Raw genomic sequence first — 57,671 nt, forward strand, 5'->3', positions numbered from 1 at the left:
GGTCAGCATACATCCAAAAAGGTAAAAAAGTAAGAAAAATATCAAAAGGGGTTCGGAATGTGACCATTTCGAACCCCTTTTGTCTACAATCTGAAAAGACCGATTGTTTATCGGTCTTTCCTAGTAATTAATTGATTTAGACTTTTCTTGTTGGTTTAATTCTCCATTTTTTAAAGAACAAATCCTATCTAACATACCAAAAAACTGATTATATTTTGATAATGTTTCATTATCATCAACTTTATGACCAGATTTAAAGAATAAAATATTTCCTGTTCCATTATTAATTTGATTTCTTGCTTCGAGAATTCGTTTTAAGTTTTTAGCAGTCCCAATACTTCCAGAAATAATATCCACTTCTTCAGGAAATATTTTCTTTATACTGTTTTCAAAATAAGGGAAATGGGTACATCCAAGAACAATCGTTCCGTATTGCTTTAAATCAAACAAAGATAGTCTCTCTTTTAAATAAGGTACAACTATCTCTTCTCTAAATTCAAAATTCTCAGCGAATTGGACAAGACCTGGAAGAGGTAGACTTTCGACAATATCGTGATGGTCTATACTTTTCACAAGGTTATGAAATTTTTCTTCTCTGAGAGTCAAATTTGTTGCCAACACTAATACCTTTTTTCGCTTTCCCTTACAGCTTTGAACAGCAGGTTTTACAGCTGGCTCAATACCCAAAATAGGGAAGTCATATTTTTGTCGAAGGTCATCCACTGCGATACTGGTTGCAGTATTACAAGCAATAACTAAGGCTTTGATTCCTTGATTAGCCATAAAGTCAACTGCATTAAATATATATTCCCTTACCTCTTCTTTTGGTTTTTCACCATATGGAACGTGTAAGGTATCCGCATAAAATATGTAATCTTCATTCGGCAAAAGCCTTAATGCTTGATGAAGTACAGTCATTCCACCTATTCCAGAATCAAAAAAACCTATTTTCATTACTTTCACTCTTTTCCCATATTAATGCCATTAACCACTTATTTATATTACCACATTTTTTATTTACTCCTTAATTCTTCTCAATAAACTGAATGATTAGGTTTAGTAAACATAGAAAACGCACAGCAAACCATTTACTGTGCGTTTTTATGTGAATTCACTTAAATTTTGATTGCTAAATAAGGTGCGAATTGATATGTGAATTGGTGTTTTGCACCCCGCAACCGAACCCGTTATATTTTTCACTTTGACTTTTTTAGAGGAAAATTTGTCCGTATAAATATAGTGGTCAGAGCATCTTTTCGTAAATTAAATTCATTATATATTTATTAGGAATTTGAATAGTACTAAAAGCTTTTTAGATCATAGCTATACCATTTTGTATTTCTTTTAATACTTCTTCATCCGTTTCTTTATTTTTTGCCTTTAGTAAGGATTCTTTCGCTTCGATACCACCAATTTTACCTAATGCCCATGCGGCCGTTCCACGCAGCTCAGGTCTGGGATCATCTGTAAGCACCTTAATTAAATTTGGAACCGCTGATACTTCTTTAAAGTGAGCAAGAGCAATTATTGCATTTCTTTGTATCGGTTTTTTCCCCCGCCATGATCCAGACATCGGTCCATAATTTTCTTTAAAATCACGATTACTAATACTTAATAATGGAACCAATTTTGGCTTGGCTTTTTCAGGATCCGGCTCCATTTCCTCGTGAAAATGAAAGTCCATTCCTTTATTTTTAGGACAAATGGTTTGACATGTATCACAACCGTATAAACGATTACCCAATTTGACTCGAAACTCTTCTTCTAAAAATCCTTTTGTCTGTGTTAAAAAGGCAATACAGCGCTGTGCATTGAGTTGACCACCTTGCACTAAAGCACCTGTGGGACATGCATCAATACACTTATTACATGACCCACACTGATCTTCCATTGGTTCATCTGGTTCAAACGGAAGACTGGTAATCATTTCGCCTAAATACACGTAAGAACCAAATTCAGGTGTTATAATTGAGCAGTTTTTCCCGCTCCAACCGATCCCTGCTCTCTCCGCAACAGCTCGGTCAACTAATTCACCTGTATCAACCATAGACTTAAATCTTGCTTGAGGAGCTTTTTCCAAGATAAATTGTTCAAGAAGCTTTAATTTTTCACGTAAAATCGCGTGATAATCAATTCCCCATGAGGCTCGACAAAAAATGCCGCGTCTATCCCCTTTTTTTCCTTGTGGAGCACCGCTCATTTTTGAAGGATAGGCTAGCGCTATTGCGATAATTGATCTTGGCTCATCAAAAATTAGTGAAGGTTTTACACGTTTCTCAATATCCTTTTCCTCGAAACCGGATTGATATCCGAGCTCTTGCTGACGGATTAATCTATTTTTCATTTCAGTAAATGGAGCTGCCGTAGTGAATCCAATCTTATCAATTCCAATGGTCTTACTGTATGAAATAATTTCATCTTTTAATTGTGTCATATTCATTTAGGTACCTCCTTTCTTTTTTAGTATTTATATATATCTTGTTTAAGGACTTTTTTCTTAGAAAGTATTAACAGAATAATTTTCCGTACAATAAAAAAACGCAATACCCCGTTCTTCATGGAAACGAAACACTGCGTTAATCGCAAAATTATGTATGGAGCGGGTGATGGGAATCGAACCCACGACAACAGCTTGGAAGGCTGTAGTTTTACCACTAAACTACACCCGCATTAATTATTTTAAAATAAACTTGTCCTTTAATCGACTTTTTTATTATACTAAGTTCTTTCTCATTTTTCAAGTGTTTTTTTATTTTTTTATTGCTTAATGTGAAATTGCTTTGTTAAACCATGTGTTATTCTAAATAAAATCCTGTGGAGCAAGCGTTCAGCTAGTTATACTTACGTATATAAATCGCTGAACGCATGCCCCACAGGAAAATTTACAAAGTCAGAAAAATTTACAGAAAACTGCATTTTTCATTTTATGCTTCAATCGTTTCTTTATCAGGGATATGACCTGACTTTTGAACCTTTGTCTCTAAATAAAAAGAATTATAATCTGATTTATCTCCCCATAAAGGAATATGTTTATCAGAAACTAATCCATATTCTTTTAATGCCGCAAGCTTCTTTGGATTATTCGTAATCAATGTAACCTGTTTTGAACGAAGTGCTTGAAGCACTCGAATGGCCTCATCATATGAACGGCTATCATCTTTAAATCCTAATGCTGTATTCGCCTCGACCGTATCGAAACCCTCTTGTTGCAAAAGGTAGGCTAATGATTTTGAAAATAGCCCAATTCCCCTGCCTTCATGGTTAGCAAGATAAAAAATAGCTCCGCTTTTATTATCGACAATCATTTTCATTGATTGCCTCAATTGGTAACCACAATCACAGCGCTTGCTTCCAAATATATCCCCCGTATGGCAAATACTATGAAATCTAATTAATGCATCCTCTGATTCTTTAAAGTTTCCATAAACAAGAATAGAAGATTGCTGTAAGGAAGCTAAATCATAGGTTGCTAATGAATCGAGAATTTCCTCTTTAGTAACCGTATTTTCTAAAACTAGCCATGTATACCAATGAAAATGGACAACCTGCTCATCTAATTGAACGGGCAAATTGATCGGTCCAACTAAACAAATATCCTTCTTATCTGGCTGTGAAATAATGTTCATTTTATCTATAAGAAGATGTTTAACTTCTGATGAAATCATTGTTTTCTCCTCTTTTATGATCATATTCTATAACGTAAAGCAAGTTTATTATAAGAAATAATATGGGTCAAGGAAATAGTTCTTCCTTGACCTTCAAGGAGAATAATGACGTTACTAAATATGAAGCAATATTTTTGCTAATGTAAAATAAATAATCAAACCTGTTCCATCGACTAAAGTCGTAATAAACGGACCAGAAACAACAGCAGGGTCAATTTTCAATTTATGCAGAATCATAGGTAAAATGGCAGCTACTGTTGATGCCCAAATGACAATAAATAGAGCGGATATGGCTACAACAGCACCGATGTTAATGTCTACTCCTAGAAAAAATGCTCTTATTAGTGCAACAACCCCCATTGTAATACCAAGAAAAAAACCAGTTGCTACTTCTTTTCTAAAAACTTTAAACATATCATTAAATTGTACTTCTCCGACTGCCAAGGCACGAACTAATGTCGTTACGGTTTGTGATCCAGTATTACCGCCTGTTCCTATTAACAAGGGAACAAAAAAGGCTAGAGCAATTTGCTCAGATAATGTGTCTTCATAATGTCTTAGTACTGTACCTGTATAAGCTTCTGCAATAAATAAAATTAATAACCAGCCAATTCTTTTTCTAAACAGACCCCAAATAGAGTTTTTAAAATACGGCTCAGCTAATGGCTGGCTTCCACCTAGCTTTTGAAAGTCTTCTGTTGCTTCTTCATGAATAACATCAATCAAATCATCAACGGTAAGAATTCCAATCATTCGCTGATCATGGGCTACTACCGGTATAGCGACAAGGTCATAATTTGATAAAATATCTGCAGCTTCTTCTTGATGTATATCAACTGTTACCGAAATAGGGTCTTCTTGTATAATTTCTCCTAACTTTGTTCCTGACTTTGCTAAAATAATTTCTTTCAACGAAACAACACCAACAAGCTCTCCACGGCTTCCTAACACGTAAATGTATGAGACAATCTCCGCCTCATGACCAACTTTTCTAACGTGCTGCAATGCTTGATCAACCGTCCAATTAATTCTTGCTGCAATATAATCAACTGTCGCCAACCTTCCTGCCGTATTTGGTTCGTAATTCATAAGTGTATTAATTTTTTTTCGATAATCATCAGGCAAGAATTCCATTAATTTTTTTGCCTGATGCGGGTGTATCGATAAAAGCAAATTTACAATCGTGTCACTAGACATCTCATTTAAAAGTGATGAAGTAAATTTATCCTTTATACGATGCAAAACTTTATACTGTAGCTCTGGCTCTAAATATTCAAGAATCTCTGCCCCTAATTGAATTGGAACAATCGAAATAAACACTAATTGTTCATCTTGTTCTAATTCTACTAATATTGATGCAATATCATATGGTTGTAAATGAGATACAAACTCATTAATATTTTCTAAATTTTTTTCTTGTAAAATTAATTTGAGTTCATGGATTTTGTTTTCCATCATCTTTCCTCCATTCATCTTACTTACTTCGATGCAGTGAAAAGAGTTCTCAGTGATATGAAAGACGAAGACTGAAAAGCCACTTCACAATCTGCACGATTTACTATATTTACATGTAACATACTGGGCCCCTCGTCCATCAACATCACCTCCAAGATTAAGGAAAAACAAAAATAGCCTTTATTTCTCAACAAGAAGAAATAAAGGCGTTTTGTGATCATCAAAGAACCGTAAAAGCTACAATGTTTCATAAATAAACAAAGCTTTTATGGTTATCACCAGTTTCCCTCGTTGAGCTTTAGCACTGTATAGCATAGGTTTAATAACCAGCTACGTTAAGAAAGACCTTATCTCGACCTTTCCTGTTGACCCATTGGCGTCTCTCGACATTTTTGGGCAGCAGCGTTTCTCTATACAGGAGCCTCACCTAACAGAACTTAGATTAACTATTAAGCTATTTACACTATATGCTTCATTTTTTAAAACGTCAACAGCATTTGTCCTATATTCCTATTTTTAAAGAAAAATTTACATTTTTCATGTTTTAGTAGAATAATTAAGATTGTATTTTAAATTTACATAATTTTGTATACTATAATCAAAGACCATATCTTGGAGTGGGTAGCATGAGGAAAGATTCATCGAACTTTTATTTACATGAAAAAAGCAATGAATTTTATTGGGAAGGTAATGGACAGCTTTCCATTAAAACGTTTACCAATGGAAAAGCACATTACAAAACGAATAAAGGCTTCTTTGCAGTTGAGGAGGATAGATACCTCCTGCTAAATGAAGGACCATACACGATTTCTATTGAAGAAGATAAGGAAGTTGAGTCATTTTGTATTTTTTTCAAAGATCAATTTGCAGAGGAAGTTTTAAGAACTATATATGATTCTACCGAAAAACTGCTTACCGATCCTTATAAAGATAACACTCCAATTGGTTTTTTTGAAAAAACATATCAAAGTACTCTCCTATCGAATCAAATTCAACTATTTAAAAACAATCTGTCAATGTTTCAAAATGATTTGTTATGGAAAGAGGAACAGTTTTACAAATTGATGCAAACCGTTATCGGTGTACATCAAAATACATTGAAAGAAATATGTTCTTTAAGTGCACTAAGAGCCTCTACCCGTGAAGAGATCTATCGAAGGATAAATATTGCACACGATTATATTCGAGCATTTTATCATCGACCGATCACTCTTCAAGATATTTCAAAAATTGCTTGTTTATCACCGAACCATCTTTTAAGAAACTATTCCGAAGTTTTCGGGAGCTCACCTCATCAACACATAACGGAATTAAGACTTTTAAAAGCAAAGAAACTGCTGAGAAATTTAGAATACAGCATCACTGATATTACCTTTGAAATAGGACTTAACAACCCTGTTTCTTTTAGTAAAATGTTTAAAAAGCATGAAGGTATGTCTCCAATGCAATATCGAAAAAAAGTGATTATGGATAAGAATTAATGGTATCTCTGTTTTATCATAAAAAGAGAAGAAGAATTTTAGAGGAGAGATGAAATTGGAAACAAACACAATACAAAAAGTAGGACAAATAGGTGTTCCTGTGAAAAATTTAGACCATGCTATTTCCTTTTATAAAGATAAATTAGGACTGACTCTACTATTTAATACGGATAATATGGCATTCTTTGATTGTAATGGTCTTCGCCTTCTACTTAGTCTTCCTGAAAAGGAGGAGTTCGCTTATTCTAGTTCAGTTATCTACTTTCAAGTAGAGGATATAAAGAAATCATATGAAGATCTAGTAAGTAAAGGCGTCACATTTATTGATGAGCCCCATTTAGTTGCAAAAATGGGACAAACAGAAACCTGGATGGCATTCTTTCATGATTCAGAAAAAAATACTCATGCATTGATGAGTGAAATACAAGTATAAAAAAGAAGAATCGAAGGATACAAAAGTATCCTTCGATTTTTTATTGATTTATATTCTTTTAGTGAATTGAAACTGGTTCTCTTATCCCATATTTTTAATAAAGGCTGTTTTTGTAAACTTTGTTGCTCTTGAACAAGGAGTGGTTGATTTCCACTCCAGGATGCTCGCTTTCCGCGGGGCTGGCGGTGAGCCTCCTCGGTGCACGCCTCCTGCGGGGTATCACCTGTCCCGCTGATCCCGCAGGAGTCTCGCACCTTCCATTCCAATCAACCCGTATATCAACAGTTTGCGTTTTCAAAAACAACAATCTTTTAAAGAAGAGCCTTAATAAAAACCACTTTTAAATAATTACCTTCCGGAAACTCCTTAATTGTTCGGAAATCATCTGGTAATGAAAATTCCTCTAAAAGCTTGTATTTTTTGCCCATTTCTTTGAATGCTGTATCAATAAATCCTTTAAACTTGCCCATTCCAAAAGAGCTGCTATTTGTTGAGGCTACAATAACGCCATTCTTTTTCGTTATTGCTATCGCTTCTTTTAGAAGGTTTTTATAATCCTTTTCTGCACTAAACACATACTTCTTGGACCTTGCAAAACTTGGCGGATCAAGGATCACCATATCAAAAGATAGTTGTTTTCTCACAGCATATTTGAAATAATTGAAAACATCTTCAACTATGATATCCTGTGCTTCATAATCGACTTGGTTAATACTAAACTGTTCGATTGTCTTACTTAAGCTTCGATTAGCTAAGTCCACGCTCGTAGTTTTTTCAGCACCGCCTAGAGCGGCGAACACCGAAAATGCGCCCGTATAGGAAAATGTATTTAATACCGTTTTTCCTTTCGCATATTTATCTCGAATGGTTCTTCTTACATCTCTTTGATCTAAAAATACCCCAACCATGGCACTTTCGTCTAAATATACAGCAAAATTTACACCATTTTCCTTAACAATGATAGGAAATTGCCCTCTTTCACCGGTAACAAAGTCGTCATCTTCTATGTATTTTCCTTTAGTATCAAATCTTTTCTTCTGATAAATGGCCTTGTATTCAGCAATATTTTTCAACGTATTAATAATTAAATCCCGGAATTGGTAAATTCCTTTACTATACCATTGGATTAAATAGTAACCATTAAAGTATTCTATCGTTAATCCGCCTATTCCATCACCTTCACCATTAAAAACACGAAAGGCATTTGTGTCCGGATCGTTATAATAATGCTCCCTCTGTTTAAATGCCTGCTGTATTTTCCTGTCAAAAAAATGCTGGTTGAACTGATCATTTTCTTTTTGACTAAGGATCCATCCATAACCCTTGTTTTGTTTGCCATAATATCCTTTAGCAATAAATCTGTTTTGTTCATCAACAAGGCGAACAATGGCACCTTCTTCATTCAGATCATTTAAATTAAGAATGGCCTCCTTCATAATAAGTGGATAACCATTTCTGTATTTATTAACAAATTTCGACTTCACTTTTAAAGCAATTTCTTTTTTCATTTTTTCATCCTTTTTTCTTTATATAAAAATTTTCGAATCAGATGCGGAATCTAAACTCTAATATACATCTCTTTTTGTAAAAACAACAAACGAAACAACTAATGAAAGAAGAAGCCAGATCAAAAGAACTAGCATAGAGAAACCTAAAGTCATCCCTTCAATTGGAGGACTTGAACCATTCACATAATTAGTCAGCTGTAAATTGACCATAAATAAATATTTCGCACTTTCCCAAGAAGAAACCATATTTATTAGTATAGCACCTGCAATTAACGAGGACAGCATAATCCCCATTACCGCTGCCGTACTACGTAAAAGTACCGACAACATAAACGTTAAACTTCCAACGACGACACAAACAAACCAAACAAGGCCAAATTCCATTAATATATATTTCCATTGTGGAATAAGGTGGACATTGGAAGTAATTAATTCATCACCACGAGTAGAAAAGCCCGTCAGCATTGGCATACTCCACCCACCATAGCCAAATACTATGCCTGAAATAAGAAAAGCGAGAATCGCCACACACAGTACGATAAAAGAAATCGAATACAACATGGCAATATATTTACTCAGTAATATTTTCCACCTTTTAACGGGCCGGGTTAAGAGAAGTTTAATGGTACCTCCGCTTGCTTCAGATGAAACGAGATCAGCTGCCACGACCATGACTAATAAAGGCAATAACAAACCGATCGAATTTTCAGCGAAAACTCTCATAAAAGTAGGAGCTCCGGGAGTATTAGGATTGATGTTATGATCAAGATAGTATTGTTGCTGCCCCAACCTGATTCTTAAATATTTCTCAAAATCATTTGGAATCCTGCTGGAAGCAAGTCTGTTTTGTATATCAACAATCTCTTGCTGAAGCTGAACTCGCCAATCAGTCGTCCCCATCTTTTCTTGTGTTGTCTTTACCTGCTTATATTGAGCGTAAGTGAATATTGGGACTAGGAAAGCAACGATTAATATGATAACGAACAGCCGCTTCTTTCGAAAAAGCTTTAATTGTTCATTATAAATTAAATTATTCAATATTATTTCCTCCCGTCATTTCTAAGAATAAATCTTCTAAAGCGGGGAGCTTAGTTTTAATTTCATTCACTTTTATATTTGCATCAACCAACTTTTTATTCCAATCAGGTATATTCTCTGCAACATTCGGAGTGATTAAAGTATTGTCTTTCCCATCTTTCACAATCGTCTCCTCTTCTAATAACTTTCTTGCTTTTTCTAATGGATCTACCTTCCAAATTACTTGTTCTTGTTCAGCAAGCAGGGATTCAACGAAATCTGTTCGAATAATTTCTCCCTTAGTAATGATTGCCACCCGGTCACATAATAATTGGATTTCACTAAGTAAATGTGAAGAAACAAGAACACTCAATCCTTCTTCTTTTGCTAAAAAGCGAATAAACTCTCGCATTTCTCTTATACCAGCTGGATCAAGACCGTTTGTCGGTTCATCTAAGATAAGGAGATGAGGATTTCCTAATAATGCCTGAGCAATCCCTAGTCGCTGACGCATGCCAAGAGAATAGGTTTTTACACGATCATGAATACGATTTGTTAATCCCACTAATTCCGTAACTTTATGTAGACGTTCTCTCGATATAGAAGGATCCATCCTTGCAAAGTATTCAAGATTTTCCCAGCCGGATAGATAGGGATACATTTCTGGATTCTCAACGATACACCCAAGATTTTTCATGGCATCTTTAAATTCTGTTTCAACATTTTTCCCAGAAATATAGATGGCTCCAGAAGTTGGCTTAATTAACCCAACCAGCATCCGAATCGTAGTCGTTTTTCCTGCTCCATTTGGCCCCAAGAATCCAAATACTTCACCAGGTAATACTTCAAAATTTAATCCTTTAATGATTTCTTTCTTCCCGATCGTCTTTCTTAAATCCTTTACTTGAAGTGCAGGCACTACTTTCATTTTGACTTCTCCTCGCTAAATGTAATAAGGGAAGCAACCCTCTCACCAATTAACTTATATCCCGCAGCATTCGGGTGGAATTTATCATTAAATAAATAATCATTTACATTCAGTTCAAACATATCAAATGTTGGTACGTAAACGATTTTTTTATAGTTTGAAGCAAGATTTGCAGAATCAAAATTCCATTGTCTCACTACCTCAGAAGTGAGCTTTGATTCTTCCATATCAATAAAGGGGTTGTATAATCCAATATGGAAAATGGTTGCTTTATTATTAAATGAACGAATGGTGGCATATATCTGTTTAAGATTTTCAAGATAAGGCTTCTCTAGTTTCTTCCCAAAGTTCAGATTTAAATTGAATAGTGCTTGTCCTCCTTGAAAAAGATCATTCCCACCTATCGTTAACAGAATAAGATCCGCATTCTCTATTTGACGTTGAATTTCTCCATGTTTCAATTGAGAGAGAAGCTGTTTTGAGGTTTGTCCTTTAATCGCACTGTTCGTTAACATCAATTTCTTGCTGGACTTTTTCTTGAGATCATCCATCAAATAACCAATATATCCCTTCCCTTCAGGATCCCCGGTTCCCCGAGTTAACGAATCACCTAATGCAGCAATGTGAAATTGTTTATTATTTTTAGATTCTGGAGTGATCTTCTTTTGTATCTGATTCGGAACATTCGTACTTTTTGCCTCGATCCATTGATTCTTCATTACCAAGCCTAAACCTAAAAGACAAAACAGAGCAGAAACAATAGAAACGAATGAGATCATCGTAATCAAATGTTTTTTCATTTAACCATTCCTTCCCATAATTATTTTAGGTTCTTTTCTTAAAACCTTATTGCTAAAAAGATATTAATCACTTAAGGAATAGTACCCTTTCGGAAAACAGCTAATTTTAAATACAGAATACCAAAGTAAAGGATAAATTTGAAATTTGATTTTCACTACTTTTAGAAAATATTTTGGTTATATGTATATTGTTTGTATATATATGTACAAATTTAGCATATATAGCTAACTTCTATTTCACGTAATTTTGTAACTATTTTGTTATTTTTTCGTCGTATATTGAAACTAAGATAATTTCTAAAAGAGGACGTGAATAAAATTGAGACGTTTTTGGAAAGGAGTTGCCATACTCATTATAACCATGGCTGTCTTGGCAGCTTGTAGTAGTAATAGTAAATCTGATAGCGGTAAAAAAACAAAAGCTTATGATTCTTCCATGGAAAACACAATAAGTTCTGACAATGCTCCTGACGAAACTAAAGCGGAGTCGCAGAAGACAGGGAATTCTGAGGCAAAAGTTCAATCTCGAATGGTAATCTATAATGCAAGTATAGAAATGGAAGTAAAAAAATTAACACAAGTTCAGGATCAAATTAGTAAAATAGTGAACCAAATGGGAGGCTACATCGTTCAGCAAAATTTGAATCAAGATAGTGAGGATCGTCATGAGAGTTATCTGATGGTCAGAGTTCCACAGAATGAATTTCAATCCTTTTTAGATAAGGTAAAACAGTTAGGAATGAAAACGAAAAATCAACAAATTTCTGGTCAAGATGTGACTGAGGAGTACGTAGACTTAAAATCCCGAATAAAATCAAAGCAACTAGCGGAAAAAAGACTCACCCAATTTATGAATGAGGCAAAGGATACAAAAACATTATTGGAAATTTCCAATGAATTAGCAAAAGTTCAAGAAGAAATTGAAACGATTGAAGGTAAAATAAAATATTTAGAAAACCAAACTAATTTATCTACAGTAAATATTACCCTTTTGGAAAATAAAGTAGTTATTCCAGGGTTAGAAAATGATCAGCAAAACACCTGGGAAAAAACGAAAAAACAGTTTATGAAAAGCATTAATTTCATAATCTCCTTCTTTTCTGGTCTATTCATCTTTATCATTGGATATTTTCCTGTGATTATCCTTTTAGGATTAATTGGGGTAATTATCGCGATTGTTATAAGGAGAATGAAAAGAAAATCAGACAATACCATTGAAAAATAGCGAAGTGTGGGGATGCATTCCCCCACACTTTGTGTTTGGCTGTTTTCGTAAAGATTGTTGCTTTTCGTAAACAGCTCCAAATACTTAATTAATTTTGTTTCGTGCTCTTTTCTTCATTCCATACTTTTTGTATAAGTGCTAAAACAACCGTAAAAATCCAACTAGATATTTACTATGTAAAATCTCTGCCTTTTTTTCTTGTTACAAATAGCAACAAATTATTAGAAAAGAGCCTTATGTTTTGTTGATAAAATGGCTGTAGAATATGCATGAAGTGATTTCTTTACGAAGTAAACTAGATGAACGAAAAAACCTAACTACAATAATGTTCAACAAAGTCTATTATTTTGAAAGTTGATCATAGAATGTGGCCATTGAAGCATTAAAATAAGGAACGAGCCAGATAAATCCAATTCCCAAACTAATTATACTCAGTATCGCCCATCCGATAAAACTTAATTGAAGAAGGAATAAGTCCCATTTATGACCATCCATTATTCTCCGACTTTCGGTGATAATTTCATTCAACGAATATTCTGGATGATCTTTATAAATATAATAAGATTGAGAATAAGCTAAAGTTTTAATAATTCCTGGAATGATTAATAATAGAGTCCATAAAAAAGTATAAATCCACATTAGGACAGGCAATCCGATAGACCTAACAAACAACTTTCCATTTGAAAAGGGTATAAAAAGATCCCTTATTTTCGCATTTTCCTTTCGCGCAATATGCAGAAAAACCCAGTCACTGCCGATAGTAATTGGTATTAGAAGTAAAGTAATAATCCAGCCTAAAGTAGTAACCCACCCTGGTTCATTGTTTACCCAATTATCATAGCTGCCACTAAATACAATTTCAATCAACCATGGAACACCAGCATATATCACACCGCTTATAATACTAATTAAAATTGCAAAACCCCATCGATTTTTTAATGCAAACCTAGAATCCCTTTTAATTCCACTGATCATGTTCTAATTAGTCCCCCCTTTACTTTATTATATTCGTTGACGGGGTAAATATTTGTCAATTTTCAAACAATCACTTCCTATAATTCAATCCGGAAGATTTATCTATTATTCAACAGCCGATTCATTGACCTTAAAAGTATTGGTGTTTCTAAGTGAGTTATTTAACTCAATAAACTGTTTTTCTATAGGTGTAAATTCATGATTTAGACGAGTAATTAAATACAAATCGACGTATCTATAAGATGATGGAACGTCTAAATAATTATTGATGTTGTAGCGACTTGCTATGCGCTTAGATACTAAGGAAATTCCCATACCCATCAATGCAAATTGTACTAAAGTTTCTGGATCGCCCACTTCAATGATTTCACCCTGTTGAATTTTCGAATCTATAAAAATATTACGTAATAATGCGAGATACAAACACTTATCTGATAATACAAGTAAGTTTTTTCCGTTTATATAATCATCAAATATCGTATATTGATCTATACCTTGGCCTATTATAACCAATTCTTCATATCCCACTTTTTTATAACTTATTTTTTTATTGTTTAGCGATCCAATCGTATAAGCAACATCGATTTTTCCAAGAAGAACTTGATTTTCAATATATTCTGTTGAACCTGTTTTTAATGTTACCGATAAATCGGGGTATGTTTTATTAAGTTTATTTAAAGCACTTGAAAATTGAGTTCCTCCGACTGATATCATAGTACCAATACTGAGTTTTTCATCATGTTTTTTCATGATATTTTCAGTTTCTTCCCAAACGAACAATAATTTCTTAAATTGATGATATAATTTTTCTCCCTCTTTCGTTAGTTTTACTCCTTTTGAATTTCTGATAAACAGTTCTTGATTATAATGAGTTTCGATTTTTTTTATTTTTGCAGTCATATTGGATTGAAGGTGATTCAATTTAATTGCAGCAGCAGATATACTTTTTAATTCCGCAACTGAAACAAAAGCTTTCATGTTTTCAATATCCATTAATATTTCCCACCCATCAAAAAAAGTGATATAACCATCATAACTTAACATTTAAAATGATGTCTAATTTTAATTATACTTGGTAAAGATAATCGTTTCTATAAAGGTTTGGAGGGATAACTAATGAAGAACAAAGTGATAAAAGTAGGGATTATAGGTGGATCTTTGAATAATCAATGGGCTAGTAAAACACATATTCCGGTACTAAAGGAACACCCTTTTTATCAAATAACGGCGGTTGGAACATCAAAAATGGAAACCGCAAAAGAAAGTGCTATGATGCTTAATGCTTCCCATGCTTTTACAGATTATAAGGAATTAGCACAATCAAAAGATGTTGATTTGGTAGTAGTTAGTATAAAGGTTCCTTTCCATTATGAAGCTTCAATTGCAGCCATAGAAGAAAATAAACATATTTATTGTGAATGGCCTTTAGGTATAGATACTATGCAGGCTGAAAAACTGGCAAAATTGGCAGATGACGCGAACATTCATCATGCGATTGGATTACAGGGAAGGCAATCTCCAGAAATTAATTATTTAAAGCAGGCAATCAAACACGGGGAAATCGGCAGGGTCATCTCTTGCACTATGCAAGTAGCAACACAAGGAAAAGGAGGAATAACTGATGAAAGTAGCAGTTACCTTTTAAAAAGAGAAAATGGGGCGAACCTTCTTACAATCAACGGTGGTCACTCGCTTGATGTGCTTTGTTATATCTTGGGTGATTTTAAAGAATTATCAGCTGCAATGAACATCCATTATACAGAAGCCGTCATACAAGAAACAGGTATAAAGACACCAAAAAACACAGCTGATCAAATTTTAATACAGGGGACACTTATTGATGGTGCTTCGGCCTCTGTACATATTCAGGGTGGAGTTTATCCAGCTTTTCAATTAGAGATTAGAGGGGAGAAAGGTGTTTTTCGTTTAACACAGAATAATTCCTCAGGTCATGTACAGTTTGGCAATCTCAAAGTCGAAAAGATTACACAACCTAATTGTTTGTTAAATACTGAAGATGTTTATTCTGAAGAAGTAAAAATATCCTCAGTAAAAGATAATGGTGCAAGAGGCTATGTTGAAAATGCTTATACTATTTTGGCGGAAGATATATTTGAACATAAAAGTCAAATTCCGAACTTTAATGACGCTGTCAAACTGCACCGGTTGTTAGATGCAGTTCGGAAATCTGCAAAGACCGGTAAAAAAATACTCTTAAAAAATGAGTAACAATCTTAGGAACAGTATATCTTTTATTTATAAGGGCCCTGGCACATGCCCATCAAGCTTAAGCAAATTGTTATCCTAAAAACGAAAAAAACGCTATTCTTTCTGTAATATCAAGAAAGGATAGTGTTTTTTATGTGTAGCGAGGTTTTACTTAGCTAGCAGACAATGCATCCCATATGCTCATCAATTGAGTTATGGCAGCATCAATTTTCTCGTATGGAACACCGTCCTGAGCTTGTGTCGAAATTCCTCGAAGAAATGTTTCAAATAAGATTACCAGCATGTGTATATCCGTAGAATCAGGCAACTCTCCATTCGCTACGGCCCGTTCTATACAATCCTTAATCCAATCGCGAACTTTTTCTCGTTCCTTGTAGAGCATATCTCGAATATGTTTTTGCTCAGGCGAACAGTTTACAGCGGACAAAACCAATAGACAGCCTTGAGGGTGTGACCTCTCTGTCTGCATCCGTGCCGATCGCCGTAATCCCTGTTCGATGGCTGCTTTCGATGTCATCTTCGTATCGCAGAAACTTTCCGAAACCTTTCCATAAGTAGAGATATACTGTCGTATCGCTTCACGAAACAGTGCTTCCTTGGACTCGAACGCAGCGTAAAAACTTGCGGGAGATATACCTCCCATCGCAGCCCGCAACTGAGCAAGTGAAGTGGATTCAAAGCCGTGTTCCCAGAATAGAAGCATTGCGGCAACAACAGCCTCGTCACGATTGAATTCGCGGGGGCGTCCAGTTCGTGGCATAAGATGACCTCCTTTATTAATTATATAATAGTCGTTCCAGAAGTCCTTGACAAGTGGATGTGGTTGAATTTAATATATGGAATGAACGTTCCATAAATCAACTCATCTTAAGGAGGAAACTAATTTGTCTAATTTTTCATCATCTAGGGGTATGGTTCAATCTGCTAATACTCCTGCACGACTTCCCTGGCTTGCACTTCTAGCGCTTGCAATGACAGGATTTATCTGTATTCTTACAGAAACGATCCCAGCTGGGTTACTACCGTTAATCGGAGAAGGGCTGCATGTTACAAAAGCGATGGCTGGGCAACTAGTTACACTTTATGCTATTGGCTCACTTGTAGCAGCAATTCCATTCGCAATGTTTACTAGCGGGTATAGACGTCGTCCGCTACTTATCACCAGTATTATGGGATTCTTAGTATTCAACACAATTACAGCCTTGTCGACCAGCTATGCTCTGACACTTATCGCGCGATTTTTTGCCGGTGTTGCTGCTGGCGCTGCTTGGGGAATGATCGCCGGTTACGCACGGCGTATGGTACCGGATCCCTTAAGAGGGCGTGCCTTAGCTGTCGCGATGGTAGGAACGCCGATTGCTCTTACATTCGGAGTGCCATTCGGTACCTTGCTCGGTGGCTTAATCGGTTGGCGTGCCGTATTCGGACTCATGTCTATTCTGACTCTTGTTTTAATTGTATGGGTGCTCTGGAAGATTCCGGATTTTCCTGGGCAAACTGTAGAGCAAAGAATGACAGTTGGTCAGGTGTTTGTTTTGCCCGGCATACGTCCGATTCTCATGGTAGTGCTTACTTGGATGGTGGCACACAATATTTTATATACGTATATTTCGCCATTTCTTGAGCTTTCCGGACTCGCAGGAAATGTCGACCTAGTCTTGCTGGTTTTTGGATTAGCTGCGCTTGTCTCCATCTGGATTGTTGGTCTGTTGGTAGACCGCATGTTACGACAGCTTGTACTGATCAGTCTAATCGTCTTTGCGCTAGTAGCCACAGTACTATGGGTAGGAGCAGCATTGGAATCCATCGTTTATTTGGCAGTGGCTTTATGGGGACTTACTTTCGGAGGTGCAGCCACCCTGTTGCAAACTGCGCTTGCTGATGCAAGCGGTGAAGAAGGTGTTGATGTCGTAATGCCTATTAATGTCACTGTATGGAATTTAGCAATTGCTGGTGGAGGCATAGCCGGTGGTGCTTTGCTAGAGATTGTTGGTGTACAGTCGTTTCCAGGAGTGCTGTTGATGTTGCTGCTTGTTGCTTTGATAATTGCGTGGAGTGCAAAGAGACACGGTTTTCCACAAAAGTAATGAAAATCCATATGCAAGAAAATGAAGCAGAATGGAAATTGGTCTGTTTGTTTTAATTACTAACTACCTTTTGTTAACGGAAGAGAGCTTAAACAATAATAAAAAATTTCCAGAAATCAAAATTATGCTTATTTTTGTACTGTTTGGTAAATAAATAAATTTGGAGTTGATTTAATGCCTTTTGCAGTTTTCATACTAGGTTTTCTAATTTTTTCTCAAACGACATCAGAGTTTATGGTAGCTGGAATCATGCCCTCTCTTTCAGAAGAATTTGGGGTATCCATTGCGGCGGTTGGCTACCTTATTTCAGCTTATGCGGTGGGGATGGTGATAGGCGGACCAATCCTGACAATTGGTTTACTGAAAGTCTCGCTAAAAAAAGCGCTGCTGGCCTTAACGATTGTGTTTCTTATCGGACAAATGATTGGTGCCATTGCTCCTAACTATGAGGTGATGATGGTAGCACGTATCATTACGGGCATTGCTTCCTCTGCAAGTATTGGAACTTCCATGGCAATCGCTTTTCAACTTGTTCAACCTCAATCACGGGGCAGAGCTGCTTCGATTGTTTTAGGAGGCTTAATGATCGCAACTGCTGCTGGATTGCCATTTGCTATGCTGTTTGATCTGTACTTAGGATGGCGCTTCAGTTTTTGGGCAATTGTTGTCTTGGTATTTTTAGCAGCTATATTGATACAATTCTTTATTCCATCTATTGTGTCAAAAGAACAGAAAACTGTAAGTGTTAGAAAAGAACTTGGATCATTTAAGAACTATCGTTTATGGGCTGCATATATGACGAATTTGTTTATTATAGGTGCTACCTTTGCGGCATTTAGTTACTTTACGCCTATCCTAACCAATCTCACAGGATTTAGTCTAGAAATTGTTCCATTTATTTTGGGGATTTATGGAGTAGCCACAATTGTGGGAAATATCATTGTTGGCAGATTAGCAGACTTGCATATGATGCCTACATTAACAGTTGGTCTTTTCATCCTGACAGCTGCCTTAATTCTATTTGGGTTCTTTGTAGAAATTCCGGTAATTTCCATCATCACAGTTATTGTCATTGGTTTAGTCGGCGTATCGATGAATCCTGCTATGTCGGCACGTGTTATCAGTGTTTCAAATACAGGAACTCTTGTAGCTACTGTGAATAATTCCATCATTAATCTAGGCATCTTGATCGGTTCATCTGTAGGCGGGTTAACGATTGATGCTGGTTATGGACTTACTTCTCCATTATGGGTTGGTACAATAATGGCAATAATTGGTCTCATCACTTTGCTTCCAGTTATTCGAGGGAAAAGTCCTTCTCTCCATGCTAATAAGGAGATTAAGATCAACAGATAGATATGATTTAAAAAGCAGAAAATAATTTATCTGTGTAAAAAAAGCACCATATTTCTTGGTTGTTATTTAGGATGAAAGGTAACTCTTCTATTCGATTATTAGTTGGAACGCCGTATACGGTGTGAACAGGGGGAAGGCTATCTCTTTAACACTAACGTTCATTTTTGGATGAATTGAGAGAGCTTTCCCGAATTTCTCGAAACCTAACAGGGAGGGAATGTTGCAACAATTAATTAAATAAGATTTGAGAGTCTATAGTATTATTGGGCTCAATAAAAACATTTTTAGCAACCACGAGAAACTCTTTTACAGCTGGAGATGCTTCAGAAATTGCAGAACAAGCTAGTGCAACATCACGGTAACTTGTTAAATTAAGTTTTCCTATCTTGATGTTTTGTTGAGTTTTTAAAAATAACTCTGGACCGATGGTAACGCCAAGCCCTTCTTGTACCATATTAGCAATGGTAGTGCAATCGTGTACTTCAAAACGGATAGATGGTTTGATTTGTGCTTCTTTAAATAACTCCTCTATATGTGATTGGTACATTCCAGTTGGCATAATGAAAGGCTCTTTCTCTAAATCGTGCATATCTATCGTTTCTTTGTGAAGGAATTTGTGCTCGGGATGAAAAGCTACAACCATTTTGTCTTTCCAGAGAGGAACTAGATCAAAGCTAGGGTTTGTCTTCCCTTTTACAACAAACCCAATGTCTATAATTCCAGATTGTAACCATTCCGTAATCTCTTCATATGTCCCTTCATAAAACTTAAATTCTATTTTAGGATGTTTTTTCTGAAATTTTGCAAGCAATTTAGCTAATAAGCAGGAAGAAGCGCTCGCAAAAGTACCAATACGAATGATCCCCGTTTCTAAGTTCGTTGCTAATGCAATTTCTTGGTTAATTGTTTCAATTCTTTTCAACACTTCTCTTATATGTGGCAGTGTTTTTTGTCCTATTTCTGTGAGTGCTATTCCCTTTCTACGGTCCCGAATCAATAATGTGACTCCCCATTCTGTTTCCAAACTGGAAATAGCATGACTAACAGCTGATTGAGTCATACTTAATTTTTCAGCGGCTTTTGTAAAACTCCCTAACTCTATTACTTTAGATAAAATCTCGAAACGAACGATGCTCATGAGTAATAACTCATCTCCTATATCAAAAATATCAATTTTACTAATGTTAACATGGCATTTAAAATAAAATCAACTCAAGAACTACTTGAAATACTAAAGGAGATGTACAAGTTGGCAAAGAACATCAATCAATTCATTATTATTCTCTTAGCTTTAGGAGCATTTGTTACAGGGACAGCAGAGTTTGTTGTTTCTGGCATATTAGAAATCATTTCTTTCGATTTAGATGTATCGATCTCAACTGCAGGACAACTAATAACCATTTATTCGTTATCGTATGCAGTTGGTGCATTCGCACTGGTTTTGTTAACTGCGAAGTTTGAACGTAAAAAAGTAGTATTATATGCTATTTTTACTTTTATTTTAGGTAATCTCGTAGCGTTTATTAGTAATGATTATATTGTACTAATGTTGTCAAGAATCGTTATGGCAATGAGTGGCGGGCTTTACATTGTTGTTGCAACAAACTATGCTGCTCAAATTGCTACAGCAGATAAACGTGGTAGTGCCATGGCAACGATTATCACTGGCTTTACCGTTTCATTAGTACTTGGTGTACCTATAGGGACATTTTTAGCTGCTTATCTAGATTGGCGTAATATTTTTCTAATTATTGCTTTCGTTACAGTACTTCTTTTACTTTTACTTTATAAATTATTACCTAGTATAAAAGGTAATAAGCCCGTACCATTTAAAGAACAGATACAAATAATAAAGGATAAACGAGTTATCACCGCATTATCAACTACTATCTCCTGGATATTAGGATACACCATGGTGTTTGCTTATATCTCTCTGTTGTTAAGTAATTCTGCAGGCTTTTCAATAGAGATGACTAGTATCGCCTTATTTGTTTTAGGCACTTTTTCTTTTATTGGCTCACGTTTTGGTGGATATGCAGTAGACAAGTGGGGCCCAAATCAAACGATATCAATTAGTTTATTCGTTCATGCAGTTGCTTTACTTGTATTAACATTTACACAGCATTCGATAATAGGTGTTTTTATAACGTTAGCAGTTTGGGGAGTAGTGTCTTGGACAATAACACCAGCTAAGCAATTTTATTTGATTTCACTAAAACCACAATCATCTGAAACTGTACTCAGTTTTAATACAGCATTAATGAACATTGGGATGGTGCTAGGTTCTGCTTTAGGAGGTATCATTATAAAGTATACTAACATTATAAATTTGAGTTGGATCGGTAGTTTATTTGTTATTCTTGCTCTCGTTTTTATCAAATACTCGTTTCACTTAAACACATCTGATTCACGGAATTTTGAAATGAGACTACAAACTAGTCAAAAAGAATGACAATTGAATAAAAAGTTGTCGATAGTTTCAAAGCACTTCCAACTCTCATCTAATAAAAAGCCGATTCCTCAAGATAATCGGCTTTTTGTTTCCATAAATTATCTTAGCGTATATTTTCCGCGTTTTTCTGCTAGAACCCCTGGATACCTTGTTTCTAGCTTTAATATAATATCTGGAAACACATCCGCAGTCAGACGTAGATAATAGGCAGTTTCCTCAAAGGAATCGTGTCCTAAATACGTTTTAAGTACTGGAAGGTATACCGTTAAATCCTTTTCTTGCTCAGCCCATTTTTTTAGACAATGAACGGCATAAGTGTGGCGAAAGTCATGTATTACAAATACATAAGGACTGTTTATTTTAGGACGGCATGCGTCAACGTGAAGGGATTGAGCTGGCCAAGAAAGAAGGAAAATTTAAAGGCCGATTAAAGAAATATCATAAAAATCATGCAGGGATGAATTATGCAGTAAAGCTATATAAAGAAGGAGGTATGACTCTAAATCAAATTTGTGAAATTACAAATGTGTCAAGGACTTCATTATATAGAAAGCTATCGGAAGGGAACAAATAATCATTCCTTATTCCATTAAAGGGGACCATATTGTTGAATAACAATTTTAAAGCAAAGTGGATATTGTGAACTTAAAATATTGGAAGTTTATTGGAAATTGAGAATTTATTGCTTGGAAGGCAAAATAAAAACGTTCGGTTTTGTAACCGAACGTTTGGGATTGAACTATTTGAAGCATTTAATTAGGCTGCTCATTTTAAATCAATCAAGGTTTCTAAATCTTTTAGAACTAGATAAGTTGCATCAAATAATACAAATTCTGTAATGGTATTCTGGTCTATTTTTGGATAGTTAACTTCCACAAAGTCGCCTTCTTTTTTGAAAGAGATTGCCTCATACAAAATATTACTTTCACGATCTGCAAGTAGTGGGAATATAGGAAGAAATGGCTCTTGGTTCATTTTATATCTTATTACAGTTCTTTGATTATTTTCCTCAATACTCACTACTTTAATTTTAGAATTACCGTCTAAGATAGTTCCTTCTCTATATGGTCCAGTAATCTCATCCCAGATGCCTTCATTTCCCTCTGCTGTGGCTTTTCCCTTATGTGATGATATAAAGGGTATGAACTTATAAGTATAAGTATCAATACCTCTCGGTACTTCAATTTTTTCTAATATTGTTCCGTTTGATGCTGTAGAATATGCGTTTTCACTATTACTGCTTCTTCTTGGCGTTTCAAAATACGAGAAGCCATCAGATCCAAGGGCTAAAATGATTAGGTCTCGGAATGTATTTCCCTGATCTTGCAATAGTTCCTTTTGTGCAAGGGTTGTTGAAAGATTTAATTCGAGCTTTGATGGAGTCAGATTTACATTATTGATTACTATAGAGTTTCCTAACTCATCTTCTTTGGCAACCGACTTAGAATCAGAAATAAATTCTTTCTGCTTTTTCAAACCGAATGTAAACGACCAATCACCCTGTATTCCATTTATTGATTTAATCCTAATATCGATTTTGGGCTCTTCTGGAAGTCCCCTATCAGTATCAAAAATAAAGACATCTCCATTATCCATTAGTTCTTTTGTATTCAAACCACCAAAACCTTCTTCTATTTGAGGTTTTCCATCCACAAACCATTCCAAATTAATAACAGACTCATCATCAATTTTTTCGATTTGTGATTTATCAAATTCCACCCGGTAAGTAACCGCAAGTTGCTGGTCGTCTAGGTATCCTTCTTCAAGAAAAAACTTAACTCCCTTATCCTCAGATACAAGTGATAGAAGTTGGGCTTTTCCCTCTTTAGCCATCCTCTTTAAACCTTCATCTGCGGTTTTATATAAAACACTATCGGTGTAACTTACACTATCTCCCAGTCGATTGGTTGCCTGATCAGGATAATAAGTGAAGAAAATCACTGTCCCAATTCCCAGTATCAGAATGGCAGCCAAGCTGGCGATCATCTTTTCTTTATAGATAAGTGAACGCCTTTTTTTCTTCTTTGCAATTTCAATCGCTTTTTGAACAGTTTCATCAAGTTTATTAGATACCGATACTCTGTCTACCATATTTTCAATATCGTGTTGAAGCTTTTCCATATGTGTCCCCTCCATTCTCCAGTTTTTCTTTTATGAATTGTAAAGTTCGATGTATCTGAGATTTAACGGTACCTTCCGGTTTATCCATTATCTTGGCAATTTCGGAGATTGAGTAACCATAGTAATACCTCAAAAAGATTAACGTCTTTTGCTCTGGTTTAAGTTTGTCAAAAACTTCGGCTAGATCAATTGAAGCTATAGTGTTATTTTCTTGGCTACTCCCAGGGTTGAACCACCCGAGATCCAGCATAACTACATTTTTCTTTCGTTTTAAATGATCCATTGCCGTGTTTATTAAGATCCTTGTCATCCAAGTTGAGAAATAATTTTTATCGGTTAACTTTTCAAAGCCTTTAAATCCTTTGATGATGGAATCCTGAACAATATCTAAAGCATCTTGTTCATTTCTGATATAAGAAAAAGCGATTTTATAAAGTTTGTCCTGTTCTTTCTTGATTAGTTCTTCAAAAGTCTGACCGTTTGAAACTTTAAACAAGGACTTTAAAAAGGGCACTGTAATCCCTCCCTTCTATAATATAAAATGGAAAATAATATTAAGGTTTAGTCCGGACCTAAACGATAATCTATATATTAGACTTTCCTACTGTCTACTTCGTTCCAAAAGAAACAAATAAAAGTAAATTTTTTTAGTAAAGTAATAAAAAGGTCTTTTTGCTTAAATGTATCTGAATCTCCATTACTTTTTACCAAAAAATCACCTTTTTATTTTGAATATGTATCTCCTATCAACATAGGAACTCATTACTTCCACAATCGGGTGGCTCGATTGTGGAATAGAATGACTGGAGTTTTTTAAACAACTTTATTGTTACTTAGCATCTCTTACAGGAAATAAAATGCAGTTTCATTTACCTTAAAATGAAAATGGAGGATCCTGCAAGAAATGAAAGAGCGATTTATTTACCATAAAAGTCAAATGTACTCCCCTACTGGAAATGGGAAGGTGGTTTTTGACAGGAAATAGAAAATGGAACTCAATTACATCTTTTTCACAATTTTTATTAATACAGTTACCACCATACCAATCATGGCGATAATATTCATTACGCCAAAAATCAACGCGATGATCATTCCGTTCCATTCCCCAATACTAAACACGCTAATAAAAATCATTACGACACAGGCTAATGAAATAAGGTAAAAAAATACAAACACTTTAGACTTTTTCACGTATTTACTAAGTGCGAGTGTAATAATTAGAAAAATAATGGCTCCTGTAATGAGCATATTAATTCAATCCTCTCCATATTTTTCAATTACATTCCTGCATACAAAGTGTGAATAAATTTTAAAAAGTTTAAAAATCGTGTATCACCCCAACAGATCTAACAAGTTGGAAAATTTATGAAATTAGATATTTTTATTATTGGAGCAAAATTGTTTTCTTTTGGTTTAGTCGGGGATAATTTAAATATGAGAATAGACAACAAATACATTGAAAAAGTTCAATTTTTCGGAAATTGAAGAAGAACTAAAATGTGTAGAAAGCTCTGGGGAAAACGGATATTTTTGTTACGTTTTTTATAGGGATTGCTTTCCTTCCTTGATCGATTTAATAAGTAATAAAATAGAAACTAGCCACTATAAATGTTGGCTAGTTTCGTACTTCAAAGTTATCCTACCTTTTTTAAAATCCAATCTTGAATATCATTTATTATATCTGTTCCAACTTGAATTTCTGCCAATACAATGCCCTTGCCAATAATTTTTAGTGCTGGTGATATTGTAGGCTTCGCAGGATTTATACACCAAACAACAGTTTCAATCGATTTTAACGGGACTCGAATATTATTAATTACTCCACTTGTTATTAAATATCCATCTTCTATGACTAATTTATTTTTCTTCCAGATGAACTCAGTATTTGTCGTGGAGAACTCACATTTTTCAGTTAGAAATGTCATTCATCCATTCCACCTTATAAAAAGTTTTATGTCATTCACTTAACAAACACTAACATATCACCTTTGAAATCCAATTGTAAATACCTATTTTTTGGCAAGTTATGACGAAATATAGAACATTTATTAATCAATTATCCTTTACGCAAAAAAAGAACACAATACATAATCGTGTTCAGCTATTTAGAAAAAACATATAGTTGACCGTTTTTTGGAATCGTAAATTTCGGTCCTCTAAAACCTCTTTTTAAAAGCTCTTTTCTCAAATAAAACATCAATGCAGCATGGCTGATAATGAGCACTTCTTCTTTATTACTTGCTGTGATTCTATCCAAAACTTTATTTATTTTTTCTTTCGTTTGTTTTATTTCTTCTCTTGTTTGCTTATTGAATAAATTAGCAAAACGAATGAGTAATGCCCAACCGATAAAAGGTAACTTTATTTTAGTATTAAAAACTGGTGCTGCAATTTCTCTTAGCTCATCCTGTTCAATAATGTCACGATTATAAAGGTGCCGAGCCGTCTTTATAGCTCTTGGTATCGTACTTGAATAACAGGCTTCCCAATCTTTCGTATCTAAGGGAGTATCATTATATTCAATCTCCGCCAAATCATATTCTTCAAACCATTTATTCACTTCTTCTGCTGAATAGAGAAATTTCTCTTTCGGATAATCTTTCAACACCTTATAATGCCTAATTAGTCCAATTTTCATGTTAGTTCTCCACTTTTCACCTATTTAATAACCAGATATGTTTCCACCGATAGTAACAAACTTCTATAATTAAATAAAGCCAATAACGTTTTTTTAGTTTTTAGTAATTCTTAATTTTTTATTGCAAGCTCAATTGAAATGTCTATCTGTTCTTTAAAAATACCAGTTTGATCAAGCGCCAATAATTCTTCTTTTAAATGTTCTTCAAATAAATGAGATTTTTCTCCTAAAAATTGCTTCTTACTATATGAACAATTTAATAATAAAAATCATTATATGTAAAAAAAATCAAAAGAACTCATATAAACCATTCACAAAATAATCATATTCCTTATTATCAATAATCTTTTCCCCGTACCCTTCAAAGAAAATTTGCTTATCTATTTCATTTTCGAATATATTAGGTTTAGGTCGGATTGCTAAAGAAACGTCATATCTTGGATCTCCATATGTGCCACCGCCCCAATCAATTACACCTGAAATAGTACCATTTTGGACTAAAACATTATCAATTGTAAAATCCCCATGTATTAATGTTTGTTTATATCCATTCGGTTTATCAATTTTTATTTTTTCTAACAACTCTTCAGTTCCGCTTGCCTGGTTGCTTTTTAAATTATATTCTGCCTGAAATAACATTTCTTCAAGCCAAGGTCGTTCGTGAACTAACATATTCGGACAAGGTGTTGAATGAATTTGATTCAGGATTTTTCCAAAGTTAAATATCAATTCTTGTCTCTTCTTCTCATTATTCTCTTGTTGTATAGCTGCTCTTAAAGTTTGCCCCTCTAAAAATTCAATGAGAGCCCATGATTGACTTTTACACTCTTGTTCAACAAATTTCACTACTTTTGGAATAGGCAGTGTTGTTTCATTTGACAAACAATTTAATACAGATACCTCTCTATTAAGCCAGGAACAAAATAACTCTTCCTTTGTTCTTTTTAATACGTACAATTTCTGTTCAGTTTCAATTATACCTACATCAGAGGTATAACCTTGTCGCGGAAATTTAATAGAATTAATACTTTCAACATATTGTTTTATTTCAATTGGAATCTCACTGATTTGAATAGGCTGCAAGTGGATACACCTCAGTTAACAAAAATAGATTTTTACTAATAATTCTTTAAAATGAACTAAAATTCCTTTTTTTACTGAAACGCATCGTTATCGTAATATCAACAGAATAAATTGAGACAAAAAAGCACAATCAGAAAAAGCCACCATAATGGCAGCTTGATCTCAAACTCTTAAATCAGATACATTTACATTCTTGTTTAAATAAAGCTTTCTCTATCAACCTATATATTTTCCTGCTTTAATCCATCGATAATATTTTCCTTCTTTACTTTTGAGCTTGAATAAAGCATTGCGGCACTTACGATGATAAATACTGCTATAAGGCACCATAAAATACTGGTCCACGGCAGGACAAATGTATAGTCGAAGCCTCTCCTCGTAGTTCTATAAATGAAGTACATGATAATGATGCTAATAGGCAAACCGTAAAGCAAAGAGTTGATTCCATAGAAAATACTTTCATAGTTAATCATTTTATTAAAGCCCTTCGGTGTCATGCCAACAGATTTCAGCATAGCAAATTCGCGTTTTCGAAGTGATATGCTCGTCGAAATGGTATTAAATATATTTGCAATTGATATAGCTGTAATTAATGCGATAAAACCGTAGGTAAAGACAGACATTAACAAGAGCATTTGTTCATCCCGCTGTCTGTTTTGGTACACATTGAATATGGAGAGATTCTCTTCCTTCATCTCTTCGATATCCTGTTGTGTCTTCATTGGATCCTTCGATTTCAGATAAAGATATAAATCCATATTATAGCCTGTTTTCTTGTCAACTAATTGATTCAGAACTTCTTGTGATACGATTAAGTTTAATTCATTCACACTTGAAGGACTAACACCCATAGGCAACTGATCGGTCAAAGCAGCAATTTCCACTTTCCCAAGAGCTGCTCTTTTTCTTGATTCTTGATTATCATATAACAAATCAAGGCTTTCGCCTTGCTTCATATTCACTATTTTTGTTTCTACATACTTCTTTGCTTGCTCATCTTCATACTTAGTGATTCCAATGACAATGGCAGATAAATGATTCGGGTCTGTTAATTGTTCAACATCTACCCCAACTTTTCTTGAATATGTTTTTAAGCTCGCGGGATCTAAGGCAATGACTCGAACAAAAAACGGATATTTTCCATCTTCATACACAGATTTATTATTCTCGTTCATTTCCTTCAGTTCTTTTGAGACATACTCTTTATCAATTAGAGAAGTGGCATATATATTTTTCATCAAGCTATGTTCTGTTACATCCTCTAGGTTAGCAACCGAATCCAGTAAGTGTCCATTACTTGTCGTACCTGATGACACTTGAATATCATAGTTAACACCATCCTGAGAAAGTACCAGCGATTTCTTCAAACTGGAAGTGAAATATGAAACAGCTAAAAACAGAACAATGCTTATCACCAAAGAGAAAATCGTCGCACGGTACCTCCGTTTATTTCTTTTTAAGTTTTTCAAACCAAACTCTGCTTCGATGCCAAAAACCTTACGGACAAACTTTGATGTTTTTACCGCTTTACTCGTAAGCTTCACATCATTCGTTTGACGAATGGCATCCATTGCAGAGATTCTGGAAGCCTTCAGTGCAGGAAGATAGGTTGAAATAAATATAGTAAGCAATGAAATAGCACATGTGATAAAAATCGATAATGGGGTAACCATAATCTTTAAATCTTCAGTTGAATCTAATGCCCCATGGATAATTGAATTAATGAACTTGAAGGTAATGTAAATACCAGCAAGCCCACAAATGATGCCAATAGGAATACTAATGATCCCTATGATGATTCCTTCAAAAAACACGGAGTTTCGCTTCTGTTTTTTCGTCGCCCCTACACTTGAGAGCATACCTAAATGCCTTGATCTTTCTGAGACTGAAATCGCAAAAGAATTATAGATTAACGATACTGATCCAACTATAATGACAGCCATAATAATAGCTGATAATGAAAAAAGCATGGTACGTAGGTTATCATCTTTTATTACACCATCATAACGAAGCAGGCCAGAGTTATAAGTAATGGACTCTTTGTTTAATTCAATTTTCTTAGCTACATCCTCAGCATGTGTAAAAATAGAACGATTTACTTTATTAACAACAACCGATGCATTAATTGTATCCTTATCTCCCATCACACTTTCGTCTATATAGGGAATAATTGTATATCCCGGTGCCCACGTAGGTTCCCAAGAAGGGCGTTTAATAAATCCTGTAATTTTATAGGTTACTACTTTCAAATTCTTCAGTTTTTCCGTAGTATGACCATTTTCTTTCTGTAAAGGAATAAATTGTTCAAGTGCCTCATTAGAATTAGATAAGCGATCTCCCACATTAATTGTTAAGGTGTCTCCAATTTGATAGTTTACTTTGGCATTGGATACTACAGCTTCCGATATCACAACTTCATTGGGAGCAGTGGGTAATCTGCCCTTGCTTAATTCTATCGGAAACTGTTTGAATCCGGTTGTGCTATAGGCTTTAATAAACAAATACGGCTTACTTTCATTTTGGCTTCCTTTTAAGGAGGCATAGCCTATATCTTTTGTCAGCACAACTTTTTTTGTCTCTTCATCCTTTTTAATCGCTTCAAGTTGTTCTTTATTTACATTTTTATAAAGAACATGCCACTCACCATCGTTTGCGATGGTATTCCTCTTCATCATATCCAAAAAGGAAACTCCAAGTGTAGAAACAGCTGTCACCATTGCTACAGAAATAATCACACCGATGATGGTAACAAGCGTACGTCGCTTGTTTTTCTTAAGTTGCCTTGCGGTTAGTTTATTCAATATGTTCATGGACGGATCACCTCATCCTTTGCAATCCTTCCATCTTCAATTGTTATAATGCGGTCTGCTTGCAGGGCAATCCTTTCATCATGGGTAATAACAATAAGCGTTTGATTATACGTTTTATTAAACATTTTTAATAAGTCGATGATCTCACTACTATTCTTACTATCTAGATTACCGGTTGGCTCATCTGCAAGCATGATAGCAGGATTGCTAATAAGTGCTCTGCCAATCGAAACCCTTTGCTGTTGTCCTCCTGAAAGCTGATTAGGTAAATGGGTTAAGCGATGTTCTAGATTTAATGTCCCGACAATATGTTCAAGCTGTTTCTTATCCACCTTATGCTCATCCAATAGCAAAGGGAGAGTGATATTTTCTTCAACGGTCAGAACCGGAATCAGATTGTAAAACTGATAAATCAAACCAATTTGTCTGCGTCTAAAAATCGCCAACTGTGTTTCATTAAGATGATATATATCCGTATTTTCAACGAGTACTTTTCCGCTTGTTGGCCTATCTACCCCTCCGAGCATATGGAGAAGGGTTGATTTTCCTGATCCTGATGGACCTATAATCGCAACAAATTCCCCTTTTTCTACCGAAAAAGACACATCATCTAATGCCTTTACAGCTGTTTCTCCCTTCCCATAAACTTTAGACAGATTCTCTATTTTTAAAATTTCCATTCTAGTACCCCCCATATATTGCTGATGTTAATAGTTTATCTGTCTAAAATGACTATCAAGTGACTGTAAAATGACAATTTAGTCACTTTCTCATCCTTTTCTATATGTCTTACTTGTAAAACTTGATTCGAAACTGTGTACCCTCTCCTTGCTCACTTTTAATCTCAATATCACCGTTCTGGCTGTTAATAATGCTATTTGCCATTGCCAAACCAATACCAACACTATCCTCACCTGCATTTTTCCCTTTATAAAATCGATTGAAAATATAAGGGATATCCTCCTTTGAAATTCCGGAACCATTGTCAGAAATAAGGATCTCTGTGAACAAGGCATTTTCTGAAAAAGCTATCGTGATTAATCCGCCCTCCTGTGTATGCTCTACACAGTTTTTTAAAATATTTATCAAGGCTTCGGATGTCCATTTAAGATCACCAGTAAAGCAAATGGTATCATCACCCTCTATAGATATTTTCTGCTCTTTAATATCCATCGGAATGAGGACAGCCTGTAGCGATTCGTGGATAAGCTTATTGACAGGAATTCGTTCATTTTTAAATACTACTGTACCAGCATCGATTTTCGAGAGCTTTAATAAGGATGAAACAAGCCATTCAATCCGTTCCAGCTGATTATGAATATTATGGGTGAATTCCTTTCTTTTGCCTGAAGGTAATTCCTCATCACTTAACAAATCAGCCATCACCATCATTGAGGTAACTGGAGTTTTTAGCTGATGGGAAATATCTGAAATTGCATCAGTAAGATGAATTTTATCCTTCTGTAAAAGTGATTTCTGTTCTGAAAGCATGACGGTTACCTTGTATATATTGCTCTTCAAAATGCTCAGTTCACCCTCTTGATTATCACGAACATCAAGAGTATAGTCACCTCCACCAATCTTCCGCAAATAACCAGAAAGCTTCTCAATTTCTTTATATCTCCATAACGTAAAAATGAAACAGCAAGTAATCAGGAGAACAGAGACAATGAACACGAACCATGCAGCAACTAGATTAATATAGGCAGCAGTAATAATTGCAATAAGACTAATAGCGATCATTACTATCAATAGTATTTGAATCTCCCGATGACGCAGCAACCTAATCACCAACCTTATAGCCTAATCCCCGAACCGTCTTAATGACTGTTGGTTTTTGCGGACAATCTTCTAATTTTTCCCTAAGTCGTTTGATATAGACAGTTAGCGTATTATCATTTACGAAATCTCCTGCGACATCCCATATTTGCTCTAGTAGCTGATTTCTCGAGAGAACTTGTCCGATATGGTTCGCAAAAATGAGCAATAATCGGTACTCCAAGGCAGTGAGGATTACTTCGTCACCATTTTTGTATACTTTTCCTTCCAGTGTATTAATACGTACATTCCCTATTACAAACAAATGATTATTCTGTGTTTGCTTTTGATATCTTCTTAACACTGACTTGATTCGCGAAAGAAGCTCACGTATACGAAAGGGCTTTGTAATATAATCATCCGCCCCCATATCAAGGCCCATTACCACATTAACCTCATCATCCACCGCCGTTAAAAAAATGACGGGAATATCACTTCGCTCTTTGACAATTTTACATAAATCATAGCCGCTTCCATCTGGCAGCGACAAATCAAACAAACATAAATCTATTTCATTCAACTTCTCTATCATCAGTCTCTTTGCTGATTCTGCATCATAGCAAAGAAAAACAGAAAATTGATCCTGCTGTAGAGAATACTCAAGCCCAGAAGCAATCGTTCGATCATCTTCAACAAGCAAAATATTCATTATGGACATCATCCTTTTCTTAAAAATCGGCCAAATCATTTCATAATTTTATCATATACTATATAATATAGGAGATTGGTAGTGGAGCACCATCCTACTCCGCTTCCGCCTTCTAAAGCAGGTTTCATAGAACTTAATATGTAATTAACTTATGGAACAAAAAAGAAGATATCATCTGTTCTCTCTTATGATAATCCATTATTTTACACTGGTGGTATTTATTTTGAACATAATAGAAAAAAAGTATTTCGATAACGATTAGTTAAAATTAAAATCACCTCAGTACAATTGGGGTGATTTTTTGTATATAAAATTGATATTTTATTATTCCATTTATTTAAGGTTTCTTATATATTTATTGAACAAATGCTACATAAACATAAAAAAAATAAAAAGAGGGAATTTACTCGTATAAATTTATTCATACTGAAAAAAAGAGAACTAATAGGTGGATTAAAAAAAAATTTTTTGTGGAAAAAAAGTGCATAATTCTAATCGTGGATTAACAATTAAACTCTTAAAAACAAGAATAAAATGAACTTTTTAGCAACAAGCACCGAATCTAGTAGGTAATCGCCCGTTTATTTTGATTCCCCCATATGGTGTTAAACTTATTTTTGCTGATTTTGACGTTCTCTTGACCTGTCCAGGAATCATTATAATAGTAATTGTTCTTGTCAAATCCGGTTAGGACTAAGGCATGAACCTTGAATTCGTGCATTGGTGAAACCCAGACGACAACAGGTTTATTGTCTAATAATTGTTTTTCTAATTTTTTATTATCTATCCCTGATATGTTTTTAGCACTGCCTGTATATTTCCTGACTAAATCCATTAAAGCGGATGGGTATATAGTCCACCCTGAATCCGTTAGCGGATCCCCAACATACCCAATATTGGGATCATATTCATGTTTGGGCATTTCATGGGCCAATATTAATTTATCAATGTCGACTCCTTTAAACTGTAACAGCATGGTCACCGCTGTAATCTCACATCCAGTCGGCAGCTCCGGACTTTGACTTATAATGGGAACGTCTAATTGTACTTTAAACCTACTTGTGGATTCATAGTTTTCGTGCAAGGGGTAAGGAGGAAAGGGATAACCTGCGGATTTTACATCATTCTTTTTCTCTACACTAGCAGTCGACTGAGCATCATCCAATTTGTTTTGCTGCACATAGGTGCTACATCCCGCAAGAAATAACAGAGTGAATATGAATAAAGCAATGAACATTGGTTTTACCGTTTTTCTGCCTTGAAGCTTAATTTCTTCCATATATAGTCGCCACCTTTTTCACAGGACCAAAGACCCTTTTAATTTATTAGATTACGATTATATGAAAATGGTTTCGATTTTTTTCAACAATTTCTAATGAACTGGAAAATGAGGATAGATGGGATTGGACATTTTACCTGGAGTTTGTCGAATTTTGGTAGCAGCAATTATGAAGTACTTTGCAATCTCTATCATAAATCATCGTTGGCTCGTCTTCTGGTTTCACAGTTGGCCATTCAGGCAGTCCTGGGTGATTTGGATTACCGGTATGTGCAAAATGGATGACTGCTTGGAATATTAAAACATATCAACGAATGTTAGATATAGTTGGGTCAAAGGATAATATCCAAGGCATTGATGAAAAAAGTTGGTTAAATTTATCACAAGAATAAAATCTAATTAGCAGGACTAAACTTGCAATAGAAATACCTCTGGAATTCAACAAACAGGTGCGATTGCATAATAAAAGGATTTCTTATAGACCTATAATTATCATATGTGAAAGCCGTATCCATTTGTCGATACGGCTACTTTATTTCTTTTTTAAGAAAGGATAAGATAATACTAATCCTAATAAATATAAAATTACTAAAAAGTAAACGGGAAGTAAATGTATAAAGGTTGTATATCCAATATATATATGCGTTCCAATCCCCGCTATAAGCGCAGGTAATGCTCCTATAGCAAGGGTATTCCAAATCCAACATTCCCCTTTTCTGAAACCCCACAAGGAAATCATTAGAACAAGCAAACCAACACTTACAAGGGCACTACCAAATCCTGCTCGGTCATGTGCGATAACAGGAATCAAATTGTTACTAATACTATCTAACATTTGAGGCGACATACACAAAAAGCCTAAGTCAGTCGACACAAAAACTTTGGATACACCTATTGTTGAAATAACTATACCGCCTACTAATATTAAAAATCCTAGTATAATAAACATGAGCTGTCCATAAAGGCCGTATTTCCACGCTCTATCATTCTTTCCATGAATGGAATATGGGGTACCTGTGACTCTTTTTCCTTCCCTAAAGCTAAAATAATATATCGGCAATAAGAAAAGCCAAAATAAACCGTGCATCCAATCAAAGTAACCGAAGCCGATAAAAAGAAAAATACCAAGAAAGCCTACGATTGCTGCACTGTGAAAAGAAACCCTTGTCCAATGCATGCCATATTTAATTCCGTTTCGTGCAAGCTGGATATACAATATTCCTCCAGATATCATTGTTCCACCTAGTGCCATCCTATCATGTGACATAAATGATAAGATGAGTGGATTTACCTTTAAGATATCAGCTTTTGTCAGTCCGATAAACGACTCGTCATAAGGGAGGATAATACTCGTAAGTGCAAAATATAAGGCAATAATTCCTCCAATTAGGATGGAGAGACCAAACAGAAAAGACCAGTACCAATTCTGGTTTTTAATAGGTCGGACTTCTTCATATAATAATCGTTCATGAATGCGCTTTGGTAACCCTGGTCCAGCTTTTACATAGCCATCTGTTAGCATTAACAGATCTGCACCAGCACGAACTAAAGCACATGCCTCCTCTGGTGCCTCCACCCCACCAGAGGTTATGACCATTAGCTCAGGGTGTAGCTCTTTAACCTGTTTAACCGTTTTAACTAGGCATTCATTTGTATTTGCAGCTTCATGCCAATAGCTGTCCTCAGTTCGATGAGGGGCATTTACGACTATACCACCAATACATGTATGCTGTATTGATTTCCCTATTTCTAATATTTTATTGTTAATTTCATCAGCATAAAAAGATACATAAAAGGAACGTTCCAAACACATTACACTTTTATCTACGCATGAGTTAATTTGCTCACTTGTTCCTATGAAAACGTCCACAAAAGGTGTTAAATATTGTACAATTATGTCCCATTCATTTCTTTTTACTTGTGCATCTATCCTGGCAAATATAGGAATTCGGATATTCAAGCTTGTTAATTTTTTAATCGCTAGTTTGAGAGGAACCTTCTCTTGATGATCAGAAAACAGAATATGACTATTTTCCCTTCTTGGTTCTCTTTGTTCTTTAGGTTCGTTTAACACGATTGGACCAATTTCTACAAATCCGAAGCCTAACTCTTGAAAGGCGTTAATACCTGACAAATTAGGATCAATATGGCCACTTAACCCAATTGGAGAAGGAAATCTAGTATGATAAATTTCCTTTTGTAATTCCCGTGGAGGCTTCATATGCCCTAAAAATCCAATAAGATCTCGACCACCAGGAATGGATGCTATTGTACTCATGGATTTATGAATAAACTCTCGGCTTGTTTTCGGCCTTATTTTATCTAGTACAAGTTTTTTCAATGGATGATAAGACCAGTCTGGCATAAACAACACCTTCTAAACATTAATTTAGGCTACCCTTTTTACTATATCGATTTTAAGTCACTCATTAATTTTTCCCTCTTTAATTAAAACCTACCAAAAACGGACCAATATTAAAAGGAAATTCCCCAAATTCTCCTGCCCTAATTTGATACTAATAGAGCAGTTCTCTTCATATTCTTATAAAAGAAAATAATAAGAAGGGGTGAAAAATTAGTTGATAAAAATTAAGGTTAATTTACGGCCTATTGTTAGTAAGGTAAATTTACCCACTGTATTGAAAACGACTATACTACCGGGTGACTCAATTGAAAGATTATTTATTGCAACCCAAGTAGGAGAGATCTTTTACATAGGAAACGGTGGGTTACGGACTTTTTTAGATATTCGCCCGCGAATTATAAAGTTAGGTACTTCTGAACCGGGTGTTTCTGGTCGAGGATATGATGAACGGGGATTGCTAGGACTAGCTTTTCATCCCCAATTTTATTATAACGGTCTTTTTTATCTGCATTATTCAGTAGCTGGAACACAAGGTCCAGGTGCTCTTTCTGAACATTTTAAACCTAACCAGTGTGATCCCGGAACCTTAAACTTAAAATGGATAAATAGAGAAACTCAATATGATCATATTGATACAGTGGAAGAATGGATTTTACAATTGAATGGTCAACCTCAAAAACGACAAACATTGCTTAACTTAAGAAGACCATTTTTTAATCATAATGGTGTCAATAGCTTAAACTTTTCACCTGAAACCGGAAAACTTGTTTTTACAACTGGTGATGGTGGAGCAGGCTATGATCCATTTAATTTAAGTCAGGATGATATGGAGATATTCGGTAAAATAGTCGAAATTGATGTAGGTAAGAATACATTTATCCATAATCCACCCGTAGTCACACGTTTTAATGAACTTCCTGCACCTATTCAGGAAACTCTTACGGTAATTGCCAAAGGTGTTCGCAATATACCAGGCATATCATTTCAAAGGTTTAATAATCAATATATCAAATATGTGGGAAATGTCGGACAGGATTTGGTAGAGTCGATTTTTTCATTCGTTCATTATAAACCAATACCGGTTACTCAGCTTATTCAAGCTTCTTTAATGAAATCTAAAACTGACCAAGAAGGATTTATTAACTTTGGCTGGCGAGGGTGGGAAGGTGCATTTCCTACTTCGTTTATAAGAGGCTGCTCTGAAAATCCGACTTTGGATGAGAAAACAATTGCTTATTACAATGAAGCAGTGAAAACTTCAGTGAGTCATCTTCAGCCTCTAACTAGTTATTTTCATAAAGATCCCCGCCCCAATAAGTTTGGAGGAACTGCACTTACAGGAGTGCAAGTCTATTTGGGGAATGGGATCCCCAATTTAACAGGAAGTGTTGTGTTTACCGATCTTGCCAAGGATGAAGAATCCAGGCCTCCAGTTAGAGGCGTTTTAGCTTACACCAGGGGAAGTACAGATTGTAAACTAAATGATTTTAGTGTTATTGAAACCAATTATAATTTTGGGCCTCAATCAGCTTATTATGTTAGTTTGGGAACGAATCTGGATCAAACCAGACTATATTTAGGGGTTTATGGCTCTATGAAAGTGACTGATTTTAACCAAGGGACTGTAATGGAAATTATTCCATGATTTATCACTATAAAATTCGAATTACTACTCGATAAATCTTGGATTTAACCGAATTGAAATATAAAACAAACAAGAGAGCAATTATGTTAAGTAGGGTTTTTGTGGTCATACTGATATTGCGACATGAGGTTTAATTTTAGTCTCTGCTTTTTTTAAAATTATAATTGCTTGGTCTACTTTAGCATTGTCTTTTTTAGATTTTCACTGTTTTGTACTTTCATGGTAGCGGAATAACAAAAGCTTAAACAGAGTCAAATCTTTTGTACATTTTTTTCTTATTCATTCGCATTGGCCTGGTAAATCTAATAATTTTACCCATAAAAAAAACTTATTATGGGGAGCTATTTTGTATCTATAAACTTGAGGCTTAAAAAAGCCAGTAGGAATCGAAAATTTTTGAATGGATACTCTATAGTATATTTCTAATCTTCCCAAAAACCTCGATCAATCATTGTTTGCTCTAAGGAAGTATTTAAAAGTAATTTCCCCAACATCTTATTTGTTTCTTCGAATTCAGCAATTGTATAGAGTTGTTCAAGCACCTTATACATGTCGGCTTCCGCTCTCATGATTAATGTATATTTCTCATCGCCCAATGGAGTTAGTGCAAGTCTAACAAAACGTGAGTCATTTTCGTCCTTAACACGTTCTATTAACCGATCCTTAACCATTCTTTCAACCAATCGTGATGGACTACTATCTTCACATATTAATAAATGACCTAAATCTTTGAGAGTTATAGGTTGTTTATTTTTTAAAATGGATATCACTTCTGCTTGTGAAGGTGTAATTCCGATATCTTTTAGATAACTCTTTAAAATTTTGTTTCCTTGTCTCTGTACAGCTAAGATAAGATATCGAAACTTCTCGGTTTCTTTATATCGTTTTTCCATTCTATCTTCATCCTTATTTAATAATTTCCGGTTTAATATTTGGATCATGGTTTGCAATTACTCTAACACAATCTGGTTTCCTTGAAAAATCCTGCAACCACTTCAAAGATTGATATGCAGCAGTTTTATCAGTAGTTATTCCAGGCAGAACCATTTCCTTCCACGATCTTTCAGAATAACCAACATCACTTGCCAATACCAACCATCCATTCCGCATTTGAACTAATAATGACATCAAACCGTCACTATGACCAGGTGTAAAAACAAGGTAGATAGTTCCGTCACCAAAAAGGTCATACCCTTTTTTGAAAGGTCCGTAAGGTATATCCATCCATTTAAAAGTATCAATCGTAATATTAGCCCACATGGATTTAATGTAGCCTAACCTTTTATGTGCGGCATTCCACTCTAATTCACTAGTTAAAATCTTCTTTGCATTACATACATGTCTTAAACCGCTGACATGGTCGGAATGCATATGAGAAAGTATGACGAAATCTAAGTCCTTACTCTGGATGCCTAAATCTTTAAGTTGCTCAGCAATTGATTCTCCTTCTGGAAGTTCTCCCCTGAACATTGAATAAGCTAATCCCCCAAGGTGTTTCCTCTGATCCAATCTTATTTCTTCATGCCAACTAGTATCTACTAGAATTAAGCCTTTGGGATGCTCAATTAAATAGGAAGATACAGGCACCCATATTTTTTTATTCTTTCCCCTAAACCAGCCTGTATATGGAACTGGATGAAAACTTTTCTCCCTATATGCTAACGCACGATCAATGAGGACCTTACCTGTATGCAGAATATGTACTTTCATTTTAAAACCACCTTCCAAAATAGATGACATGTCATTTATTAATTTTATTTTAAATGACATGTCATCTATTTTCAAGTAAAAAAAAGGCATATTATTAGCATTTTAAACTAGAATTAGAGAATAATATTCATTATTATAATTTCAAACAAATTAATGCAAAATTAAAAGGCATGAGTCCTGTTCAATAACGAACTCATGCCTATGCAGCTGCCTATATTCAACTTTTTGGGTTCAGTTCATAAACAGTAGTTTCTTTTTTAATTTCTTCACTTACTTTTTCTTCAATGTTCATAGAATGCTTTTTCTATTTCGTAATGATGGAGCAATCCACTCCAATGTCCAATTCCACCACATAATAGAATAAAAATATAATTGAATTCTAGTTAATGCTGGGAATCTTTGAGATAGTGAATATTTTCTCCAAATATATAAAATAAATACAAGTAGAAGTATTGTGGGCAGTGCTTCTGGTTGCATAACCAAGAAAGCTGTAAAATCACTTAGGATAAATAGAATATCTGCAATAAATAGGGAGAAAATCAGAATAAAATGAGTAAAAGAACTGCTAAATTTATTTTGGACATTGAATATCAATAATTTAATATAATAGTGTAACCGATTCATACCTTTTCTCCTATATTAGAATGTAATCGTTAAAATGATTATAACATAGGAGTCGAAATATTCACTCTATAGTTGCAAGATGTGCCGAAAGCGTTATTGAATAACATCCGAAAAGAAGTTTTTACCCGGTTTAAAATCCCCATGGATTTTATTCAGGTGATCCCAATTCAACAGTTTCCCAGACTTCTTCCGGGAAGATCAATTACGCTAGCTTTAGGTTTTTATTAGATAAAAAATCATCGTTCTAGTGAGGTGGATTTGAAAATGAATACAAATCAAAAACAGCGAATTCTCTATGCGGTTTTAGAGAATGAACTTCAATTACCGATCCTGGATATTACTCATCCCCTTTTCAACGCAAGTATTGATGAACAGGCGTATCATTTGAGCTGTCTCAAGTCAGCCCGGAGCATTGAATCATTAAAGAAGATGCCTGGATTTATCCAGAACATCTTTGTGAAAATGTCGAATGTTGACAATTCCTATCTTAGCAACATGCGTACTTTGCTGTACAAACTTGGCCCCGACTTAAGCCGGGGGATAAAATTAGGTTTCCGGGACAAGTGGGCGATGAAGCAAACCTCTTTCATGGGACTTCGGATCAGGCTGAGGGATCTTTGCCGGCTCCAGTCGACAATTTTGCTGCCCCAGCTCAAGCAATTCCCTGAACGGAACCTTTGTTTCTTCAATATCGCTGGGGGGGCCGCTACCGACAGTATCAACACCCTGATATTAATTCAGGAATCGGACCCGGAATTACTCAAGGGACGAAAGATTGAGATCAACATTTTAGATATCGATACCTACGGACCCAATTTCGCAAAACGGTGCATCGATGTTTTGAAGCAGCCGGGGGAACGCTTCCATGACCTAGACATTACCCTCAATACTATTCATTATGACTGGAGCCAACCGGAGGAATTACTAAAGATGAGTTTGGTACGTTCCGGCTGGATTCAGCTCTGTTCATCGGAGGGCGGTCTTTTTGAGTACGGTTCGGATTCAGATATCATTGAAAATTTAAACCATTTCTTTACCAACTCCCCGGAGAACGCCCGGGTCACGGGTTCATTAATTTTCGACCGGGCGCATGTAAATCCGGGATACCTGGGATTTACAGAGTTTATTGGCGTGCAAATCCGATATCTTGGGCTGGAGGGGTTGCAGCGAATTTTAACCCAAACCTCGTGGGTTTTGGAAGAATCCCATGAAATTGATACGATCTATATTCTGTTTTCATTGAAGAAAGCGTGACTTAAGTCAAAGATATTTGAATCAATTTCATAATGCACATTGTTAGAAAGGTAGACCAGCAGAATCCAAGTAATTTCAATTTTAAAAATTCACGCTGATTGCTCTTGCAACTGACGGTTTAGACGATCACATGCTAATTTCGTGCAATTGTAAACCAAGGTAACCAAGTAAAAATGAGCTTTGGCTTTTTGTCCCGTTCGAATGATCATTATACTCTATCATATAGGAGACACCTTTTCTGTTTGGTAGTGTATTCTCGGCAAATCCACTATACCAATAAAATGAGGTGTTTTTGTATTTATAAAGATTTTCTTTACCCGTAGAAAGGAAAAAAGGTTGTTCACGGTAAAAGAGAAGGGGTTTCTTTGACTTTAGAATGGAAAAAATTGTTTAGGGTAAAAGATTAAATACCATTTCAAAAGCGAAAAGCACCTTCCTCCTTAAAGAAAGGTACTTTCACTTCTATAGATTTCAACATTGAATTAACTTAAAAGAAAAAGACTATTTTTTATTTTACCTTATCAAACCAGGAGTTGGCTGTTTCTTTCAAGACGAGATTCAGTTCTTCAATATTTCTTATCCCGGTATCTTGTAGCCACTCCCGGCCTGCTTGTTCACCATCTTCAGCAAAAGGTGCGACGCCTTCCTTCCAAGTTGCCCGGCCGCATAACACACCGTTAAAGGTGGAACCGGATTCTTTAGCAAACTTCAATGTTTCTTGAAATAGTTTGGAACTTACGCCAGCACTTAAGAAAATAAATGGCAGCTCTGTTACCTCACTTTGTTGTTTAAAAAAGGCGGCAGCTTCATCTTTGCTATAGACAGTTTCTCCCTCTGTGTATCCTTCGACAAAGTTCATATCGACCGGAACTTCCACTTTTAAAACGTCAACATTATACTGCGGCTTAGAAAATTCTTCCATTGCTTTAATCACTTTATGAGGCTTCACTTTGGCGTACTCTTTACTTTTTACATCATCATTGTTGGCATCATATGTCACAATTTCTAAGAAAAACGGTATGTCTTCAGCAACACATTCGGAGCCTACACGTTCCATGTATACATGTTTATAATCATTAATTTTTTCGTCTTCATCTACATCATAATAGAGTAAGAATTTCACCGCATCTGCACCTGCTTCTTTCAATCGTTTAACCGACCACTCAGGTAATAAATCAGGGAGACGGCCCACCGCAGTTGCATCATAGCCCGTTTTTTCATAAGCCACTAATAAACCAGCGTCATTGTGGCGAACTCTTGCAGCTGGCAGACCATATTCAGGGTCCAATAAAATCGAAGTCGCATATGGGGTCAATTCTTCAGAAACTAGTTCTTTAAACCGGATAATACTCTGGTCTCCGACATTTGTCGCCTTTCCTGCTGCAATCATCTTTTTCAATGAGCCGCGTTGGTCAATCGCTAATGCTCCAATTATGCCGTTTTCATCAGATAACCGTTTTAAAGCCGCTAATTTATTCATTGTTAGTTCTAACACTGTCCATCACCATAAATCGGCAAGAAATCCCCTGCGTTCACGCTTAGGGGAATTGCCGACTCCTTTCCCTTGATAAAAAATATAAACAGCCGTCAACTCTATCAATCTATTATTTCCACTTTTACAGTATCAAAAAATTGCTTGAATTTAGCAAAATTAATATATCCGGTTCCTGCTTCCATCGTATTCAGCATTCCTGCAGTCATCGCCGTCTTCAGCAAAATTTCAACCGTCTGACTACGTTTCAGTGCAACGGCTAACCCAGCAACGGTAGCATCACCGGAGCCAACTGGATTAACCACATCTATTTGAGGGATCGTGACCCGATAATAATCATCAGCATGCTTAACAAAGGCACCTTCACTCCCCATCGAGACGACAATCCATTCAATCCCATTCATTAATTCATGGTTTACAGCCCGTTTCAAACTGTCTATATCCGCATCAACTTTCATCCCAAGCAGCTGAGACAATTCCGCTGTATTCGGTTTGATGGCAAATGGTTTTGCCTGATGTAACAAAACTTGCCTTAATGGTTCTCCTGACGAATCCACAACAACAGGAATTCCCTTTTCCTGACTGATTTCTACCATTTTTTGATAAAAATTATTGGGCAGTCCTTTCGGTAAGCTGCCAGAAATCGTCACAATTGTAACGTTAGTCAGGAGATTCGCAAATTTTTCTAAAAATGCCGCTCCATCAGCATAAGATAAAGTCGGACCAGCCTCCAATATCTCTGTTTGCATCCCTTCATGGAGAACGGCGATACAATTTCTTGATTCTTGATCGATTCTCAAAAAGTTATTTTGTATGTTGCATTTCGTTAATTCTTGAACGATGTAATCGCCAATCGTTCCGCCAAGCACCCCTGTAGCGAGGACTTCTTCTTCCATTTGCGCAACCACCCGGGCAACATTTAAGCCTTTCCCCCCGGCCGTTTTCCGGACAGTTTCTACCCGGTTGACATCATCTAACTTGAATCCATCAATAGGATAAGAAATATCAACGGATGGATTCATGGTGACAGCTAAAATCATCGTACTCCCTCTTTCTTGTACCGCAAACTCCATCAAGATAAGTCCCTGTTAAATCAAGCGCGGGATTCAATGTTTTTTCGTTCCCCTCAAAAGTTTACTTATATTCGTGGATTGTAACCCCTTTAACAACTCGGTTCACCGTTCCTGTCGGGGAAGGGGTATCCGGTGTATTACCTACTTTTACAGATGCAAGCAGTGAAACAGTTTGCCCGATCATGACAAATGGTAGTGCAAGGTAGGCATCCGGTATCGATAGTGCTTCGCTGTCAAATAAGAAGGTATTTCCATCATAGTTTATTTCGCCGTCCACCGATATCGCATATATTCCATTTGCGATGTCATCCTGCTGCAATTCTTTTAAAATATCCAAATCATATTGACGTGTATATGGATGGTTGGAAACAAACACAAACACCAACGATTTTTCATTAACAAATGATTTCGGACCGTGTCTAAAACCGAGCGAGGAATCAAAAGCAGTCACAATTTTACCAGCAGTTAGTTCCAATACTTTTAACTGCGCCTCTCTCGTGAGTCCCTCTAAACTACCTGAGCCAAGATAAATAATCCGATCAAAATCAGCAGAAATAATTTTTTGAATATAATCCTCTCTGCTTATGACACTTTCGCCCATTTGGCGAATCGTTTTAACAACCGTCAATTTTTCTTCAATTGACAAAGGATCAAAAACGAGCAATGCAGTTAGTGTCATACATGAATAACTTCCAGTCATGGCAAATCCTTGATCATTAGATTTTTCAGGCATCAATAACAGCAAATTATTCGAATCCTCTTCTGCTCGCTTTGCTAACTCACCATTTTTTGCACAGGTAATCGTTATCTGATAGAAGTTCTTTACCAGCTGTTCCGCTAATTCAACAGCTGCAACACTCTCCGGGCTATTTCCACTTCGAGCAAAAGAAACCAACAATGTTGGGAAATCCGCTTTTAAAAATTGATGAGGGTTAGATACTAAAGTGGTTGTCGGAATACTTAAAAAGTCCCACTTTCGTTCATCCACTTTTTCTTTTAAGTATGGCAGGACGGTTTCGCCTACATATGCAGAGGTTCCCGCACCAGTAAATATGACGCGAACTCGATCATGTCTTTCTGATAGTTTTTGCAGAAATGCTTCGATATCACTACTTTTATCCTTATACAATGCATACGTTTCAGCCCATAAATCAGGCTGCTGTTTAATCTCTGCAGTTGTAATCGATGCACCTAATGGTGCTAATTTTCCTTGATTTAATGTAAACACTTCCTGCACCTCTCTTTTAAATAGGCTCTTTTCTTAAACTTTTTTGATTTTTACCAAGTAAAAATCGGCATTTGGATTTTTACGATTCTAATTTATCGCTCTTTTTGAATTTACAACCTAATATATCGGGAAAAGAGCACGTCACCAATTAATTTTTAGACTTAGAATCTGTCCGAAAAGCAACAACATATTCGAAAACAGCCTTTAATTACTTTCAAATACTCTTAGTCCAGCACCAACGACACCGTTATTTTGCTTCAATGTGCTAATGCTCATATGTTCTAAAATATGCTGTTGTTCAGGGAGTTGATAGATTTTTAGTTTTTTCTTGATCAACTCCAGTATAAAAGGATTGTTTACCATGACACTGCCGCCAAAAACGATTTTGTGTGGATCCAATAAGCTGGAAATCGAATAAAGACCTTGTGATAAATGGTCGGTCAATTCATTAATGATCGATTGATATTCTGGTAGCCCATTTGTATAGCCTTCAAATACATCTTTCGCAGCTAATTGTTCCACTTGTAATTCATTTGCAGCAAATTGTTGGATAGCCGGTCCTGCTGCTACTTTTTCCAGCCGTTTATTGGTTCCTTTGGAAAGGACCGGAATCAAACCTAGCTCCCCGGCAAACCCTGCTCCCCTGAAAAACGAACCTTTATGAATGATAGAACAGGAGATTCCTGTACTTACAGTCACATAGACAAAGGTCTCATCGCTTTTTACCTGTGCTGCTTTCCATTCGGCAAAAGCTGCCATGTAGACATCATTGTCGATCGCAATTCGTTCAGTGCTAAATCGCTCTCTTAAACGGGCCGTAACGGGAAACTGTGCCCAAGGCAAATTATTCTGAAAAACTGCAATGCCATTCTCACGGTCCACTTTACCTGGTACACCCACGCCGATACCCTTGATGTCATCGATAGAAATCTCTGAATTTTCAAGGACTTGTTCCACCGCTTCTACGACTCGATCAAACATTTTTTCACGGTCTGAAGGATCACTTTTTACTTCTGTACGCTTAAGTAGTTCTCCCGATTCCGTAATGATTGCCGCTGCAATCTTTGTCCCGCCAATATCAATGCCGATTGCTTTTTTCATTTTCCTGCCCCCCACTGTAAAATGTAGCGCATTTTCCAACAACGGGTTGTTGGTACAAGCGTACCAGAAAAAACTCATAGACACGATGCTATGAGTATAGTAACTTAGTAATTCTATTATATCACCCTAACTTGTAGGGTCAACCCAACAGATAGTAAATATTTCGGGAGCCATCCCCACTTATTTACCACCTGTTACTGCAATTCCTTCAATAAATTGTTTTTGCAAGATCATAAATAAAATCAGCATTGGCAGTATGGCTAAAAAGGAGCCTGCCATAAGTATTGGATAGTTTGTTAAAAATTGACCTTGGAGTGATGACAATCCGACAGAAAGTGTCATCGATTCCGGAGAACTGTTCACAATCATCGGCCACATTAATTCATTCCAGCTCCAAAGCGTGGTGAAAATCCCTAACGCAATTAGACCAGGCTTTGCTAGCGGTAGCATAATTCTCCAATAAATTTGAAAATGGTTACAGCCATCCAGCCGAGCGGCCTCTTCTAATTCCTTTGGAAGCCCCATAAAGAATTGTCGTAACAGGAAGGTACCGAATGCACTAAAAATACCCGGGACTATCACTGCTTGTAGTGTATTCAGCCAGCCAAGCTTTACCATAATCATATATTGCGGCAATAAAAACACTTGCCCTGGTACCATTAAAACTGCTAACGCTAACATAAATAGAATATTCCGGCCTGGAAATTCAATCCGAGCAAAGGCATAGGCGGCCAACGAACACAGAAACAACTGACCGGCTGTCCGTGCGACAGTAATAATAATGGTATTAAACATAAATTTGAAAAAAGGCAGCAGTCCAAAAACCTCTTTGTAGTTCTCCCATTGGAAATCCTTTGGAATAATAACAGGCGGAACCTGAATAGACTCGGCATAGGTTTTTAACGAGGTCAGGATCATCCATAAAAAAGGAACCACCATTGCTACCGATCCTAAAATAAGGATGAAATGGATCAGAAATGTCTTACTTGTCACAAGCTTTCTTGCTCTTTCCAATGGTTCTCCCTCCTTTAATCATAATGAACCCACTTTTTCTGTAAGACCATTTGAATCGCAGTAATAATCAGGATAACAATTAACAAGAGAACTGCGATGGCAGCAGCATATCCCTTATCGTTTAATACAAAGGCATGCTGATAGAATAAATAAACGATTGACTGCGTATTTTCTAACGCTGTACTGCCCTTTCCAATCATCATGAAAATCAAGTCAAACACTTGGAATGCACCGATGAGAGACATGATCGACACAAAGAAAATAACCGGAGAGAGAAGTGGCAGTGTAATTTTAAAGAACACCTTGATTGGGCCTGCCCCATCAATTTCTGCTGCTTCATAATACATTTTTGGAATCCCTTGCAGCCCCGAGAGGAAGATGACCATGTTATAGCCGATTCCGCTCCAAATTGCTACAACAATAATTGAAAATAGGGCGATTTTCGGATCACTTACCCACTGCGGACCCTTGATTCCAATTAAGGATAAAAGATAGTTTAGTAGTCCGTAATCAGAATTAAAAAGCCATTTCCAAACCATTGCGATGGCAGCCGGCATAGTGATCACGGGTAAAAAATATAAAGTACGATAAACCGATTTCCCCTTTATTTTCTGGTTCAAGAGAACAGCTACAAGAATAGATAAGAATATCCCTATTGGGACAGTAAAAATAATATAAATCCCTGTATTCTTAAACGATTTTAAAAGGTTGGAATCTTCAAACATCCGCTTATAATTATCTAGCCCTGTCCACTCATACTGCCCAAATGCGCCCCATTCGGTAAAACTAAAGTAAAAGGTCTGAATGATGGGCCACAGGTAAAAAATAAACAATCCTAACATGGTAGGTGCAATCATCAAATATGCCCAAAGATAATCAGAACGTTTCCTTGTCTTTGTTAAGCTAGAAACCTTTAATTTTTTTGGTGCTTTCACTTCGGCCTGAAGAGGAGTTTCTTTCACAGCATTCCCTCCCTTTAAGGAAATTGAAGAGAAGAAATACATTCTCCTCTTCATTTTTTTAGAATTGTCCAGCTCCAGCGCCCAGCGTCGTATAGACTAGAGCACTTGCACTTTTTTTACTTCTTAGATAGCGCCTCATTTGCTTTTTTCGTTAATTCTTTTACAGCATCCTCTACACTTACTTCTTCGCTCCAAGCCTTTTTCAGGATATCTATTTCGTATTGCCAAATTTCCCCTGTATTTTTCACACTTGGAAGTGGAACAGAATATTCTGCACCATCAATGAATGCTTGAAGATTTAAATTTGGAACTGCGTTTTTCCAAGCATCTTGTGTACCGTTATATGCCGGGATGACTGTTCCTGTTTTCGCATAAACATCTGCAGCTTCTTTAGATCCTAGGAACTGAACAAACTTCCATGCAGCATCTTTATGTTTCGTATTAGCTGCAATCACATTGGATAACCCGTGAATCGCTACTGCGCGTTCTTTCCCTTTTGGAACTACAGCAACATTTAAATCAGGATTATTCTTATATTCTGGAACCATCCATGGACCATCGAACATCATCGCTACTTTTCCTGATGAGAATAACTCAGATGCCGCCGTTTCTGTCATTTGTGCTTGAGTTGGTGACAAACCTTCTTTAATGAAGCTAATATTGTATTTAAGCGCCTCGATTGCTTCAGGTTGATCGAAACCAACAGACTTGCCATCTTCGGAAATGATATGGCCTCCATTTTGCCAAATGAAATCATAATATCCGCCTTGGTTGCCCATCATAGCAGCATAGCCCCAAATACCTTTTTCTTTGTTTGTCAGCTGTTTCGCTGCTTCTTTTAACTTATTCCAGTCCCAGGTGTCGTCAGGATACGGGACACCTGCATCATCAAAGATTTTTTTGTTGTACCACAAGCCTGTTGTATCATAGTCTTTTGGAATCCCATAAACTTTTCCATTAACAGTATAAAGATCGATTAACGATTTCGGATAATTATCTAAGCTATAGTTATCTTTTTTCGCCATGTCGCTTAATGGAAGGATAACTTTTCCTTCTGCATATTGGACAACGTGAGCACCATTCATCCAAAGAACGTCAGGCAAAGCACCGCCCGTTGCAGCTGTTTCAAGCTTCTGGAAGTATTGACCATAAGGAGTAAGCTCTGTTTTCACCTTGATGTTTGGATATTTTTCGTTAAATAATTTGATAATCTCTTCAACGGCAGGGACTTGCTTCTTATCCCAAAAGCCATAGGTAATTTCTACTTTTCCATCACTTGAGGCTTTATCACTATCACTGCATCCAGCCAGCCCCAATAATCCTAGAACTACGGTTAAAAGCATTATTAGCCATTTTTTCATCACATTGCCCTTCCTTCATCTAAAGTTTAGTAGATTTCTTTATAAATCATTTTTAAAAACTTAAGGGTTTTTCTTTGATAAAGGCTGTTTTTACATAAATTTTTTGCTTTACGGACAGATTCCCAGCCTAGAATAATTTTGTGACGTGCTCTTTTCCTTATACAATAAGTCTTTCATTCAAATTGGAAGATAAATTAAAATCGTAAAAATCCAATTAGATTTTTACTTAACTCTAAAAACAACAACAAAGTTTACGAAAAGAGCCTTGATAAAAAAATTGTCTCATACCATTGAAATGTTTCAGATAACGTTCATCACCCCCAACAATAACGTTTTCCCGATAAATTTACTTCCCCATAAACTTTGTTCTTAACGCTTGACTTTATTATTGCAACACCACGATATCCTGGTGTAAACAACCTTTTCTTATGCATTGATATTTTCTAGCAAACTATCATAATAATCATCGATATGAATCGATTGGCCTTCGTTTAACCTCGATTCTTCAGCGGCAAATGCCATGAGGTGGCTTCTTACGGAAGCAGATGCAGAGGAAACACTGTCACTGTTATTACCAAATTGAATTTCTCGGAGCAATGTTCTCATGATTCCATTATCTCCGCCGCCATGTCCGCCAACAGGGTTGTCAAATTTTATGACAGTTTCTTGCTTGGTAAGGAAATCAAAAATGGAAATACTATTTTCCTCCATGTTTCCGCGGATTTCTCCTTTTGTTCCCATAATTTGCACGATCCGCGTCTGTTCCCTAGTAAAACCACACATGCTGAATGTTGCGGTTACTCCTCCTTCGAATTCCATGTTGACCACCTGATGGTCGACGACATTATTATCTGAGCGGTATACGCATTTTCCATATGTCGTTTCCTGCAATGCTTTAATAATGCCTTCATTTGTATAGTCTTCTGTGAATTTCTTCGCCCAGCCCTTGCCCTCGCCAAGGTAATACCTGCCCGCATGGTATGGACACTCAAGTTCTGCAGGACAGCCATCTAAACAGCGCTGCGGCGCACCAGCCGGGGCATTTTCTTCTTTAAAATGCATCAGTGAACCATAAGAACTAATGCGCTTACATTGTTTGCCGATAACAAACGAAATAATATCCATATCATGACAAGATTTCTGCAGGATCATCGGACTTGACTTCTCCTTATTATTCCAGTTTCCACGGACAAAGCTGTGGGACATATGCATCACTTCTACATTTTCATTTAACTGCAGTGATACAACCTCGCCAATTTCCCCTTTGGCGATTACCTTTTGAATCGTGGACCAAAATTCGGTATACCTCAGTACATGGCCGATGGTCAGCTGCCGATTATATTTTTTCGCTGCCTGTTCCATCGCAATACACTCTAGCGGATCAGGAGACATTGGTTTTTCGAGCAGTACATGATAGCCCAGCTCCAAAGCTCTCATTGTTGGTTTAAAATGATTCCGGTCAAGTGTACAAATAATCGCAATGTCAGCGATTTTTTGGTCGAGATTTAATACCTCTTCCCATGTCCCGTAACAATACTCAACTGGAATATTGTGTGCTTGTTGTAATTTCGTTCTTCTTTCGTTATTCGGCTCTGCCACTCCGACAATCTTTAATTCATTCGGATATGCCAGGGCATATGGCGCATAAGCTCGCGCCCCTCGGTCACCTGCACCGATAAGAAGTGCTGTCATTTTTTTCATTTGAATTTCTCCTCTCATCTATTCCATTTATTTTTCGTGGATTGTTTTCCAAACTTTATCCAAACGTTTTCCAACTACTGTTTAAAAAAGAACCACTTAGGTTCGTTTTATTTTAGATGATTCACGAAAGACTAATTCAAATGGCAAAATAAGCTTGATAGGAAGGCTGATTTTCTCTTCTACCATTTCCATTATCGTTTTTGCTGCCATTTTTCCCATTTCGTATTTAGGGATTTCCACTGTTGAAAGCGGCGGTGATGCATATTTCCCCATTTCAATATTATCCACTCCAAAGAAGGTAATATCCTCGGGAATGCGGAGGTTATTTTCAATCACCGCTCTCATTGCAGCAATGGCCATCAGGTCACTGGCACAAACCATAGCTGTTGGCAAATGCGCTCGGTCTCTTTTTATGAGTTGAATCATTTCTTCGTAGCTATTTTCCATTTTCCACTTCGTATTGATGACCCAATCAGGGCGGACAACAAGTCCTGCTTCTTCAATGGCAGATTGGTACCCTTTAAACCGATATTCAGCATGCAAATCTTCAAAGCTTTCATTAACCCCACCGCCAATAAACCCGATCTCCCGATGTCCCTGACTGATTAAATGCTGAACCACCATTTTAATAGCTGCCTCGCGGTTGTAATCGACAACAGCCATATTCTTATCTGTATAGAAAAAGTCCAATCCGACCAACGGGATCATTTGCTGAATGTATTCAATTAGGCTCTCATCAATCCTGTCGATCAGAAGAAGTCCTTCAATCCCCACTTCATGAATTGTTTTAAGTAGCAGGGCCTCGTTTTCAAGTTCATCCTTGGTAATACTGATTAGGGTATAATCATTAGCTGTTAGTGTATCGTGAATACCTGAATAAATATTTACAAAGTAAGGGTTAGTTTCTACCTGTTTTGGATTGGCGACCCAGCCAATTTTCATTGTTCTTGTTTTATTCTTTGTTAGTTTGTTAGTAACTAAATTTCGAGCATGCTGATTGGGTATATACCCTAACTCCTTAACAGCCTCCCAAATTTTCGCTCTTGTTTCCGGGTTCACATTTCTTGTTTGATCATTTTGAATGACTCGCGAAACAGTAGAAATGGAAACGCCTACATATTCCGCAATATCTTTTAATCTTGCCACTAATAAACCACCTCTTAGTTAAGTACTTTCTTTAATAGGATAACAAATTTATATCCAATATCGAAAATATCTTTTGAATTTTCATAATTACTTATAAGAGAGGTTTTATTTATCACAAAATCTTAACTGAAAATTTTCATAATTAGAATATACTCCTTATCTCGTTAACCTGTCAACCCATCAACTTAAATAAATATATTTATTTCGACTGACACCATATTGTTCACTTAATTGATGTTCAGAAGGAATTTTATCATCGGGTTTCTAAACATTATTTTTGATATTCTCAATGATGATCTCTTTTAATTGATGATAAAGTGGTATAAAACTTAATGTATCTAGCTTTTTCATATCAATTTCCTTCAAACATTTAATCATGAAAAATATCTCTAATTCTATTTTCCACTACCTGCCGTCATTCCTTCGATAATCTTATCTGATAACCATAAATAGAAAATTAGGATTGGGAATATGACAATAACAACCCCGGCGAACAAACCTACCCAGTCTGAATTGTATTGCATCGATTGATAAAATTGGTATAAACCGACGGACAATGTGTATTTTTCATTTACATTCATATATGCTTTTGCTAGCAAAAACTCATTCCATAATCCAACGGCATTTAAAATCATTACGGTAACCAAACCCGGACGAGCCATTGGAAGCATGACCTTCCAAAAAATTGTATTTTCACTTGCCCCATCAATGATCGCTGCTTCCTCTACATCTGAAGGTAAACTCTGAAAAAAACCAGTCAAAATAAAGATTGTAAACGGAAGGGACAACGCAATGTAAACAATGATTAAACCTATAAATGAATTAATTAATCCAATTTTTATCAATAGTAAATAAATTGGAATCAATACCGCCTGATATGGAATACCAATTCCAATAACAAAAGCATTTGTTAAAAATTCCCTTCCAATAAAATTATACCTTGATAAAACGTAAGCGGCAGGCGCACTTACCAAAACGATACCAAGTACACTTAATGTAACCACTAATAAACTATTAAAAAAATACGAGGCAAGATTTGACTGCACCCAGGCAGTATAATAATTTCCCCACTGAAGTGAAGCTGGGAGGCTCCAAAATCCTTCAAAGAGTTCACGATTTGTTTTAAGGGAGGCTAAAACAATCCAACCTATTATAAACAAAATAAATAACGCCCATACATATAAAAATGTTTTTCCAAGTGCTGACCACACATTGCGTCCATTTGATTTCACTTTATCTGCCCCTTTCTGTTTTAGCCCAAAAAGCTCTATAGTTCATATACTTCACGTTTGAATAGCTTTCTACCAGTGACAACGAATAACAAGACGACAAAAATCATTGTCACAGCAATTGCACTTGAATACCCTAATTGATAAATAGGTGTTCGCTGGCCGAAGCCAAGTATGAATTGATACATGGCAGTATTCCACATCCTTGTCGGGGGCTCTGCACCACCAAATGCAAACAAGAAATCAAATAAACGAATGGCATTGATTCCCCATAGGATAATCGCAATGGACATAACATCCCATATTAATGGAAGTGTAATTTTGGTAAAAATTACAAATGTAGATGCACCCTCTACTCGAGCAGCTTCAAAAATCGTATTTGGAATTTTATCTACTCCGGCTAAAAGAATAATGGCGTAAAACCCAGTGCTATACCAAATAATCGCTATTATTGCTGACATCATAATGTTGTTAGGACCAGTCCAGTTAACCGGGTTAAGTCCGATAGAAGTTAATATAGAGTTAAAAAAACCAATATCAAAGCGATATAAATAATTCCAAACTACCGCCAAAGCAATTGGTGCAATGATTTGCGGGAAAAAGATGACTGCCCGGATTGCCTTTTTTGCTATTACTCCTTGGCTCATCAGTGCGGTAAATAAAAACCCAATGAGAAAAACAAAAATGCCTCCAACAAATAAAATTAGCATCATATTTAAAAATGACTGCCAATATATAGGGTCAACTAATAGTTTTTCATAATTTTTTAACCCCACAAATTTCATATCATCTGTAAAACCACTCCACTCATTAAAGCTGATCCAGACACCATAGATCGCGGGACCTATAAAAAATATTAGATATAAGCTAACTGCCGGTAACAAATATGGTACGGTTAGCTTTTTCCTGCCAGCTCTCACAGTTCATCCTCCTCTTCACACTAGGTGTTTTGAAAGAAAGCAGGAGAACGATTATTTCTCCTGCTTTCTTTCAAAATTATTTTTTACTCCAGTAATCCTTTGTTTGTTTTTGCAGCTCTTGAACAAACTCTTCAGCTTTCATTTCTCCGAATATTAATTTATCATCAAGCGGTAAAAATACGGTTTTCCACCAATCTGGATATTCGGCCTGCAAACCATCGTATTCCTTATGGTAAGAAGAGGCATTGACAATAATATCTCTAAAATCTGCCAGCCCGTCTGGTGCATCTAAATCTGTTCTTGTACTAATATTTTTTGTATCTTTTACAATACCTTCTTGATATTTTTTCTGCATGGCAAAGGCAAGGAAATCCTGAACTGCTTTTTTATTAGCACCTTTTGGAGCAACCCATCCAATTAAGTAAAGTTCAGCTTGGTCAGCGCCGCCATTTCCACCTGCAACTTCCGGGAAAGGAAAAGCTTTGTAGACAAAATCCTTAGAAGAATATTGAGCAGTTTCACTTGATAACCAGCTTCCTACTAAAATCATGGCTGATTTTCCACTTGCCCAAGCCGTTTGGGCAGCAGGGTACTGACTTCCTTTGTACCCATCTGCAAAGAAATTGTTATCTACAAGCTCTTGTACCTTTTTCGCCGCTTCTAAGAATCCTGGTTTGGACCATGCTTGACCCGTCTTATCTCCAGCAGCCTCTATTAGAGCACCAGGGCCCATTAAACGCTCAACCAACCAGTAATAGTAATAAGCATTATAAAAATCTATATTTCCATCCTGCGCGAGTGGAGCTAACCCCTTACTCTGGAACTTCTTATTTAGCTCCACAAATTCGTCCCAAGTGGATGGTGGCTTTACTCCATATTCTTCGAAAAGGCTTTCATTATAGTGAAAACCAGAGCTGATGATTTCATATGGAATAAAATAAGTATTTTCTCCCTGTTGATAGAATGGTAGTACTTTATCTAAAAAGGCATCTTGAAACACTGTTCCTTCATTTGGAATTTTCATAGAGAGTAATTCATTTAATGGTTCTGCTAACTTGTTTTTAATTAATGCTCCTTCAACCTCAGCCCCTGATTGTTCTGTAAGATCGGGTGCGTCCCCACTTAAAGCTGCATTTCTTACTTTAGACATCACTTCACGGCCCATCCATTGTACATCTACCTTGACATTTGGATTAGCATCTTGGTATTCATCAATGATTTTTTGGATGACAACCTGTTGCGGTTCCCCTTTATTCCACATAGACCAATACTTAATCGTAGTTTTTCCTGAAGAAGAACTGCTATTACTGCATGCTGCAAGTAATAAAACAGCGACCAACAGGAATGAAATAACACTGATCAACTTTTTTCCCACTTAATTTCCCCCTCTTTTTCCCCAAAAAGTCTATTAATACGAATTTTCCTAACAATTAAAATATATAATAAACGGGTTGATGGGTCAACAGCATATGTAATTATTTTTTGAATTCAAAAAGAGTTTGATATCATCTTGAAATTATGTTTTCTATCCTCCATACTCCCTTAAAACCGAGCAGCAAGCCCTTACACTTAAAAAAAGAGAAAAGAAATCATCATATTAATGACCCCTTTTCTCTCAATGTACCCTTTTGCAACTACGGCTTACTAATGCTTTTTCTTGAATTTTTACTCTAATCTAGATACAATAGCCGCAAAGTTTTGTGTGAAATCAGATACAACTTCATCTATTTCAAGTTGTAATGAATTTGGATTTTTATAGACATTTACTATTTTTCCCTTTAAAGCATTAAACCCTGAGCTTTTCAAACTTTTCTTTGAGTAATGCTTATCATCAAAAAGATTAATTTCCCGGTTCTTCACTAGGGTTTAACACCTCGCCGATTTTATCAATGGTATCAAAGGCTGTATTAACTAGTAATGATCTGGTAATCGGCATATCAAAAGTTATATCTTTCTTAGCCTTTAACATAACTGTGGCCAATGACTGGGTGCCTTCCAAAGTTGGTAGAGTACCCTTGTTAGAAAACGCAGTCATAATTCGCTGCTGAGTGTTTCCAATCCCGGCGAGGGCAGAATAATTCAACATATGGGCAGTCTCATTGGATGGAGAAACAATATTTTCTCCACATGTTCCGTCAGGTTTACACTGTTTTACTATTTCATATTTGTTGGGATCCAACATAAGTTCCAAGTTAAAGGCATTGATATCCTTTAGACCGACCCCAATGATTTCAACTGTAAATTCCTCTCCCGCTTTTAACTGCTGCTTGCTGGGCCTTATATCCAATCGTCCAGCAACCGGTCTGCCCGTTGGTTGAAGCGGCTGTTTACCCAATTGGGAAGCAACATACATTAAATCATAGGCATCAATTACACCATTGAAATTAATATCAACCTTTGAAACCTGGTCCCAAGCTGTATCAGTTTGGTCAAGACCCATATAGCTTGCAAAGAAGAGGAGGTCATCTTCATTAATTACTCCGTTCGGTATATTCTCACCTACAACCGTACCTTCTGTTTTATCTTTTTTGTATGGCCTGAATTCCTGCGCGCTACCAAATCCGCCTACAGAGCCTGTAATGGTCAACTTAATATACCTTGCAACAATATTTTCCTTAAACTGAATTACTTTGGTTGCATTATTTCTCTCAAATGTTCCATCAGTAATGATATTTTTATACGTTTTGCCATCTAAACTTACGTCTAAATTGTATTTTAATATCGTTCCATTCCCTGCATCTGGTCTTGGAACATACTCAAACTTATCTAATTCATAAGCTAACTTCATATCAATCTCAAAGGTATGCGGCAGTTTATTCCCCTCATCTCCCCATGCT

50 protein-coding genes, 1 tRNA gene, 2 pseudogenes and 1 riboswitch (1 of these 54 running past the window's edge) are annotated in these 57,671 nt (G+C 36.1%); of the genes and pseudogenes, 11 read left to right on the forward strand and 42 right to left on the reverse strand.

Annotated features, from left to right (window positions below; translation table 11 throughout):
* Window positions 1-120 precede the first annotated feature (120 nt).
* The 5 genes from murI to mgtE all read right to left on the reverse strand — a co-directional run bounded on the left by murI (window position 121) and on the right by mgtE (window position 5,120).
* Window positions 121-954 (reverse strand): glutamate racemase, encoded by an 834-nt coding sequence (gene murI, locus ACQKP0_RS15195; protein ID WP_427406709.1) that lies wholly within the window; start codon window positions 952-954, stop codon window positions 121-123.
* Window positions 955-1,312: 358 nt separating this feature from the next.
* A complete protein-coding gene (queG, locus tag ACQKP0_RS15200) occupies window positions 1,313-2,440 on the reverse strand; it encodes a tRNA epoxyqueuosine(34) reductase QueG (protein WP_427406710.1) in 1,128 nt (375 codons plus the stop codon).
* A 155-nt stretch (window positions 2,441-2,595) separates the two neighbouring features.
* Window positions 2,596-2,669, reverse strand: a tRNA-Gly gene (locus ACQKP0_RS15205).
* Window positions 2,670-2,924: 255 nt separating this feature from the next.
* Window positions 2,925-3,665, reverse strand: coding sequence for a GTP cyclohydrolase II (locus ACQKP0_RS15210; RefSeq protein ID WP_427406711.1), 741 nt, complete (start codon window positions 3,663-3,665; stop codon window positions 2,925-2,927).
* A gap of 114 nt (window positions 3,666-3,779) precedes the next feature.
* A complete protein-coding gene (mgtE, locus tag ACQKP0_RS15215; RefSeq protein ID WP_427406712.1) occupies window positions 3,780-5,120 on the reverse strand; it encodes a magnesium transporter in 1,341 nt (446 codons plus the stop codon).
* Between the two features lie 276 nt (window positions 5,121-5,396).
* A riboswitch (M-box (ykoK) riboswitch) is annotated at window positions 5,397-5,562 on the reverse strand.
* A gap of 184 nt (window positions 5,563-5,746) precedes the next feature.
* Between mgtE and ACQKP0_RS15220 the strand changes: the two genes are divergently transcribed.
* Window positions 5,747-6,601, forward strand: coding sequence for a helix-turn-helix domain-containing protein (locus ACQKP0_RS15220; protein WP_427406713.1), 855 nt, complete (start codon window positions 5,747-5,749; stop codon window positions 6,599-6,601).
* A 55-nt stretch (window positions 6,602-6,656) separates the two neighbouring features.
* Entirely contained in the window at window positions 6,657-7,034 is a 378-nt protein-coding gene (locus ACQKP0_RS15225; RefSeq protein WP_427406714.1) for a VOC family protein, read from the forward strand.
* A 311-nt stretch (window positions 7,035-7,345) separates the two neighbouring features.
* Here ACQKP0_RS15225 and ACQKP0_RS15230 read toward each other — a convergent pair whose 3' ends face one another.
* The 4 genes from ACQKP0_RS15230 to ACQKP0_RS15245 are packed head-to-tail and all read right to left on the reverse strand — an operon-like array spanning window position 7,346 to window position 11,287.
* A complete protein-coding gene (locus ACQKP0_RS15230; RefSeq protein WP_427406715.1) occupies window positions 7,346-8,542 on the reverse strand; it encodes a class I SAM-dependent rRNA methyltransferase in 1,197 nt (398 codons plus the stop codon).
* 57 nt (window positions 8,543-8,599) lie between these two features.
* On the reverse strand, window positions 8,600-9,580 hold the full coding sequence (locus ACQKP0_RS15235; protein WP_427406716.1) for an ABC transporter permease subunit: 981 nt from the start codon (window positions 9,578-9,580) through the stop codon (window positions 8,600-8,602).
* Window positions 9,573-10,487 carry an ABC transporter ATP-binding protein gene (locus ACQKP0_RS15240; protein WP_427406717.1) on the reverse strand — a complete coding sequence of 305 codons (915 nt, stop codon included), beginning with the start codon at window positions 10,485-10,487 and terminating at the stop codon, window positions 9,573-9,575. Before ACQKP0_RS15240 ends, ACQKP0_RS15235 begins: the two co-directional genes overlap by 8 nt.
* Window positions 10,484-11,287, reverse strand: coding sequence for a GDSL-type esterase/lipase family protein (locus ACQKP0_RS15245; protein ID WP_427406718.1), 804 nt, complete (start codon window positions 11,285-11,287; stop codon window positions 10,484-10,486). The genes ACQKP0_RS15240 and ACQKP0_RS15245 overlap by 4 nt, the downstream gene beginning before the upstream one ends.
* 319 nt (window positions 11,288-11,606) lie before the next feature.
* Between ACQKP0_RS15245 and ACQKP0_RS15250 the strand changes: the two genes are divergently transcribed.
* Window positions 11,607-12,512, forward strand: a complete 906-nt coding sequence (locus ACQKP0_RS15250) for a DUF4349 domain-containing protein (RefSeq protein ID WP_427406719.1) — start codon at window positions 11,607-11,609, stop codon at window positions 12,510-12,512.
* Window positions 12,513-12,854: 342 nt separating this feature from the next.
* On the opposite strand, the gene ACQKP0_RS15255 is transcribed toward ACQKP0_RS15250, so the two are convergent.
* Window positions 12,855-13,487 (reverse strand): DUF975 family protein, encoded by a 633-nt coding sequence (locus ACQKP0_RS15255; protein WP_427406720.1) that lies wholly within the window; start codon window positions 13,485-13,487, stop codon window positions 12,855-12,857.
* Between the two features lie 105 nt (window positions 13,488-13,592).
* Complete coding sequence (locus tag ACQKP0_RS15260; protein ID WP_427406721.1) at window positions 13,593-14,480, reverse strand: LysR family transcriptional regulator; 888 nt, start codon at window positions 14,478-14,480, stop codon at window positions 13,593-13,595.
* Window positions 14,481-14,603: 123 nt separating this feature from the next.
* On the opposite strand from ACQKP0_RS15260, the gene ACQKP0_RS15265 reads away from it, so the two are divergent.
* Complete coding sequence (locus tag ACQKP0_RS15265) at window positions 14,604-15,716, forward strand: Gfo/Idh/MocA family protein (protein ID WP_427406722.1); 1,113 nt, start codon at window positions 14,604-14,606, stop codon at window positions 15,714-15,716.
* A gap of 151 nt (window positions 15,717-15,867) precedes the next feature.
* Here the strand turns inward: ACQKP0_RS15265 and ACQKP0_RS15270 are convergent, their stop codons facing one another.
* Window positions 15,868-16,476, reverse strand: coding sequence for a TetR/AcrR family transcriptional regulator (locus tag ACQKP0_RS15270; RefSeq protein WP_427406723.1), 609 nt, complete (start codon window positions 16,474-16,476; stop codon window positions 15,868-15,870).
* Window positions 16,477-16,600: 124 nt separating this feature from the next.
* Between ACQKP0_RS15270 and ACQKP0_RS15275 the strand changes: the two genes are divergently transcribed.
* Window positions 16,601-17,803, forward strand: coding sequence for an MFS transporter (locus tag ACQKP0_RS15275; RefSeq protein ID WP_427406724.1), 1,203 nt, complete (start codon window positions 16,601-16,603; stop codon window positions 17,801-17,803).
* A gap of 174 nt (window positions 17,804-17,977) precedes the next feature.
* The gene (locus ACQKP0_RS15280) at window positions 17,978-19,159 is read left to right on the forward strand and encodes an MFS transporter (RefSeq protein ID WP_427406725.1); all 1,182 of its coding nucleotides are present in this window, start codon (window positions 17,978-17,980) and stop codon (window positions 19,157-19,159) included.
* Between the two features lie 229 nt (window positions 19,160-19,388).
* Here ACQKP0_RS15280 and ACQKP0_RS15285 read toward each other — a convergent pair whose 3' ends face one another.
* Window positions 19,389-20,297 carry a LysR family transcriptional regulator gene (locus tag ACQKP0_RS15285; RefSeq protein ID WP_427406726.1) on the reverse strand — a complete coding sequence of 303 codons (909 nt, stop codon included), beginning with the start codon at window positions 20,295-20,297 and terminating at the stop codon, window positions 19,389-19,391.
* Between the two features lie 102 nt (window positions 20,298-20,399).
* On the opposite strand from ACQKP0_RS15285, the gene ACQKP0_RS15290 reads away from it, so the two are divergent.
* Both ACQKP0_RS15290 and ACQKP0_RS15295 read left to right on the forward strand, forming a co-directional pair.
* On the forward strand, window positions 20,400-21,611 hold the full coding sequence (locus ACQKP0_RS15290) for an MFS transporter (protein WP_427406848.1): 1,212 nt from the start codon (window positions 20,400-20,402) through the stop codon (window positions 21,609-21,611).
* A 370-nt stretch (window positions 21,612-21,981) separates the two neighbouring features.
* A pseudogene (locus ACQKP0_RS15295) lies at window positions 21,982-22,185 on the forward strand (helix-turn-helix domain-containing protein); the annotation flags it as partial.
* A gap of 191 nt (window positions 22,186-22,376) precedes the next feature.
* On the opposite strand, the gene ACQKP0_RS15300 reads toward ACQKP0_RS15295, so the two are convergent.
* The 12 genes from ACQKP0_RS15300 to ACQKP0_RS15355 all read right to left on the reverse strand — a co-directional run bounded on the left by ACQKP0_RS15300 (window position 22,377) and on the right by ACQKP0_RS15355 (window position 36,374).
* A complete protein-coding gene (locus tag ACQKP0_RS15300; protein ID WP_427406727.1) occupies window positions 22,377-23,732 on the reverse strand; it encodes a DUF4179 domain-containing protein in 1,356 nt (451 codons plus the stop codon).
* Window positions 23,707-24,246, reverse strand: a complete 540-nt coding sequence (locus ACQKP0_RS15305; protein ID WP_427406728.1) for a sigma-70 family RNA polymerase sigma factor — start codon at window positions 24,244-24,246, stop codon at window positions 23,707-23,709. The genes ACQKP0_RS15300 and ACQKP0_RS15305 overlap by 26 nt, the downstream gene beginning before the upstream one ends.
* A 485-nt stretch (window positions 24,247-24,731) precedes the next feature.
* Complete coding sequence (locus ACQKP0_RS15310) at window positions 24,732-24,980, reverse strand: hypothetical protein (RefSeq protein ID WP_427406729.1); 249 nt, start codon at window positions 24,978-24,980, stop codon at window positions 24,732-24,734.
* Window positions 24,981-25,366: 386 nt separating this feature from the next.
* Window positions 25,367-25,657, reverse strand: a complete 291-nt coding sequence (locus ACQKP0_RS15315; RefSeq protein WP_427406730.1) for a hypothetical protein — start codon at window positions 25,655-25,657, stop codon at window positions 25,367-25,369.
* Window positions 25,658-25,833: 176 nt separating this feature from the next.
* Window positions 25,834-26,370 (reverse strand): histidine phosphatase family protein, encoded by a 537-nt coding sequence (locus ACQKP0_RS15320; protein WP_427406731.1) that lies wholly within the window; start codon window positions 26,368-26,370, stop codon window positions 25,834-25,836.
* Between the two features lie 288 nt (window positions 26,371-26,658).
* On the reverse strand, window positions 26,659-27,453 hold the full coding sequence (locus ACQKP0_RS15325) for a phosphotransferase family protein (RefSeq protein ID WP_427406732.1): 795 nt from the start codon (window positions 27,451-27,453) through the stop codon (window positions 26,659-26,661).
* Window positions 27,454-27,674: 221 nt separating this feature from the next.
* A complete protein-coding gene (locus ACQKP0_RS15330; protein ID WP_427406733.1) occupies window positions 27,675-30,263 on the reverse strand; it encodes an ABC transporter permease in 2,589 nt (862 codons plus the stop codon).
* Window positions 30,260-30,943: an ABC transporter ATP-binding protein gene (locus tag ACQKP0_RS15335; protein ID WP_427406734.1), complete on the reverse strand. Its 684-nt coding sequence runs from the start codon at window positions 30,941-30,943 to the stop codon at window positions 30,260-30,262. Before ACQKP0_RS15335 ends, ACQKP0_RS15330 begins: the two co-directional genes overlap by 4 nt.
* Before the next feature lie 109 nt (window positions 30,944-31,052).
* Entirely contained in the window at window positions 31,053-32,045 is a 993-nt protein-coding gene (locus ACQKP0_RS15340) for a sensor histidine kinase (RefSeq protein WP_427406735.1), read from the reverse strand.
* Between the two features lies 1 nt (window position 32,046).
* Window positions 32,047-32,730, reverse strand: a complete 684-nt coding sequence (locus tag ACQKP0_RS15345; RefSeq protein WP_427406736.1) for a response regulator transcription factor — start codon at window positions 32,728-32,730, stop codon at window positions 32,047-32,049.
* A 562-nt stretch (window positions 32,731-33,292) separates the two neighbouring features.
* The gene (locus ACQKP0_RS15350) at window positions 33,293-34,009 is read right to left on the reverse strand and encodes a C39 family peptidase (RefSeq protein ID WP_427406737.1); all 717 of its coding nucleotides are present in this window, start codon (window positions 34,007-34,009) and stop codon (window positions 33,293-33,295) included.
* Between the two features lie 532 nt (window positions 34,010-34,541).
* Window positions 34,542-36,374: a dihydroorotate dehydrogenase gene (locus ACQKP0_RS15355; RefSeq protein ID WP_427406738.1), complete on the reverse strand. Its 1,833-nt coding sequence runs from the start codon at window positions 36,372-36,374 to the stop codon at window positions 34,542-34,544.
* 214 nt (window positions 36,375-36,588) lie between these two features.
* Here ACQKP0_RS15355 and ACQKP0_RS15360 point away from each other — a divergent pair, with 214 nt between their 5' ends.
* Window positions 36,589-38,019 (forward strand): PQQ-dependent sugar dehydrogenase, encoded by a 1,431-nt coding sequence (locus tag ACQKP0_RS15360; protein ID WP_427406739.1) that lies wholly within the window; start codon window positions 36,589-36,591, stop codon window positions 38,017-38,019.
* Window positions 38,020-38,441: 422 nt separating this feature from the next.
* Here ACQKP0_RS15360 and ACQKP0_RS15365 read toward each other — a convergent pair whose 3' ends face one another.
* Both ACQKP0_RS15365 and ACQKP0_RS15370 read right to left on the reverse strand, forming a co-directional pair.
* Window positions 38,442-38,912, reverse strand: a complete 471-nt coding sequence (locus tag ACQKP0_RS15365) for a MarR family winged helix-turn-helix transcriptional regulator (protein WP_427406740.1) — start codon at window positions 38,910-38,912, stop codon at window positions 38,442-38,444.
* A gap of 13 nt (window positions 38,913-38,925) precedes the next feature.
* The gene (locus ACQKP0_RS15370) at window positions 38,926-39,729 is read right to left on the reverse strand and encodes an N-acyl homoserine lactonase family protein (RefSeq protein WP_427406741.1); all 804 of its coding nucleotides are present in this window, start codon (window positions 39,727-39,729) and stop codon (window positions 38,926-38,928) included.
* A 98-nt stretch (window positions 39,730-39,827) separates the two neighbouring features.
* Here ACQKP0_RS15370 and ACQKP0_RS15375 point away from each other — a divergent pair.
* A pseudogene (locus ACQKP0_RS15375) lies at window positions 39,828-39,917 on the forward strand (IS3 family transposase); the annotation flags it as partial.
* Window positions 39,918-40,017: 100 nt separating this feature from the next.
* On the opposite strand, the gene ACQKP0_RS15380 reads toward ACQKP0_RS15375, so the two are convergent.
* Window positions 40,018-40,353 carry a hypothetical protein gene (locus ACQKP0_RS15380; protein ID WP_427406742.1) on the reverse strand — a complete coding sequence of 112 codons (336 nt, stop codon included), beginning with the start codon at window positions 40,351-40,353 and terminating at the stop codon, window positions 40,018-40,020.
* Between the two features lie 264 nt (window positions 40,354-40,617).
* On the opposite strand from ACQKP0_RS15380, the gene ACQKP0_RS15385 reads away from it, so the two are divergent.
* A complete protein-coding gene (locus ACQKP0_RS15385) occupies window positions 40,618-41,607 on the forward strand; it encodes a hypothetical protein (RefSeq protein ID WP_427406743.1) in 990 nt (329 codons plus the stop codon).
* 508 nt (window positions 41,608-42,115) lie between these two features.
* On the opposite strand, the gene lacD is transcribed toward ACQKP0_RS15385, so the two are convergent.
* The 14 genes from lacD to ACQKP0_RS15455 form a co-directional block, all read right to left on the reverse strand.
* Window positions 42,116-43,102, reverse strand: a complete 987-nt coding sequence (gene lacD, locus ACQKP0_RS15390; protein WP_427406744.1) for a tagatose-bisphosphate aldolase — start codon at window positions 43,100-43,102, stop codon at window positions 42,116-42,118.
* Window positions 43,103-43,203: 101 nt separating this feature from the next.
* Window positions 43,204-44,139: a tagatose-6-phosphate kinase gene (lacC, locus tag ACQKP0_RS15395; RefSeq protein ID WP_427406849.1), complete on the reverse strand. Its 936-nt coding sequence runs from the start codon at window positions 44,137-44,139 to the stop codon at window positions 43,204-43,206.
* Window positions 44,140-44,233: 94 nt separating this feature from the next.
* Window positions 44,234-45,400 carry an SIS domain-containing protein gene (locus ACQKP0_RS15400; protein WP_427406745.1) on the reverse strand — a complete coding sequence of 389 codons (1,167 nt, stop codon included), beginning with the start codon at window positions 45,398-45,400 and terminating at the stop codon, window positions 44,234-44,236.
* A gap of 204 nt (window positions 45,401-45,604) precedes the next feature.
* Window positions 45,605-46,501: an ROK family protein gene (locus ACQKP0_RS15405; RefSeq protein ID WP_427406850.1), complete on the reverse strand. Its 897-nt coding sequence runs from the start codon at window positions 46,499-46,501 to the stop codon at window positions 45,605-45,607.
* Between the two features lie 180 nt (window positions 46,502-46,681).
* Window positions 46,682-47,440 (reverse strand): carbohydrate ABC transporter permease, encoded by a 759-nt coding sequence (locus tag ACQKP0_RS15410; RefSeq protein ID WP_427406851.1) that lies wholly within the window; start codon window positions 47,438-47,440, stop codon window positions 46,682-46,684.
* 89 nt (window positions 47,441-47,529) lie between these two features.
* Window positions 47,530-48,450, reverse strand: coding sequence for a carbohydrate ABC transporter permease (locus ACQKP0_RS15415; protein WP_427406852.1), 921 nt, complete (start codon window positions 48,448-48,450; stop codon window positions 47,530-47,532).
* 143 nt (window positions 48,451-48,593) lie between these two features.
* On the reverse strand, window positions 48,594-49,838 hold the full coding sequence (locus tag ACQKP0_RS15420) for an ABC transporter substrate-binding protein (RefSeq protein WP_427406746.1): 1,245 nt from the start codon (window positions 49,836-49,838) through the stop codon (window positions 48,594-48,596).
* A 426-nt stretch (window positions 49,839-50,264) separates the two neighbouring features.
* Window positions 50,265-51,539 (reverse strand): Gfo/Idh/MocA family protein, encoded by a 1,275-nt coding sequence (locus tag ACQKP0_RS15425; RefSeq protein WP_427406747.1) that lies wholly within the window; start codon window positions 51,537-51,539, stop codon window positions 50,265-50,267.
* Window positions 51,540-51,635: 96 nt separating this feature from the next.
* The gene (locus ACQKP0_RS15430) at window positions 51,636-52,685 is read right to left on the reverse strand and encodes a LacI family DNA-binding transcriptional regulator (protein WP_427406748.1); all 1,050 of its coding nucleotides are present in this window, start codon (window positions 52,683-52,685) and stop codon (window positions 51,636-51,638) included.
* Window positions 52,686-53,080: 395 nt separating this feature from the next.
* On the reverse strand, window positions 53,081-53,917 hold the full coding sequence (locus ACQKP0_RS15435) for a carbohydrate ABC transporter permease (protein WP_427406749.1): 837 nt from the start codon (window positions 53,915-53,917) through the stop codon (window positions 53,081-53,083).
* 35 nt (window positions 53,918-53,952) lie between these two features.
* On the reverse strand, window positions 53,953-54,834 hold the full coding sequence (locus tag ACQKP0_RS15440; RefSeq protein ID WP_427406750.1) for a carbohydrate ABC transporter permease: 882 nt from the start codon (window positions 54,832-54,834) through the stop codon (window positions 53,953-53,955).
* 76 nt (window positions 54,835-54,910) lie between these two features.
* Window positions 54,911-56,209 carry an ABC transporter substrate-binding protein gene (locus tag ACQKP0_RS15445; protein WP_427406751.1) on the reverse strand — a complete coding sequence of 433 codons (1,299 nt, stop codon included), beginning with the start codon at window positions 56,207-56,209 and terminating at the stop codon, window positions 54,911-54,913.
* A 290-nt stretch (window positions 56,210-56,499) separates the two neighbouring features.
* A complete protein-coding gene (locus tag ACQKP0_RS15450; protein ID WP_427406752.1) occupies window positions 56,500-56,694 on the reverse strand; it encodes a hypothetical protein in 195 nt (64 codons plus the stop codon).
* On the reverse strand, window positions 56,675-57,671 hold the 3' portion of the coding sequence (locus ACQKP0_RS15455; protein WP_427406753.1) for a TIM-barrel domain-containing protein. 2,933 nt of this gene lie beyond the right edge of the window; 997 of the gene's 3,930 nt are visible here — the last part of the coding sequence; its start codon lies off the right edge, out of view; its stop codon occupies window positions 56,675-56,677. The genes ACQKP0_RS15450 and ACQKP0_RS15455 overlap by 20 nt, the downstream gene beginning before the upstream one ends.

Origin of the sequence: Heyndrickxia sp. NPDC080065 (assembly GCF_050281185.1) — a bacterium.
In the GTDB taxonomy this organism is placed as follows: Bacteria; Bacillota; Bacilli; order Bacillales; family Bacillaceae_C; genus Heyndrickxia.

Coding starts and splice junctions, on each gene's coding strand:
- ACQKP0_RS15330 (WP_427406733.1), bottom strand. CDS start 30,263: ATGAACATATTGAATAAACTAACCGCAAGGCAACTTAAGAAAAACAAG.
- ACQKP0_RS15345 (WP_427406736.1), bottom strand. CDS start 32,730: ATGAATATTTTGCTTGTTGAAGATGATCGAACGATTGCTTCTGGGCTT.
- lacC (WP_427406849.1), bottom strand. CDS start 44,139: ATGATTTTAGCTGTCACCATGAATCCATCCGTTGATATTTCTTATCCT.
- ACQKP0_RS15300 (WP_427406727.1), bottom strand. CDS start 23,732: ATGGAAAAGCTTCAACACGATATTGAAAATATGGTAGACAGAGTATCG.
- ACQKP0_RS15240 (WP_427406717.1), bottom strand. CDS start 10,487: ATGAAAGTAGTGCCTGCACTTCAAGTAAAGGATTTAAGAAAGACGATC.
- ACQKP0_RS15255 (WP_427406720.1), bottom strand. CDS start 13,487: ATGATCAGTGGAATTAAAAGGGATTCTAGGTTTGCATTAAAAAATCGA.
- ACQKP0_RS15265 (WP_427406722.1), top strand. CDS start 14,604: ATGAAGAACAAAGTGATAAAAGTAGGGATTATAGGTGGATCTTTGAAT.
- ACQKP0_RS15285 (WP_427406726.1), bottom strand. CDS start 20,297: ATGAGCATCGTTCGTTTCGAGATTTTATCTAAAGTAATAGAGTTAGGG.
- mgtE (WP_427406712.1), bottom strand. CDS start 5,120: ATGGAAAACAAAATCCATGAACTCAAATTAATTTTACAAGAAAAAAAT.
- ACQKP0_RS15405 (WP_427406850.1), bottom strand. CDS start 46,501: ATGAAAAAAGCAATCGGCATTGATATTGGCGGGACAAAGATTGCAGCG.
- ACQKP0_RS15270 (WP_427406723.1), bottom strand. CDS start 16,476: ATGCCACGAACTGGACGCCCCCGCGAATTCAATCGTGACGAGGCTGTT.
- ACQKP0_RS15280 (WP_427406725.1), top strand. CDS start 17,978: ATGCCTTTTGCAGTTTTCATACTAGGTTTTCTAATTTTTTCTCAAACG.
- ACQKP0_RS15410 (WP_427406851.1), bottom strand. CDS start 47,440: ATGGTGGTTCCTTTTTTATGGATGATCCTGACCTCGTTAAAAACCTAT.
- ACQKP0_RS15245 (WP_427406718.1), bottom strand. CDS start 11,287: ATGAAAAAACATTTGATTACGATGATCTCATTCGTTTCTATTGTTTCT.
- ACQKP0_RS15350 (WP_427406737.1), bottom strand. CDS start 34,009: ATGGAAGAAATTAAGCTTCAAGGCAGAAAAACGGTAAAACCAATGTTC.
- ACQKP0_RS15380 (WP_427406742.1), bottom strand. CDS start 40,353: ATGAATCGGTTACACTATTATATTAAATTATTGATATTCAATGTCCAA.
- ACQKP0_RS15315 (WP_427406730.1), bottom strand. CDS start 25,657: ATGACATTTCTAACTGAAAAATGTGAGTTCTCCACGACAAATACTGAG.
- ACQKP0_RS15420 (WP_427406746.1), bottom strand. CDS start 49,838: ATGAAAAAATGGCTAATAATGCTTTTAACCGTAGTTCTAGGATTATTG.
- ACQKP0_RS15320 (WP_427406731.1), bottom strand. CDS start 26,370: ATGAAAATTGGACTAATTAGGCATTATAAGGTGTTGAAAGATTATCCG.
- ACQKP0_RS15290 (WP_427406848.1), top strand. CDS start 20,400: ATGTACAAGTTGGCAAAGAACATCAATCAATTCATTATTATTCTCTTA.
- ACQKP0_RS15210 (WP_427406711.1), bottom strand. CDS start 3,665: ATGATTTCATCAGAAGTTAAACATCTTCTTATAGATAAAATGAACATT.
- ACQKP0_RS15260 (WP_427406721.1), bottom strand. CDS start 14,480: ATGGATATTGAAAACATGAAAGCTTTTGTTTCAGTTGCGGAATTAAAA.
- murI (WP_427406709.1), bottom strand. CDS start 954: ATGAAAATAGGTTTTTTTGATTCTGGAATAGGTGGAATGACTGTACTT.
- ACQKP0_RS15365 (WP_427406740.1), bottom strand. CDS start 38,912: ATGGAAAAACGATATAAAGAAACCGAGAAGTTTCGATATCTTATCTTA.
- ACQKP0_RS15425 (WP_427406747.1), bottom strand. CDS start 51,539: ATGAAAAAAATGACAGCACTTCTTATCGGTGCAGGTGACCGAGGGGCG.
- ACQKP0_RS15230 (WP_427406715.1), bottom strand. CDS start 8,542: ATGAAAAAAGAAATTGCTTTAAAAGTGAAGTCGAAATTTGTTAATAAA.
- ACQKP0_RS15355 (WP_427406738.1), bottom strand. CDS start 36,374: ATGCCAGACTGGTCTTATCATCCATTGAAAAAACTTGTACTAGATAAA.
- ACQKP0_RS15335 (WP_427406734.1), bottom strand. CDS start 30,943: ATGGAAATTTTAAAAATAGAGAATCTGTCTAAAGTTTATGGGAAGGGA.
- ACQKP0_RS15370 (WP_427406741.1), bottom strand. CDS start 39,729: ATGAAAGTACATATTCTGCATACAGGTAAGGTCCTCATTGATCGTGCG.
- ACQKP0_RS15220 (WP_427406713.1), top strand. CDS start 5,747: ATGAGGAAAGATTCATCGAACTTTTATTTACATGAAAAAAGCAATGAA.
- queG (WP_427406710.1), bottom strand. CDS start 2,440: ATGAATATGACACAATTAAAAGATGAAATTATTTCATACAGTAAGACC.
- ACQKP0_RS15310 (WP_427406729.1), bottom strand. CDS start 24,980: ATGCTCATTACAGGAGCCATTATTTTTCTAATTATTACACTCGCACTT.
- ACQKP0_RS15385 (WP_427406743.1), top strand. CDS start 40,618: ATGAATACAAATCAAAAACAGCGAATTCTCTATGCGGTTTTAGAGAAT.